The organism is Cernens ardua (assembly GCF_051251085.1).
Lineage (GTDB): Bacteria > Pseudomonadota > Gammaproteobacteria > Pseudomonadales > Halomonadaceae > Cernens > Cernens ardua.
The window spans coordinates 115,344-173,014 of record NZ_JBPCZH010000004.1; the positions used below are offsets into that span (position 1 = coordinate 115,344).

Consider the following 57,671-nt stretch of genomic DNA (forward strand, 5'->3'; position numbering starts at 1 on the left):
TTCTTTAGCGACCGTGCGAGCTAACCCCAACAGGCCATGTTTGGCAGTGACGTAAGGGGCCTTCAATTTGGATGCTTCATGTGAATGAACCGATCCCATATAGATAATTGTGCCACCGCCATGTTTATACATGAAATTCAGCGCAGCACGGGTAAGCAGGAAGGCGCCATCCAGATGAATCGAGAGCATTTTTCTCCATTCCGACAGGCTGAACGTCTCTATCGGCTTTACGATTTGAATACCGGCATTGGAAACGACAATATCCAGCTGGCCCCATTGGTGGATGACGCGCGCTACACCTTGTTCTACAGCGTCTTCATCCGTCACATCCATGGGGATAACAAGGGCTTTCCCTCCATTGGCGTGAATTTCCTCAGCGGTTGCCTCTGCCTTGTCGCTATCCAGATCAGCGATAGCCACGCGTGCACCTTCGCGAGCGTAACGAAGCGCGATGGCTTTACCAATACCACTGGCTGCACCAGTGATCAGCGCCACTTTGCCTTGTAATGAATGTTCTGTTGAAGAAGTCATGGTAAATACCCTCTTTTAAGTACTTGCTCTATTTGCTGAAATTGAAGGAAAACCACAATCAATACCCAGTGTTGTAAAGGTCTTGGGGTGTAAAAGAATCAGAGGCGATTGATAACGGGATCATGCTGTTTATCGTTAATCAGTTTGACCAGTGCTCGGTCGCGTGCCTGTTGCAGTGTTTCCGGCTGAATATCGCTTTGCTGAAATTCCTTTTCGACACCCTGTGTTGCTAGCTGAATCAGTTCAGGTGTGATCTTTTCAAGCGTACCAAGGTCTGCCCACCAGCTTTCGATGGGGCCTCCCAGATGTTCGAGGAAATGCTGTAATCCGCCCTTGCCTCCACCAAGATCTGATGTCAGGAACTGGCCCATGAGTGCCCAACGCAAGCCGGGGCCGTGTGCCAGCGCCTTATCTAGATCAGCCGCACTGGCTACATTTTCCTGAAGTAGATAAAGCACTTCACGAATCAGCGCGCCTTGTAGCCTATTGGCGATATGGCCGGTAATTTCCTTGTTCAGGAGGATAGGTTGTTTGCCCAGCGCTTTGTAAAACGCCATGGCGGTCTCTGTATAGGTACGGGATGTCAGTTTTCCTCCGCACACTTCCACCAGAGGAATCAGGTGGGGAGGATTAAAGGGATGCCCGAGGATAATGCGCTCTGGATGCGCTGCCTTTTGTTGAAAGTCAGACACCTGTAGCCCGGAAGATGAACTGGCAATAATCACATCATCGGCTATCTGTTGCTCCAGCTGGGTGATTAACTGTTGTTTGATATCAACCCGCTCCGGGCCGTTTTCCTGTATGAAATCGACCTGCTTGAAGTGTTCGTCAATCTGCGTGGTGAAAGTGAGGTGCTCCAGATTCAGCGCCAGTGCCATGTGGTTAGCATCGAAGGCCTTGCGGGCATCCCTGAGATACGCGTGCAGATTTTGCTCTGCTGCAGAGTCAGGATCCATTGCGACGACGTTCAATCCTTTCGAGAGATAGAACATGGCCCAGCTCATGCCAATCACGCCGCAGCCAACAATCCCGACACATTTGATATGTTTAGCGCTACACATGTCACTCTCCCAGAGTAATACCTGTCAAAGGACCAAACCCACTGGCGACTGTTTCAACGGACCCGGGTTTGTCCAACGTATGACGATAGATCGTGCCGCTGAGGTCAGAGACATAAATAACCCCCGTCTCTTCATCCAGTGCCAGTGCAATGGTCTCCTTGAATCCCGCCGCAATAACCTGGTGATTTTTCAGCTTTCCATCCTCAAGTTGGGCGCTATTCAGACTATTGCCGCCTTTGGCATCGTCACCTCTGTCGGTCCAGAACAGTGTGCGGTAATCACGGCTGAATTCGAGATCGATGGGCTCGGGTAAATGATCAAGCACTACCTCGATATCGTCCCGTTGGGCAATATCACCTGTTATTCGCTTATCGGATTTTGACGAAGGAAGAGCCAGTGGTGCTCGCAGGATTCTGCCCAAGCCGCCTTTGGAAGGGCCTTTTTGTGTCCAGTAAAAATGATTGTCGTGCTTGTTGAGCGCAATGCCTACACAGTGGCGGGTATAGTCATGAGCATCACGGGGAAATATTCCTGCCTGAATCAATACTTCAGGACAACTGCCGTCTGTATTGGCGCGGAAGACTCGCATCCCCTCACGATCGCACCAGTAAAGATGTTGATTTTCCTTGTCCAGCACAAGTTGCTTTCCGGTGACGAATAAACCGTTTCCAACCAACTGACGCTGCTCCGACCCATCAATATTGATGGATTCAACGGTACCGTCGGCCTGAAAGAATTCGAGCGAATCCTGTTCCTTGATGCGCCCCATGTTCGTCCAGTAAATCCGCTTTGAGGATTCATCAACAGCAATACCATCCGGATGGGTCTTCAGGTTATCAAGAATGACCCGCGATTCACCCGTTGATGTATCCAGACGTAGAATTTTTCCTACAGGAAGTGTTTGGAGAATATAAAGTGCACGACTCATAAAGGCTCCTGATGCGATAGGTTTTCATCACTGAAAAAATCCTAGCACAGTGCTTCATTGCATAGGCGCAAAGGAGTGTGCGATAAAGCAAAATACGATAAAACCACGATGTGAGAAAACCGTGTTAGAAAGAAACAGGTTGGAAAAAACCAGCTTATAAAAAACCAAGTTATAAAAACCTGCGTTCTAAAAACCTACGTTCTAAAAACCATAGAACAATACGGCTTTATCGATAAAAAACTGCATTGGGAGGGGCTTATGCCTCAGAAGCTATATCAGGAATATGGCATTTTTGCGGTATTGGGGACGGTTTCCAGCTACAGCAAGGCGGCTGAAAAACTGGGTATGCATGTGTCCAGTATCAGCCGCAGTATTCAGCGGCTTGAAGAACACCTCGGTTATCGCCTGATTTTGAGCAGCTCTCCGACCATCAGACTGACGAAAGCAGGCCTGCAACTGGCCAATCAGTTGGGCCCGCTCTATAGCACTATTGACCATACGGTAGAGGTATTGCAGAAAAATCGGCTAGGCAAGGAGCACATTAGGATATTGGGCCCTCAGGAAGCGCTGACTGAGCTTATTAACCCGGTCATTCACCTGTTCTCTTCGAAACATCCCGGGCTTACGTTTGGTATGGAAGCGACAACGCATTTACCCGATCCCCTGGAAGACGATTTCGATATATTTATCAGTCATCGTCGGCAAGAGATCACCCATCAAACCCTGGTTGTCAGCCGCCTGTGCAGTTATCCGATTGCTCTTTATGCATCCCCTTCACTTATACAGAAGTTTGGCATGCCTAAGCATCCGGATGATCTGGTCCATTGGCCATGTTTGGCGCGCCCTAATGAAGAACGTTGGACACTCCTGCATATTGATAATCAGCAACAGTATGACATCCCGCTTGATATTCACGTGACGGCAACGCCTCAAACGGTTCGAATGGATCTGGCCCGCTCGGGCGATGGGATTACGCCCGCTAGTGTCCGTCTATGTGCACCTTACGTTGGAAAGGGAGAGTTGGTTCCTGTATTACCTGAGTATCGACTACCGGAGGGAGAATTCTATGTGGTTCAGCAGAGCCATCACCTTGTGGCTTCTGTCGTTAAAGAATTTATTGCAGCTCTTCACGCTTATGTCGATACCCTGTGAATAATAAAACCGTGTCCGATACAAATGGGATGTCATCGTGGGTGGTGCGTACTTCTTGCCATGGTCACAACGGGTCATGATCCGTTCTTTCTGCAGGTAAAAGAAAGTCGTATAGGGTTACTATTTTTCTTCATATAAAGTGTCAGGCTCAAGGATATCTGCATTATTGGGCTACATACGTGGAAGGATAGAAGCATGTATATCGGCGTTGATTGCGGTACGCAAAGCACCAAAGTAATCGTACTGGATTCCGTTTCATTAAAGATTGTCGGTGAGGCATCCGTAGCGCATCAATTGATACAGGCCGATAACGGAAGGCGTGAACAAAATCCTGGGGATTGGATTGCGGCCTTTGAACAGGCATTGGCTGCTGCATTGAAGAAAGCCAATGTTCCGGCCAGTGAGGTCAAGGGCATCGGTATATCCGGGCAACAACACGGTATGGTGGCGCTGGACAAGGATGGATATCCCGTTCATCCAGCAAAATTATGGTGCGATACAGAGTCTTTTCACGAAAACGCACAGCTGCTGGAACAGTTGGGAGGCCCAAAAGGGTCACTTGAGCGGTTGGGTATTGTACTGCAAACCGGCTACACTGCTTCCAAAATAGCCTGGCTGAGGCACCACGAGCCAGAGGCCTACTCCCGTATTGATCTGATTCTTCTACCCCACGATTATCTTAACTTTTATCTGACGGGTGAACGTGTCACTGAAGCCGGTGATGCTTCCGGTACCGGGTATTTCGATACCCGCTCGCGCCAATGGTCACGTGAAACATTCGCGCTGGTGGCGCCCGAACTGGATCCAGACAAGGTGTTGCCCCGAGTGATCGAGTCACACCAGCCGGCAGGTACTGTTTTACCTACCGTGGCGGAGCATCTGGGGTTAGGTCGTGATGTCATTGTCTCCAGTGGTGGGGGAGACAATATGATGGCTGCCATTGGTACCGGTAACATCCTTCCCGATATCATGACCATCAGTCTGGGAACCTCGGGCACGCTCTTTACCGCCTCTGATCAACCCGTGGTCACCCCTGATGGGTTGGCCGCCAACTTCTGTTCCTCTACAGGGGGTTGGCTACCGCTTATCTGTACGATGAATGCAACCTCTGCCACCACACAGATTCGTAATCTATTGGGTCTGGATCTGAATGCGTTCAATCGCCTAGCAGCCGAGGCTGCACCGGGGGCGGGGGGAATTACGCTTCTTCCCTTTTTCAATGGTGAGCGCGTTCCTCCATTACCGGATGCCACCGCCAGTTGCGTCGGTATGTCGAGCTACAATACCAGCCCCGGAAACATGGCAAGAGCAGCGCTTGAAGGTGCCACTTATGGGCTTAAATATGGGTTTGATGCGATGTTGTCTGCCGGTAAGGAAGTACCCCGCCGGATCAGATTGGTGGGTGGCGGTGCCAAAAGCCCGCTATGGAGGCAATTGGTGAGCGACATCATGAATTGTGAGCTTGTCTGCCCACTGAATAGTGAATCAGCGGCGCTGGGCGGTGCTTTGCAAGCCGTGTGGTGCAGAGGTGGCCTGGAGGGATCTTCTACGTCACTGGAACACTTGTGCAGCGATGCTGTGATGTTGGATGAGACCACTCGTACACGGCCACAGGATGACAATGTCAGACGCTATGACGAACTGTATCAGATATATTTGAAGACCCTCTATGAACGTTATCCCGCGTTGCCGGGAAATCCTCGTGTTTGAATTTACAGAAGGGACGATTCGTCCACGACTCTTTCCTGTTTATTCATGATTGTTAATGTGTAAATAGCGACGCCACATCCCAGCAAAACCAGTAGTGCCCCCATGACACTGCCGAGTGTAGCGTGTTCCCCCAACAACAGGATGGAGCAGACAAATCCCCAGAGTGGTTCAGTCCCCATCAGCAGATTGACGCGTGTAGGTGATGTTTTTCTGACAGCAAAATTTTGCACAAAGAAAGCGGCAATGGTGCATACCAATGATAAAAAGGCTGTACATAGCCAAAACGTGAGGCTATTGGGTAACTGGAATTTTGCTGGTGAAGCTACCAGAACGGCTCCGATTAAAATGGTCACCGTTATTGCTTGTAGTGCCGTTACGCAGGCACTGGAAAGTGTTCGCCCATTCAAAACGCGTTTAGTGGTGATTACCATGACGGCTCGTAATACCGCGGCAATAAGTACCAGCGTGTCACCTGCATTGAAATGATCAATCCCCCCTGTGAGTACCCAAACACCTATCACCGATAGCAGGCACCCGATAATGACACCGGAAGGCGGCAGTGTTTTTTGTAGCGCATATTCAAGAAAAGGGGTGATGATGACACACAGGGATATGATGAGCGCTGTATTGGTGGCCGTGGTCATGGCAACACCATAGGTTTCGCAGATGAAAATCAGGCACAGGATCCCGCCGAGTAGGCTTGTCCCTGCCACATCGGTGCATCGGATTTTTTTTAACTCTTTTATCGATAAAGCGCCCATTAGAAGGGCTGTTAATAAAAACCGTATGAAGATAAGCGTTAATGCCGTAGTAAAGAAGAGAGCTGTCTTGGCAATGGGATAACTGGCTCCCCAAGCGATAGCGACACCGAGTAATGCAATATCAGCCACCCAGTAGTGGGTATGTGGGTTATTGCTAACGCTGGCTTTTGGGTGCATTGATTACGCTACTCACTATTTATGACTACTTATAACTATTTACAACGCCCTTTATATCTTTCTATATAGCTGTTCTTCCTGATAAATACCAATGGTTACCTTTCCGCTTAAGGTCAGGTTATGGAACGTCAGGCCAGGAGTTTAAGTGCGTGAATGGAAAGCTTTTTCATATACGGATAGAAGAGCCTCTATTGATGAAGAAGTGCTTCTTTTAACACCTTGAATATTCGTGAATCCCCGCATTGCGCCACATTGAAACGCATCATGTGGCGAGCCTCTGACCGTTGGCTGAAGACATCTCCCGGCGCTGTAATAACTCCCTCTTTTGCACATCGTTGAGCAACGTCCTTTGCAATATGTCCATCAGGGAGACGACACCACAGCAACATGCCTGCCCTTGGGGTGAATTCTGTTGTGATCCCCAATGCTTCAAGGCGAGTCATGGTGCGCTCTCGAGCGACGCTAAGCCGTTGATGCAGATGCTCTAGATATTTTCGATAACCACCATCGCTTAATACTTCATGGATGACAAGAGAGGATAAATGGTTGGCGCCAAAACTGGTCGCGAGTTTGAGATCAATCAGTGCTTCGATCCATTCGGCATTCGTGGAAATGAATCCACACCGTGCCGACGCCGAAACGGTTTTCGTGAAACTGCCTATCTGAATGACCTTGTGCCCATCATCAAATGCGGCTAACCGTGGTACCGGAGAGCTCTGGAAATCCGCAAACGTATCATCTTCCACAATAAGGGTCTTGGAGCGTTCGATCAGCTTGAGCACTCGATGAGCTTTGAGAGGCGATAGGATGGCACCGGTTGGATTGTGAATTTCCGAATTGGTGATATACAGGCGAGGCGCATGATCGGTAATCGCCGTAGTAAAAGCGTCCAGGTCAGGCCCATCCGATTCATATGGGACCCCGACAACATTCACTTGATGGGCACGTAACAGCGCATGAAAGTTGAAATAACAGGGATCATCGACCAAAACAGTATCATTGGGTCGAAGGAACAGGCGACATGTCAGATCCAGCGCTTCCGTGGCTGAATCAGTCAGCATGATATGCGATGCAGCCTGCATGATTCCCCGGTTTGCCATACGACGTGCAATGAGCTGTCGCAATGGTAGCAATCCCAGAGGAGAGGCATAGTCAACCAGCTCAGCCTGATACTGGCGGGCTATTTTTCTGAGTGCCCGTTGTATTCCTTCGGTGAACATCCAATCTACGGGTAACCACCCACAGCCGGGTCTCAAAGTAGAAGGCGATTCTTCCAATGATTGCCGTGAGACCCACAGTGGGTCTATATCACGCTGATCGGGGGGTGTCAGGCTGGAAAGTTCAAGGGGAGCCATATGATCACAAACGTAGAAACCTGAACCACGGCGTGCTTCAAGCGTTCCCTTTGCACATAGGCGCTCATATGCCTCGTTAACCGTTGAAACAGAGACATCAAGCGCTTTTGCCTGAGCACGGATCGACGGTAGCCGACTTCCGGGCACATACTGCTGGCCGGCTATACGGTCAGTGACATACTGCATTACCTGTTCAATTCGGGTCACTTGCATGCTCCTGCCTGGCAGATTGTTATGGTTTTTGTTACATAACAGTTCTTTTGAATTGTACTGTTTTATTCATGGTTAATCGGTTTTACAAATGATGCAATAGCTTTTTCCTTCAGGAGGGAGCTAGAAGACCTATGGCTGAGCAACCCATATTCATGGATCAGGCACAGAATTCCAACAAGAGTTGGATCTATGGCGGGATAGGTGTCCTGATTTTTGCAGGGTCATTACCCATGACTCAATTGGCAGTGAGTCAGTTGAGTCCATGGTTGGTGACAGGGCTAAGAGGTGTGGTTGCCGGAGCCATTGCCCTGATATTGCTGAAAACTCGCCAGCAACCCATACCTACCGGTAAGCAATGGGGGATATTGGCTGTCATTGCAGCAGGGGTAGTGTTGGGTTTTCCTTTATTGACGGCGCTTGCCTTACAGTATGTCTCCTCAGCACATTCGGTTGTCTTTCTTGGCTTGTTGCCTTTGTGTACCTCGCTATTTAGTGCATTAAGAGAAAAACATATACCAGGGCCACTATTTTGGTGTTTTGCCGTGGCAGGAAGTGCTTGTGTCGTCGGTTATGCGATAAGCCAGATTACGGCAACCAGCATTGTAGGGGATGCATTGATGTTGGCGGCCATTATTACGTGCGGATTGGGATATGCAGAAGGAGCAGCCCTTTCCCGTACATTGGGTGGATGGCAGGTTATCTGCTGGGCGTTGGTGGTCAGCTTGCCTGTTTTATTACCACTGACGGTAGTCATGCTCCCTGCAGCTCACTTACTGAATGTCCACTTATCTACGTTCTTTGGGCTGGTCTACGTCACTCTATTCAGTATGTTGATCGGTTTTTTCTTTTGGTATCAAGGCCTCGCATTGGGTGATACCGCTAAAATCAGCCAGCTTCAACTATTACAGCCCTTTATCGCACTGGGCCTTTCGGCACTCATTATGGGGGATACCATCAGCTCAGGAATGCTGATGGCGTGTGTGGGGGCTTTGCTGTGTGTGGTGGGCATCAGGCGGTATGGTTGAGTTTAATTTGATTGTAAGGCGTATTATTTACCAAATGGTAAAAAATATTTTTCGTATAATCAGCTAATTAGCCTAACTTTTATAAAGTAAACACAATGATAAATTGATGCATATTTCAATGTTAATATAACCAATAGGTATTACACTGGGTTTGATGATTTTTACTAATATAAGTAAAAAGAATAAAAATAAAGCGATGTGGAGTGTGTGTCTTGTTTGGAAACATAAATTTTTTACTAAAAAAATTGACATTCAAAAAATACATAAGTTAGGATGGTTAATACTAGCTTAAGGAGCTAGTTAATAGAAATAGCTGTATGATCTTAAGTCTAATGTTAATTAAGTTAGGAGAAGTAGCTATGAAAAAAGTAAATTACGAACAGCCTGAATCTATGTCCACTATCTTTGATGGATCATATAATACGCAGTATAAAAGTATTGTACAAGTTAAGAAAAAATAAGTCATAGATGATATATAAACCGGGGGGGCTCCCTCGGTTTATAGTTCTCCCATATGCATATCCTATACACCCTGATATTGTAATAAAAAATAAATATAATAGAGTATGACAAACGGATTGTAAGCTGTTTGCTAAATTTAAGATTGCTGGGTATGTCACATGAAAAGATTAAAAATTTCTGAATATTTTTTTCTAGTTCCTATTGGTAGTAACCTTGTTTTATGGGATACAAAGAACCATTCCCAGTATGACTTGGAAAAAGAATATCTGGATGCTCTTTTCTACTTCATTACTGATCCTGATTATAGCATTTCTGATTCTATAAAAGATGAACTTGTTGATGCAGGTATTATTGTTAATTGTCATGATGGCAATCAAATAGATACTGCTAATGATGAATCATGGAAAATATTGAGAAATTTCTTTCTTGAAGGTACGAAAGCGACTGTAAATGATTACCGTGAAGTAAAACCTCATGATGAAGAATACATCAAATATTGTCAGTCGATATCAGATTCACAAGATGAATTTTTCTATGAAAATTTTACACTCAAAAACAGCATAGAGCTCCCATCCTTTTCAGAGAAAGAGATTACTAATAACAATATTGTTTCTCTTTTAAAAAAACGTAGAACATATAGAAATTTTTATACTGATAGATACGTCGATATTCAAAAATTTAGTAATATAATGGAGCTTTGTTTTGGCTATACAAGCCAAAACAAAGAAGTTTTCCCCAATGTCTGTAGATTCGGTTTTACTAGAACATCACCTGCAGGTGGTGGTCTGCAATCAATAGAAGCGTACGTATATATTCGTAATGTAGAAGGGATAGAAGAAGGATTCTATTATTATAATCCTAAGCACCATTGTTTACATAAGATAGAAAGTGATTTTGATTATAATAATTTCTATAAATTGTTTTTAGGACAGTCATATATGGGAGAATGCTCTTTTTACGTATTGTATGGCATAAATTTCAAGTTATTGGATTGGAAATATAAAACATCCAGATCGGCAAGAGTTGCATTGATGGATGCAGGGCATCTATCCCAAACATTTCATCTTGTATCCAATAGCATGGATATACAAACCTGCATGACAGGAGCATTTTTTGATGATGACTTATCGGACGTATTTGACCTGAAAAATGAAATACTGCCTGTTTTAGTTACAGGTGCTGGCTATAGTAATGGTAGTACGATCACGAAATTGGATGAAGAAATTTTTGCCCGTGACTATCAGGATTAATAATAAAAGCAAGTTGTGAAACAGCATAGGAACCTTGATGGCTAATCCCCCCACCCAGTGGAGGGATTACTGTGACTCACTCCTCCCCAAACGGTACAAACAATCCCTTCACCTCGTGAGGTTCGCACCGCAGGTACTGATTGGGTGCTGCTACTTTGTCGCCCAGTTTTGCGGCTGCATGCCAGGGCCAGCGCGGGTTATAGAGCATGCCACGGGCCAATGCCACCAGATCCGCTTCCTTCTCGACCAGAATGGCTTCTGCCTGCTCGGGTTCTGTAATCAGTCCAACTGCAATAACGGGAATCTCTACTTCCTTTTTGATGCCCGCGGCGAATGGCACCTGATAGTTGGGGCCAACGCTGATCTTCTGATCGATAGACAAGCCACCACTAGAGACATGAATAAAATCGCATCCTGCTTCGGCCAACGTTTTGCTGAGGGCAATTGATTGTTCTAAATCCCATCCTCCATCAACCCAATCCGTTGCTGAAATACGCACGCCGACCGGTTTGTGCTGAGGAAAGACTTTGCGGACATCATGGAAGACTTCAAGGATCAGACGCATACGATTTTCCAGGGAACCCCCGTATTGGTCCTCGCGCTGATTGGAAAGCGGTGATAAAAACTGATGTAACAAATAACCATGGGCGGCATGAATTTCAATCAAGTCCAGTCCCAATTGTTCTGCACGACGGGCACTCTCAACGAAAGCGTGTTTGATCTCACTGATATCACCAAGTGTCAGTGGAACAGGCGCATTGTCATCATCTTTAAAAGGAATATCGGAGGGCGCGGATGTTTGCCAGCCCCCCTCTTCAGGACGTATTTGGTGACCACCATGCCAAGGTGCTGCCGTTGAAGCCTTGCGACCGGCATGACTGAGCTGAATACCGACAGGTATGGGTGAGTAGGTTCGAATGTCCTGTATGACATGCTCAAGCGCCTGTTTACGCTCATCATCCCAAAGGCCAAGATCATGTGCGGTAATACGTCCTTCCGGTGTGACGGCAGTCGCTTCCAGTATCAATAAGCCTGCGCCAGAAAGCGCCAGATTACCCAGATGAATACGATGCCATGCAGTAGCCTTTCCGTCTTTTGCAGAGTACTGGCACATGGGCGCAATCACGATGCGGTTTTCAAGGGCCAACTGCCCCAGTTTGATTGGGCTGAATAGATGACTCACGTTCTATCTCCTCGGATTCGTTTCATAAATGGAAGGTACGATACATGTGCTCACTGTAGGAGCAGTCTGTGGGCTAGACAATCTTCAAGAAGGAAAAGAAGGAGATCAGTATTTGAAGAATAAACGTTGCCACACGGGCTTTGATGTGTATGTTGTATCTATCATCAATTTCTGCGACAGGAATACATTATGAATTCTGCTGAAGAGCCGCAATTGGCTAACCTTGCCCAGGGCCCCCGTATCGAAAAGGTTCGTCATGAGCTGAAGGGCCGTATATTGCACGTCGATAAAACGGAGTATGTCACGCCAGGGATGAAGCGTATCCATCTTCGTGGCGATGATTTAGCTGATTTTGTCAGCCTTGGCGCGGATGATCACATCAAGATCGTTGTGCCTACCGAGGCGGGTGAACGTCAGATGCGTACCTACACACCACGCCGATATAGTGCACAAGAACGCACCATGATTATCGATTTTGCGCTACATGAAGCAGGCCCTGCGACACGCTGGGCACTGGATGCGAAGCCCGGTGATACGCTGGAAGTCAGGGGGCCCAAAGGTTCATCTTATATTGTATCCGAGATCGAACATTGGGTATTGGTGGGGGACGAGACGGCTCTTCCTGCGATTGGCCGTTATATCGAAGAGGCTACCGAAGGTACAAGAATCACGGCTATCGTGGCGGTGGCGGGGCCCGATGAGCACCAGTCCTTCGAGACGAAGGCAGATCTTGCAACACACTGGATTCACCGTCCTCTAACGGAAGGCAATAAGGCAGACCATTTGTTGGAAGGGTTAAAAACCGTAACACTGACGCCCGGTACGTATGTCTGGATAGCCGCAGAAACCACGGTAGTAAAAACACTTCGCCGCTATCTGGTTGAGGAGCAGGGACATGCGAAAAAATGGCTCAAGGCCGCAGGATACTGGATTGCTGGTAAAGCGGATGGTCATGAATCCTTTGATTAAACATAAAATAGTTCATACCAAACGAACGGGCTGAATGAGGCGCGGTGAAATATAATGCCATAATGATATATTCAATAATGGCCTCGTACAAAAACGCCTGGTCTCATGTGGGCAATGGATATTTATCGAAATAGGTTGCAATACTGCTATGTAAGGATTCCGCCAGTTCTTGCTGATGGGCGGCCCTTAATAAACGGTGGCAATCCTGTTCATTTGACATGAATCCATTTTCAACCAGCATGGAAGGAATATTGGGAGACTTGAGTACAGCAAAGGCAGCTTTATCTACCCAGGGTTGATGTAGGTGAGAGACAGTACCCAAATTATTCAGTGTAATATCAGCCAGTCTCTGACTGGCTTCTGTTGTACCCCGCATGGAAAGATCCAGAAGCACGTTCTGAACTGCTTTATTCTTGTTATATATCTCGCTTTGTCGAGTTGATTCAAATCTGTCCGAATTATTCTGGCTTTCGGCTAACCACCTGGCCATGGCTGATCCTGTCCCCTTTGTCGATAGAATATAGACAGAGGCGCCATGGGCATAGGTGACCGGTGCCGCATCAGCATGTAGTGAGATAAACAGATCGGCATGATTGTCTCGAGCGATTAAAACACGCTCATGTAAAGGGATGAAAATATCTGAGCTGCGTGTAAGAGTAGGCTCGAAACGCGGATCCGCATGAAGTAATGCTTTTAATCTTTCAGCAATGCTCAATACTACGTATTTCTCGAAATGGTCATCATGGCTGATACAACCCGGGTCTTTACCTCCATGCCCAGCATCAATTTCGATAATGGCTTTTCGTCTAGTATGGTGTAAACGTGACTCAGCCACGACACCGGCCATAAGATGGTCAGGATCATTGATGCTTATAATTAATTGGGCGCGATGACGATTGAGTTTGCGAAGATGGACCCGGTGTGGCTGGTATTCCTTGAGATCTACTATAATACGCGCTCCGCCATGATAAGGACCTGTATGGACATTTCGGATAACGCCGATGTTTTTGTCTCTGTCAGGCCCATTGATTCTACTAACCTGAGGAAGATCAATCACGATCTGAGGGGGATAACGCTGCTCGGTGACAGAGTAGTGGCTATTTCCATCTTCCAGCTCAATCACTATGTTGGCACTATGACGTGCTCTTTGCAGGGTATAACGTGAATAGGTGCCTTCTGCCAATACTCGTGTGCTGGGCAAAAGGCAGACTGCTGCGAGACTCGATATGAAGCGTCTTCTATCCATGAATTACATTATTCCACATAAAAGATATGTTATAATGTAACATACAAGATAATTCGTTCAATCTCTAAAAAAGATTTCTTTCAATTGTCCTGTTGGCGGTAACACCCTCCCCGTGTGGATGATGAAGAATGAAGTCTCATATATCGACCACTCTATTCGGGGGTACCGCACCCGTTGTTAACGACCTGGTTGATTGATGTGACCGGTAATCTGTATATGCCCGCATTCTACATAATGCTGGCCTCGGCTATTTGTGGCATCACCGTACTCTATACGTTGGAGTCAGCACGTAAGCCATTGCAGGGTTCTACGCCTACAGCAACCAGTGCTTCTGAGGCAGCAGAGCTATTTCGCGAACACCGTGAAGAAGTCGAAAGCAGCATTGTAGCGATTGATAATCAGATCAAACGCTCGCAGGAGACCCGTGATTCATTGCAGGAGTCGATTCAGTCTCCCTGGCATACCCCACCATAGCAGTATCGAAGCCTGAGCTTTTCTTTGCCATTCTGAAGGTTGCCATAAGCACTATAAACAGCACCCGCTAACGTTGCTCACAAGGAATCTTCGCATGACAGCCTTTATCAATGCCCAAGATGAAATTGTAACAGATGGTTTATCGGGGCTATTACGCAGTGGTCGATTGCGTAATGTTGCCCGACTGGAGGGGTTTCCGCATACCAGGGTTGTGGTTCGAACGGATCATGACGCACATCAGGTGGCTGTCGTTTCAGGCGGAGGGGCCGGACATGAACCAGCTCATGCTGCCTATGTGGGTGAGGGAATGCTCACGGCGGCTGTGGTGGGCGATCTTTTTGCTTCTCCTAGTGCTGATGCTGTGCTGGCCGCGATCCTGGCAGTCACGGGAGACGCGGGCTGCTTGTTGGTAGTGAAGAATTATACGGGCGACCGTCTGAATTTTGGTCTTGCAGCAGAGCGTGCCAAGCAACAAGGGCTAAAGGTAGAGATGGTGATAGTCGGTGATGATATTGCGCTACCGGATGCACCACAGCCTCGCGGGCTTGCTGGAACAGTATTGGTGCATAAACTGGCAGGATATCTTTCGGCAAATAACACAGCGTTGGCCGAGGTCAAACAACGTGTTCAGCACCTTATCCGGCACCTTGGGTCCATAGGCCTGGCGCTCAGGACGACAGACATATTGGGTCAACCCCCGCGGGCCTACCAGAGTTCACCTGAATTGGGGCTAGGTATCCATGGTGAACCGGGTGCCGAAAAGGTTTCAATCAAGAATGCTTCTCACGCTATTTCCCTAATGGTTGAACGTCTCGAAGCCCGCTTTCCCGAAGAGCAAGGCGAACTTATTGTCATGCTGAATAACCTGGGTAGTGTGACACCTATCGAGATGGATATTCTAACCGATGTCTTCCTGCAAACCTCTTTTGGTCAACGTTGCACACTACTGATTGGTCCAGCCCCCGTATTGACCGCTCTTAACATGTATGGCATTTCGATTTCGGTGACACCCGCAACAGATGAAGTGAAAGCCGCGATGCTGGCTCCGGTGGCTTCTACCGACTGGCCCGGGGCCCATTTACCTGTAGAACAACCGCAAGTGATCAAGTCAGATGTTATCTCCTCCGATGAACAATGGGCTTCAGAGCCCGATGAAGCTGTCGCGCAACTGGTCAGGACGACCTGTGAAGCATTGGTAGCGGCTCGTGCCTCTTTGGATGAACTTGATTCACTAGTAGGTGACGGGGATACCGGTTCTACATTGGCAGGCGGTGCCACTGCTATCCTCCAAGCGTTGGATGAAGGGTTACCCCTAAAATCACCTGACAAACTCCTCTCTGTTTTTGCCAGTGTTCTGGGTCAAAGCATGGGCGGCTCCATTGGTGTGCTTCTTTCATCGTTATTCACTGCAGCTGCGTCTGCCCTGGCGAAGGGGGAAACATTCCCGTCTGCATTGGAAGAAGGCATCACTGCCGTTCAAACATACGGTGGTGCCAAGCCCGGGGATAGAACCATGTTGGATGCCCTTATCCCTGCAGTAGTCACTTGGAAGGAAAAGGGAGACTTCGATGCAGCCGTGGAGTCAGCCAGGGAGGGTGTCGAGAAAACCAGACATCTGGAAAAGGCAGGTGCAGGGCGTTCCTCCTATCTTCGTGCCGATTCTCTGAAAGGCAATCCTGATCCGGGTGCTCAGGCAGTGGCTATCGTATTTGAGGCGGCTCAGCCATGGGTTGATGAGAAGCCGAATTGAGCGGAGATCCTCCATTTATACCCATTACGGTGATATGTCAGACTCAGGTTTTTCATATAATTCATGAGCTTCCTGAACATACTGGCCGCCTGCAGCGGAATTGATGGGGAATGCGGTGAAGGCGGTTTCTGGCCGTGGCGCAGGGCGACATGACCTGCGCCAAACGAAAAATACAAACATCAAGCCGAGTAAAATGCTTATTCCCACAAATAAACCGTTAGGGCCCGCTGTCCGTATGACAGGTGTTAATAGGGGAGATGCAATGGCTGATCCCAAAGCATTTGTAAGAATTAATCCCTGATTCATACCAACAAGATGTTCCGAGGATACTCTATCGGCGGCATGGCTGATCATGATGGGATAGAGGGAAAAGATACCACCCCCTAAAAGAAACAGGATCAAGGCAGTCATCCATGTATTCCGATAGATCATTGGAACAATAAGCGAGAGGCAGCAGAGGATAGCCGAGATGACAAGCATAACCCATTGGCGGTCACTCTTGTCTGACCAGTAGCCCACCGGATACTGCAACACCATGCCCCCTATTATTGATGTGAACATAAGCCTGCCTATCAGGCTTGAAGCATGTTCGCCATGGATGCTGCCCAGATAGACAGGAAACAGCGTAAAAACGGCGCCCATAAGGATTCCCGTGGCTAGTGAACCTACGGTTCCTGTTGGGCTGAGCCTGAACATGGTCCAGGGAGGCATGGCCTTTGCCCCATCGAATTTCGGGCCTTGTCTGGGGATCAGGGTGACCGGTATCACACAAAGGGAGGTCACAAGCGATGCCATTACGTAAGGCAGGCCTTGCGTAGGCCCACTCGGTGAAGTGTCCAGTACCCCTATGAATAGCTGACCAAAGGCCATGGAAGCAAAGCAGGCAATCATGTAAATTGCCAGAATGCGCCCTCTGTTTGCAGCATGGCTGGATGCTAATAACCAGCTTTCAACGACCAGAAAAGCGCCTGCAATTCCCCAACCACACACCACCCTTAGCAGGAACCAGTAATAGGGGTTTACCCAAATGGCCTGAGCAATAGCGCTGGCTGAAAGAATAGCGACAAAGGTGGCATAGGCACGGATATGGCCGACTCTGTTCAATAACGTATTATTGAATAGAGCACCGAGGCATAACCCTACGTAATAGGCTGCTGAGATATATCCGATGGTCGCCAACGAGTAGTGGAACATGCTCAACCGTAGTGGCAGCAATGTCATCAGGAACCCGTTACTTATAGATAAGAAAAACAGGCTCAGAATGGGCGGTAGTAGGGTCATGGTTGGCGTGTCTCCAATGCCAGTATGCTGTGTTTGAGAGGATACAATCAGGGGTCTATCGCGACTCTTTGACCATCTCTCTTGCTTCAGCATGCGTGTGCACAGCAGGATGTGACCCTTGTAGAGGCCGTTTGGCACTTTCCTTGACCGTCCAGATTGTCACAAGACCTACAACGCCCGCGATAGCCATATAAAAGGCTGGAATCATGAGATTCCCGGTTTTTTCCACTAGCCAGGCGTTAATCAGTGGCGTAGTGCCACCAAAGAGGGAGACCGATATGTTAAATCCGATTGCCAGTGCACTGTAGCGAATATCTGTGGCAAACAGAGCCGGTAGTGTTGAGGGCATGGTGCCGCTGAAACACCCGTGCAGGATGCCCAGGATCAAAAGACCAAGGAACACGAGCCCTATCTGGTGACTAGTGATCAAAAGGAAAGCAGGGTAGGAGAGAACGATCAACCCGGCTGCTCCCAATGCAATCACGGGGCGACGGCCCAGCGTATCCGTAATACGGCCGCACAAAGCGGTCATCGGCAGCATAATGAACATCAAAACGATGACCAATAACAGGCTGGCGTGGTCGCCCAATCCAAGCGTGTCACTCAAATAACTGGGCATGTAGGCTGTTAGCATGTAGTTCGAGACATTAAACAGTAGTACCAGACCAATACATTGGGCCAATGCGCCGAGGTTTTGTCCAAGCAGTGCCATGACTCCCCTGGAGCCCCGTTCTTTTTCGTCTTTTTCCTGCTTTTCAATGTGAGCCTGGAAGGCGGGCGTTTCTTCCAGTTTTAAACGAATATACAGTCCGAAAATCCCTAATGGAGCTGATACGAAGAATGGCAGCCTCCACCCCCAATCGAGCATGCTGTTAGTTGAGAGCAGGTAATTCAGGAGTGTAACGAGCAGGGCACCCAGCAGGTAGCCAGTAATGGTACCCACTTCAAGAAAACTGCCTGCAAAGCCCCGTTGTTTATCGGGTGAATACTCGGCGATGAAGGTAGCTGCTCCCCCATATTCACCCCCGGTCGAGAACCCTTGAACGAGTCGGACCAAGAGCAATAGCAGTGGCGCTGCTGCACCAATACTGTTGTAAGAGGGAATTAGCCCCAGACAAAAAGTGGCGACAGACATTATGATCATTGTAATTGCCAGCACTTTCTGACGACCAATCAAGTCTCCCAGGGGGCCAAAGACCATGCCCCCGATTGGGCGAACAAGAAAGGCGGCAGCAAAGGTGCCAAACGTGGCAACGAGCTGCAATGACGGTGATGTTCCCGCAAAGAAAACGTTACCAATAACGGTGGCTAGATAGCTGTATACCCCGAAATCAAACCACTCCATGATATTTCCAAGTGCCGCTGCACGAACGGATTTCTTGTGCATATCGGGATCAATAACAGTGATGTCATCGGGACTTATTGGTGTTTCATGTTTTGCTACTGTAGCGGCGTTGGCAGGATTTTCTGTCATGAAATTACCCATATAGGCATGTCCCCACCCATATTTCGCTACGCTTGCTGGCAGCCAAATATTGTAGTTTCGTGATTGCACACGTGGGGGTGCTGTGTATTTATAGAAATATTGTGGAAAAGAGTTGCCAGTAAGGAATATAACGTTGACTGCTGCGAAGCAGTGTAATGATTCGCTAGGGGTGGCAATGGGTGAGGTTATAACGCGATATATTCAGAGACGGAAACGAAGATTCGTGATAGGGCTATCATGAATCGTGATGGCAAATTCTATAAGATGTTACTTTGTGATTGGCTATTATCTATCTTTGTGTGAAAACGCAGTAATAGTCCCTTTTGCCATTCATGTCGCTTTTCCATTACTTATCGTCAGTTGATGGTAGCTCTGACTAACCTTGGAGATGAAAAAGGATGTCAGTCGAGATGCTCGGCTATATCGCTAATAGAGGTGTCATGGCATGACTTCTCCAACTCGTCCTCTGGACCTGGTGTTGCTCAATTCCTACGTAGCGGTTGTCGATTATGAGGGCTTTAGTGCCGCAGGGGCAGTGTTGAATCTCGCCCAATCTACGGTCAGTGCACATATCAAGCGGCTTGAGGATCAGATAGGGCAGCTACTGCTTGTTAGGGGGACTTCCGCGCCCAGGCCAACGCCTATAGGTGAGCGTTTACTGATGCATGCTCGTCAGATGCTGAAACAGAGCACTTTGGCTTGGCAGGATGTGAACGAGCAACGTCTTGGGGGGGTAATTCGGTTGGGGGTTCCCGACGATTACCTGGTCTATTTACCGCGAGTTTTGGCTGATTTCGAAGCACGTTTTCCGGAGGTCGAGCTTGTCGTGGATTGTGCGATGAGTGTTGATCTTGTTCAGCAGATCAAGCAAGGACATCTTGATTTGGCCGTTATTACCCGACAGCCCTACAGCCCGGGAGGAGAAGTACTTCTACAGGAAAGAACCTTGTGGATCGGTGCAAAAGGGTATGCGATTCCTCAAGATTCCCCCCTTCCTCTGGCAGTATCACGGGCAGGCAAATGTATATTTCGGGAACGAGCCATTGAAGCCTTGGAACAGTCAGGTATTCGTTGGCGAATCGCATACGAAAGCAGTAGCTTGAGCGGTTTGATCAGTGCTGTTGCTGCAGGGCTGGCTATCTCGGTAATAACGCCTACCATGCTTACACCGCAACTCAGAGTTCTGGAAGAAGAAGAGGGGCTTCCTGTATTGGCCGATACCGAAATCGCGCTTCTAAAAGCAAATTACCCTTTGAATGATGCATGTCAGCAATTGGCCAATGACCTGCAAAATCTGATGATGAGTCGTTAAGACGGTAATGTAGCCATTACCCCTTTCCTGTTACCTGATACGAAAAACATAAGCGCAGCACCTGACCAATGTCTGATAGGCAAATAATGCCATGCCGCCGTGTTAGGTCTATGCTGAAAAGATCAATACTGGAGAGTTTGGGCGTTATAAGCGTTACGTTTGGATGATATCTATGAAACTTGTGACCACTTTTGCTTTCCAACGAAGATAAGAAAATCGTTTTATTTCCATCAACGCTAACATTTACGCTGAGGACATATCATGTCGAGCAAATATCGTACGCTCAACCCTGCGACAGGCAAGATTGAAAAGGAATTCGATACCCACAGCGATTCAGAATTGTTCTCCAAGCTGGAAACCGCGCACGCCTTCTGGAAAAACACGTGGCGCCATACTTCCTTTGCGGAAAGGCGTGATCTGGTGCAGAAAGCAGCTGATATTTTGCGTCGGGACAAGGAAAAACACGCGAAGCTCATCTCGACTGAAATGGGTAAGGCCTACTCGGAAGCAGTAGCAGAAATTGAGCTATCTTCCGATATTCTGTCCTACTATGCGCAAAATGCAGAGACTTTTTTAGCGCCCAAAGAGCTGCCTACTTCGACAGGGCATGCGACGGTACTCAATCAGCCGCTCGGGGTAATTTACTGCGTTGAACCCTGGAACTTTCCTTATTATCAGCTGGCACGTGTAGCAGGCCCGAATCTGATGTCCGGCAACGTTGTGCTGTTAAAGCATGCGCCCGGTGTGCCTCAGTGTGCCGAGGCTTTCGAAGCCCTGTTTACCGAAGCAGGGGCACCCTCTGGCGCCTACACTAACCTGTTCATTACGAACGATCAGTCCGAACAGCTGATCGCACGCCCTGAGGTCCGTGGTGTTGCAGTCACCGGCAGTGAACGGGCAGGGAGTGCCGTGGCTTCGCAGGCGGGTAAAGCGCTCAAGAAAACGACCATGGAATTGGGCGGTTCTGATGCTTTTATTGTCTTGGAAGATGCGGATCTGGATCAGGTGATTCCCCATGCTGTGGATGGCCGTATGTCCAACAATGGGCAAGTATGTACGGCTTCCAAGCGGATGATTGTGCATGAATCACTGGTGGATGAATTTACCGAACGTTTTCAGAAAGCGATCAGTGAATTCAAGTATGGCGATCCCTTGGAAGAGGGCGTGACCCATGGCCCGATGAGTAGCGAAGATGCCATGAAGTTGGCAATTAGCCAGGTCGAAAAGGCTGTCCAGAATGGCGCGAAACTGTTGGGTGGTGGTAAGCAGATTGACCGTGAAGGTTTCTTTATGCAGGCGGGTATTCTGACGCAGGTGACCAAGGATAACCCTGTCTTCTACGAAGAAATTTTTGGTCCTGTCGCAACAATTTATTCCGTCAAAAGTGAAGAAGAAGCCATCGAGCTGGCAAATGATTCCCCCTATGGATTGGGTGGTTCGGTTCATACCCGCGATATTGAGCGTGGGCGCCGTGTTGCGGCACAGATCGAAACCGGTATGGTCTTTATTAATAACCTGACGGGTACGGCCCCTGATTTGCCCTTTGGAGGGATTGGTAATTCCGGTTATGGTCGCGAACTTTCCGAGTTCGGTATTGAAGAGTTTATCAACCGTAAATTGGTGCACGTGGACTGATCGCACGGTCATACAAACGGTAGAAAAGTTTTCTACATGAAACATGAAACATGAAAGGGAGGGCCTCATTGGGCGCCTTCCCTTTTTTTTTCTGTCAGATTTTTATTCGTGCTTATTCCCCTGGAAAGAGGCACTCGTGAATCTGACAGGCTCCCTCATATAGAAACTTGCATGGACAGATGTATTTTTAGCGTTACGCCACGCGATTAATCAGATTGGTTTCACCTTTCCAAAGCTTGTCCAGGTTTTCCAGCAGAATATCAATGATATTTCCTTCGTAAAGCTCGGATTCACCGGCGATATGGGGTGTAATCACCACATTCGGGAGCGTCCATAGAGGGCTTTCACTGGAAAGTGGTTCTTCCTCTGTGACATCCAACCCTGCCCCTGCCAGCTTTTTGTTTTCGAGTGCGTTGATCAGTGCTTTTTCTTCAATAACCGGACCACGACCAATATTGACCAACAAGGCACGAGGATTGAAGTTGTTGAATACTTCGTCGTTGACTAAATGATAAGTATCGTCTGATAAACCCGCTGCAACCACAACGACATCGGCTTTTCCGACCAGATTTTTCACGTCATCAAAACCATAGACTTCGTCCGCGTCGCCCTTGCCGGATGCTGGCGTATAACGGACGCCAATGACATGCATATCGAACGCCTTGGCTAGCCGACAAATACGATTTCCTATGTGACCCAAGCCAATCACGAGCATGGTTTTACCGGTCAATTCGTTAAAGCGTTCGTCCGGATTACGGTGGGTAGTAAACCACGTTCTATTTTTCTGCTCTTCGTGTTTGTCCCACATGTGATGCGCCAATGTCAGCAACAATGCAAAGGCATGTTGAGATACGATGTTGGCATTGGCCCCCGATCCTCCAGCCAAATATACATGGTGTGATGAAAAGTCTGCGGGAGTGAACTGATTCATTCCCGCACTTACGGATTGAAGGAATTTAAGGCGGGGCCAGTGATCAAGCTCGGTACTGGTCACTTTCGCACAAGAGACGAGAACATCTGCATCCAGGTCGGAATCTCGAACACCGTCCAGTGAGTCGATCGAAAAAGAGTCGATCCCTGTGCCACGACGATCAAATTCCTCTTTCAAATTCATGGATGCATCGCTAAAACAGATACGTAGCTTATCTTTTGGTGGCAAAAGAGAAGAATCGGACATGACACGCCTCGAGTTGTTATGAATGAAAATGAAGATAATCAGGCAGAGGGAGAAAAGAGCGCCTGATAACGGCCTTACTCACAATTTGCGATACTCGGACTAGTGTATCCATCAAAGCGATCATGAAGAAACCGACTTTTGTATAAACAGGCGACTCAAGCGCAAAGATGAACACTTCTTGCACGATAGATTATCCAGATACCTATAAAAAGCCTTTTCGAATGTTGAACGAAACTCTTGGCAGTATGATGTGGTCACAAATAATGAATTGAACATGAGATAAATCGGGATATTTGTATTTTCCGTACTCATATAACAGACAAGGAGTTACTGCATGACAACGCTATTCGATCCCATTAAGGTGGGCAGCATTGAAGCAGCAAACCGCATATGGATGTCGCCCCTTACACGCGCCCGTGGCACGCGCGAACATGTGCCGACACCTATTATGGTTGAGTATTACGCGCAACGTGCAGATGCGGGTCTGATCATTAGTGAAGCGACGGGTATCACACGCGAGGGGCTTGGTTGGCCCTGGGCACCGGGGATCTGGAGTGAAGAACAGGTTGAAGCCTGGAAACCGATAACAAAGGCAGTCCATGACAAGGGCGGCAAGATTGTATGCCAGTTATGGCACATGGGACGCCTGGTTCATTCTAGTGTGACGGGGCAGCAACCTGTAGCCCCTTCTGCCCTTCCCGGGCCTAATCAAGTACATACTTATGAGGGCAAGAAGGACTACGAGACGCCTCGTGAGCTGGAAGTTTCTGAAATTCCGCGCCTGTTGGATGAGTATGAAAATGCAGCTCGAAATGCTATTGCCGCCGGATTCGATGGCGTACAAATCCATGCGGCCAACGGTTACCTTATTGATGAGTTCCTTCGTGACAGTACAAACAAGCGGACTGACGAATATGGTGGATCGCCCGAGAACCGTATTCGTTTGCTGAAAGAAGTGACGGAGCGCGTCATTGCGACGGTGGGTAAAGAGCGTACGGGGGTACGTTTGTCTCCCAATGGTGATACGCAAGGGTGTATCGATAGTGCCCCTGAAACTGTCTTTATACCGGCTGCCAAACTGTTGCAGGATCTGGACATTGCGTTTCTTGAGCTGCGCGAGCCTGGCCCGGACGGTACCTTCGGGAGTACGGATCAACCCAAGTTATCTCCTGAAATCCGTAAGGTTTTCACCAATGCTCTGATACTGAATCAGGATTACACGTTCGAAGAAGCGAATGGCACAGTTGAAGCAGGGCAGGCTGATGCTATTGCCTTCGGTCGTAAATTCATCTCGAATCCTGATCTTGTTACGCGCTTCAAAAAGGATATCCCCTTGGCCCCTGATGATATCAAGACCTGGTATTCACAAGGTAAAGAAGGCTATATCGATTATCCTGCGGCTGAAAATGCATGAAGTGATAGCCAATGCGTTTTAAATGCGGCTCATTAAGTCAGTATGCAGGTGTGAGGCAGTGAATGTATGACATTTCTGTCTAGTACAAAAGAAAACGGGGAAGCGATTCTTCCCCGTTTTTTATTTCTATTTTATTGCTACATTAGGCAAGCCCCGGAATGGGGATACCGAAGGTTTGCAGTAACAGAACTACATTGAGCAGCAGAATTATAATGGTGCCTACAACAGCGATCCCTTCGGTAAGAGAACTGTTTTTAAATATGCCCATGATGTCCTGGCGGCGAGTGAAAATCACCAGCGCGATCATTGGGATCGGTAGTGCGAAAGAAAGTACAACCTGACTGACGACCAATGCCCAAGTGGCGTTCACCCCCATACCGATGACAATAAAGGCAGGGAGCATGGTAATAAGGCGACGTAACCAGATAGGGATATGAAATCCGACGAACCCTTGCATGATCATTTGGCCCGCCATGGTCCCCACCACTGAACTGGAAATACCGGAGGCCATGAGTGAGAGCAGGAAGAAAAATGCAGCACCAACGCCTAGCAGGGGCGTCAGGGTATGGTAAGCCGTTTCGATATCGGCGACATCGCTATGCCCCGCATGAAACGCTGCGGCTGATACCATGACCATGGCCATGTTGACCAGCCCGGCGACCAGTAATGCGATTAACACTTCCATGTTCGAAAAACGAATAATTTTCCGACAGTCATTATCGTTATAATTAGGTGCTCGATGTTGTGTTAGCCCCGAATGAATGTATATGGCATGTGGCATCACCGTTGCTCCGATAATACCTACGGCGATCGTCAATGCCTGAGCATCAGGTATTTTGGGTAAAACGGTATGAAGCGCCGCTTGCCCCCAGTTTACGGGAGCAATGAAAACCTCTACCAAATAGCACAACGCAATGACGGCCACCAGCAGGCCAATGACCATTTCAATAGGGCGAAAACCACGGTTTTGTACCAGTAGAATGGCATAAGTGATCACCGCGGTAATGACCATGCCTGTCATCAAAGGCGTATGAAACAAGAGAGAAAGTCCGATAGCTCCACCCAGAAATTCCGCAAGATCAGTAGCCATGGCAGCCACTTCGCTGATAAGCCACATGGCTATAACGATGGGTGTTGGAAAGTGTTCACGACACAGCTCTGCCAGATTTTTCCCTGTGACGATGCCAAGTTTTGCAGAGAGCGCCTGAAAGAGCATGGCGATCAGGTTGGCAACGAGTACGACCCATAGCAATGTGTAGCCATACTGTGCACCGCCTTGAATATTGGTAGCGAAGTTGCCCGGATCCATATAGGCAATGGATGCAATAACAGCAGGGCCCGTAAATAGAAGGGCTGACTTTAGCCGATGCCCCTTCAGCTTGCCTGAGAGCACCGAACGCATTTCACTGGTAGTGCGATCACTCAATGAATTCTGTGTGACCTGATCAGACATGGTATCTCCTCGGGCTGATCTGCCCCGTATTCTACTCACGAATAGAAATTTATTGTTGATATTCGAGGGTATGAATGGCGGTGAATATTAAGTAAACAATCAGGATATAGGCCATACGATAGCCTACTTGTGTCCATGATTAAAGCCAGAGTGTATTTTTTTGTTGTTCATAAAGTTTTTTAACCTTGGTTTATAAAAAGACAGTTTTTAATGATTCATTGTAATGTCATGATTTTAAAAGAGTTATTTTCAAAAAAATGAATTAGTAAAGCGATACGTGTTTTTTTGGCTATTGGATGATGGCGGCAATAGCCTAGGGAAGGGAGTGGGAAAAAGTACCTGGCTGATATCGAAGTGATAAATTAATTAAGTTATCTTTAAGAGAAAGGTTTCTCTGATTTGTCAGATACGATAAGAAATAGGATAATAGGGTGTTAAGCTTCGTTGCTGGTTTCTCGGCGCATTCGATGGCCCGCCTGTTCACTTGCCCACGTGTAGAAGTGGGTGTGTTCCCAGATATATGAATCGATTAAGTAAATTTTAATGATCAGCTTCTTTTATAGCGCCAACAAGACGCGTTCCGCTCTGTTGGTCTGTATCCTTTTTTGTGCCTCTTTGGCTGGCTGTATGCCTGTCAAACTGCCTCAGCTGCCTGATCAAACAGCGCGCTACTGGCAAACACAAACCGGGAATGGCACGGTGCACGCCGATCTCCGCACCTGGTGGAAGGTCTTTAATGATTCCCGACTTAATGGGATTGTCGATACTGCTCTTTCACACAATCTGACCATTCAGCAGGCAACCGAGCGTTTGGCCGGGGTTCGAAATACCAGTAGTCACCTGCATGATCTGTATTTGCCTGATGTAAGCGCCAATGGTGTGCCTGTAGAGGATGCCCGGGCACGTAACTCTTTTTACCATGTCAGCCTGGATGTGACATGGGAATTGGGGCTGTTCGGGAGCTATCAGGGCCAACAGATGAGCGCTGAAGCCGATTTGCGCACAGCGATCAGTGAACGTGATTCTGCCATGGTATCTGTTATCGCAGGGGTAGTGCAGGCGTATTTGAATTTGGGCGTTGCCAATCAGCAGTCAGCGTTATTGAAGCAACAATTGGCCTACGAAACGCAACTGATTCATTTGGGGCAAGTTCGGATCAATAGCCGTGTCGGCTCTCGCGATGCAGTCCAGCAACTTGAGATACAACAGTTGCAGACGCAAGCCGCATTGGCATCATCGCAATTGGAAGTGTCCCATGCGGAGCACACATTGGCTGCCTTATTGGGGCGTGACGAGCCGGATCCGAGCTGGAGTACCATACAGGAGCCACCCGTCCTGCCTGCAGGTTATACACTGGATGCGGTGCCTGCCGATATGCTGCGTACCCGTCCGGATATATTGGCGGCTGAAGCCAATGTCATGAAAGCAGCTGCACAACTGGGTATCGCGCGAGCGGCCTTGTATCCCCAGCTTAATCTGGGTGGATCGATTCTATACTCCTATAACCTGACTGATGACCGGCGTAGTAGTAGTGATATGACACCGTCCATTGGCCCCACCATTAATATTCCGCTATGGAACTGGGGGGCACGTATTGATGAAAGAAATACCCGCAAGCGTGACCTGAAAGCGGCATTGTTGGGGTATCGGCAAGCGGTTGTTGCCGGGGAGTCCGAAGTGGAAAAAAGTCTGGTTTCCATGCGTTATGCCCAGCAGAGGTCAGATGATTTATCTGCCATTCAAAAGATCAATGATGACCGTGTGAGCACCACCCAAAAACGTATCGGATTGGGGTACGCCAACCAATATGATTTGGTGGACGCGAAAATAGATACGCTGAGAGCGAAAAGTGCCCGGATGTTGGCAAATAGCGAGCGTACATTGGCTTTTATTGCGCTATACAAGGCATTGGGTGGGGCGCCGTATAATCAATTGAGCCTACGGGATACGCCATGATCTCGCTCGCTCGGAAAACATTGATTCATGAATGGCGGCGCTTTTTGCCTGTTGTACTGGCTGTCTGTTTTGTTGGTGTCATGTTGGCAGCACAAACGGCCTTGATTCTGGGGATATTTGAAAGTTCGGCAGTGTATGTGAATGCTTCCTCTGCGAATATATGGGTGGGCTCGCCGGGAACGCAAAGTGTCAGTCTGGGTAATAATATTTTGCCTGATGCGAAAATACGCCTGTTGATGGCTCCTGAAGTGGAGCAGGCCGAACCTTTTCTTTGGGTGGATGGTGATTGGCGTAATACGATTCCCAATTCAGGGAGTACGACGATTTATCTGTCAGGTATCAGTGTTTCGCCGAATGCCATGATGTTCTCCAAAATCCTGTCATCAGATAAGCGTGCACGCTTATCTGAATTGGGTAGTGTGATAGTCGATAGAAATGATCTCGATTCTTTGGGTATAAAAGGAGTGGGGGATCATGCATGGATAAATGGGCATCGTGTGCTTGTCGTCGGCACTGTTTCGGGGATGCGGGGGCTCGGTGGAGTGAATATCATCAGCTCCCTGGAGACGGCGGAGATCGTCGGGGACGTGTCCGGAAGTAGCGATGCAACCTTTTATCTGGCAAAAACCAAGCCTGATGTGGATATCGATGCATTGCAACATAGGCTGCAGAAAAGCAATATCGGCGGGCCATTGCAAGTCTGGACGGCAGATCAGCTCTCCAGTGACTCGCAAAATTACTGGTTTTTCGATACCGGTGCCGGGATGGCTGTCATGTTCATGGCGATTATCGTCTGTTTGGTGGGAGCCATTATATCGAATCAGTCTTTTGCCTCTGTAGTCTCTAGTTCCATGCGTGAGTACGCAACATTGAATGCCCTGGGGGCCAGCCGAGGAGCCCTGGCCAAGGTGATTATCGAAGAGTCGTGTCTTGTCGGGCTAGTAGGCCTACTACTGGCAGCTGTTGTAAGTACAATTTTGTTGCTGATCGCCAGTCATGAGAACGTCCCCGTTAACATGACCCCCATGGCTGCCTTGGGGTGTGTGGTGCTGGTTGTATTGATGGCGTTGATGTCGAGTGGCTTGGCGTTACGCAGTGTTCGTCGGACTGACCCCGCTATCCTGTTGCGCTGACAATGAGGAAAAACACAATGTCATCCTTTCAACAGACAACGCAACGGGCAACCAAACAGGGTGTAAACGCATGAGTAACATGGCCGAAAATGCACTTCCTGAACCTACCTTGCTTGCGGATAAGGTATACAAGGCATTTATGTCGGGCTCTGTGGAAGTTCCTGTATTGCAGGGACTATCACTTTCTGTTTTTCCGGGCGAGCTAACGCTGATTTCTGGCCCGTCAGGATGTGGCAAGAGTACGCTGCTATCACTGATGTCGGGATTACAGGCCACGGATGGTGGCAAGGTGTTTGCTTTAGGCCAAGAGCTTACCGGCTTCAAGCGGCGTCAACTCGAGAAGTTTCGCTTGCGGCATACCGGATTCGTGTTTCAGGGATTCAATCTGTTTCCTGCCTTGACGGCTTTGGAACAAATCCAATTGCCATTGGGCTATTTGGGGTTGTCTCGCAAGGAAAGTCTGACGCTTGCCCGGCAGGCCCTGGAAGAGGTGGGTATGTTGCATCGAGCAAACATGCGCCCGGCACAGTTATCTGGTGGTGAGAAACAGCGCGTGGCCGTTGCCCGGGCGATTGCAAAAAAACCATCACTTTTATTTGTTGATGAGCCAACGAGCGCATTGGATGCCGAAAATGGGCAGCGTGTTGTGAAAATTCTCCAGCATTTCGCGCATGCACAAGGCACTACTGTATTGTGCGTCAGCCATGATCCACGATTGATCAACCGCGCTGATCGTGTGGTTTCAATGGAAGATGGTCATATTTCCGATGACCGGAGCCAGAGTCCTGAGTAATGAAGAAAACGATTGAAAAAAACGTGAGTAAAGGATTTTTTCGCACAGTATTGTGGGGTTTGATCCTGGCCGTAGTGCCCGCTGCCCTGCTGGGTTGCTCCCATAGTGCGAGTTCAAACTCGGACAATGGCACATCCCATGATGCCGTATCGGGTAATACGTCACTAATGAACTCCCAACCAGGGGGTGCCCACACCGCTGATTCTTCATTGGGCAATAAAGTGGCCATGGCTCGTGGACGCATTGACGTTCAGGGTGGTTTGATCCATTTGGGTGTAGAAGGGAGCGGTGTAGTGACACAACTTCCTGTAACAGAGGGAGCCAGCGTTCAGAAAGGCGCATTGCTCCTTGCCCAAAATGATGCTGTAGCTAACAGTAATATAGAAGTAGCTGAGGCACGCCTTGCATTGGCAAAACAGCAACAGGCAACGGCGGCGCATCGTTTGACACAGCTACGTGCCAAGTCTTCCAGACTTGAAGCTGCCGCCTCACAAGGGGCTATAGACGATTCGGTAGCGGACGATGCCCAGCAACAATATTTGAATGCACAAGCGGATGCTCAACAGGCCAGCGGTTCATTGTCAGTAGCTCAATCCGAGTTGAATGCAGCCAAAGCACAAAATGCACAACTTGCTTTAAGGGCTCCTGTAGGCGGCACCATTGTTCGTGTTGCTACCCAGCAAGGGGCTTATCTGGAGGCGGGCGCTACCGCAATGACCCTTTTGCCTGCTCGCCCTCTTATTGTGCGGGCCGAATTGAGTGCTGCATTTGTAAATACAGTAAAGCCGGGAATGAAAGCGTCGATAGTATCTGATATGGATGGCGCGATCTCTCAGGACACATTACCTAATGCTCATGTTGTCAATGTGAGCCCTGTGTACGTGAATGCCACACTGCAGGACAGTTCTCAGGTGGGAACTGCTCAGGTTGTGGATTGCATCCTGGCTTTTGACAGCCCCGCGCATGCACGTGTGGGACAAAATGTGATGGTGACTTTCTATGACTAGCAGACATTCACAATTGTCATGTCAGGCTACAGATAATTATTATGAGGCCGTAGGAGCGTGTGATCCTGCAAGTGAAGATATCACATGCGAGTGGGTCATTCAGTGTGATTTCGATGGCACTATCAGCCGTCAGGATGTGACTGATACGTTGCTTGAGCATTACGGGGTTCCCGGTTGGGAAGCCTTTGAAAAAGATTGGGAACGTGGCGAGATCGGTTCCAAAGAGTGTATGCGAGGACAAATTGCATTGCTCGACATGAGTACGACTGATCTTCACCGATGCCTTGATAATATCGAACTTGATCCCAGTTTTATTCGATTTGTTGAGCATGCCAAACGAATGAATATTGCGATTCAGGTTGTGAGTGACGGGTTGGATTATGCCATTCGTTACCTGTTCGAACGTGCGGGTATTACCGGGTTGCAAATCATTGCCAACCACCTCGTCAGGGATAGTGAGCGCCGTTGGCATCTCGAGACCCCATGGGAAAATTCTGTTTGCCCCAGTGCGAATTGTAAATGTCTTACATATCGTAAAGCGCATAACGTGGGCAAAAAGGTATGCTACATCGGAGATGGTAGCTCGGATTATTGTGTCTCCGAACGCGCGGATCTTGTTCTGGCCAAGAAAAAACTGATCGATTACTGTCAGTCTCGTGATATCGCTTTTCAGCCTTTCAATGATTTTGATCAGGCATGGAGCGCCATTGAAGATAATGTGTTGAATCAATCGCAGGAACTGATGGTATGAGTGAGCATGTTTCCTCGGATACCTCATATGACACTGAGGATCATCTCGTTGAGGGTGTCGATACCCCCGAAGCAAATGGGGTTGTTCCTGATTGGGTACAGGAATATGAAATCTGGATGGCTGGAGAAGGGGAACATGCGAGTACGGGTGTTTTACTTATCCATGGGCTTACCGGTACGCCCAATGAAATGCGTATTCTTGCGCGAGGTTTAAATCGTTACGGATTTACTGTGTTTGCGGTCAAGCTGGCTGGACACTGCGGTACTATGGAAGACTTGCTGGCGACCCATTGGGAGGATTGGTTGCGCAGTGTATGTGAGGGTGCCGAGCATCTCATGCAGCATGTCGATAGGCTCGTCGTTGGTGGCTTGTCCATGGGTGCCGTACTTTCCCTTGCATTGGCAGCAGACCGCCCTGATTTGGTCAATGGCGTGATGGCCTTATCAACCACGTTCAAACATGATGGTTGGAGTATTCCCAAGTGGACAATTCCCATGTCTGCTCTGTTACCCGTTATTTATAAAATGGGATTCGCGCGCGATCGAGTATTTTACGAGCACTTCCCCTACGGAGTAATGGATGAATCCTTGCGTGCCCGGCTCGTAAAAAGCATGAACAGTGGTGATAGCTCCGAAGCAGGGCTACCGGGTAACCCATGGTGGTCTGTTGCTGAAATGATGGAATTTTCCCATCGCACTCAACGTCGGCTTGATAGGGTGGAAGCACCTTGTCTGGTCATGCACGCGCGCCATGATGATATTTCTTCCATGAACAATGCATTGACTATCCTCAAAAAGGCCAAAAATGCACCTGTCACCGTAGTGATTCTGAATAATAGTTATCACATGATCACGGTGGATCGTGACCGCCGTGAAGTCATTTCAGCAACGATTGACTTTGTAACCTCGATCGCTGCAGACCCGTTGGTCGTTCGGAGAAAATCATCATGAGCCATGGCGGTTTATGGGTTCTATTATGGCTCTTGAACGTAGTGCTTGACTCTTGTGGCCAGCTGGCATTCAAGGCGGCAGCCAGTGACCCTGACACCGGAGATGGGCTAGTGCGATGGAAAAACATGCTATCGCGGCCCTGGCTCTGGATCGGTATTATTTCGTATGTTGTCGAATTTCTTGTCTGGGTTGCTTTCCTGTCACTGGTGCCGCTTTCATTGGGTGTCCTGTTGGGGTCTATCAATATTGTTGGCATCATGATTCTTGGGCGCATCCTGTTTAAGGAACATCTGACGCCGATGCGTGTGATTGGAATATTATTGATCACAGCGGGTGTTGCCGTTGTCAGTATTCAGACATAAATATCATCAAGAACCTGGGCCTGGCACTGGATGCTTTTGACATCGATAGTTTGAAAAGGCCGAGTAAATTTTAAAAGGTAATAACCCCAGAACATGAAACGCTTTTATCTGCTTGGATTCCTGGTACTGTTGATATTTGATACATTGGCGCAGGTGAGTTTCAAATTGGCGGGTGATCATGCATTGCCACTTGATCTGTCCATGGCATGGTTGGATCGCCTTTTCGGATATCCATGGATTTATGGCGCTTTTGTGGGGTATATAGGTTCATTCTTTACTTGGATGACCATCCTTAAGCATGCTCCTATTGGCCCTGCTTTCGCCGCATCTCACCTTGAACTTGTGTCGGTTATCTTTGTATCCATTATTTTTTTGGGCGAACCCTTCCATTGGACACAAGGAGTTGGGGCTTTGCTGATCATAGGGGGTATCTGTTGCCTGGCTGTGAGCGAAACCCAGGAAGAAGGTCCTTCTTCAGCTGATGGTTCTCCTTCCAAAATATAATGAGTGACCTGACAGGCGCCCTGAATGACCTATTCCCCGAAGAGCGTGTCTTCATATAACGCCCGGCGTGAACCGCCCCCTACTGCAGGCTTGCCTCTTCAGCTTTCTGATTGGCTCCCAGCCTCTGCTTACCTTGAATCAGCGTTGGCTGAGTTCATCGGTGTCGGGGAAGCATTGGTTTCATGTTCCGGCACAGCGGCACTGGTGGCGGCGCTGGAAGCCCTGATGGCCCGAGCACCAGAACGGCTTGACGTGATAGTGCCTGCCTACACTTGCCCACTTGTTCCGCTGGCTATTGCTCATTGCGGCCTCACAACGGTGTTATGTGATATTGAGCCGGAGACATTCAATTTCGATTTGGAAGCTCTTGAACGATTGTGTGGCGCCAATACGCTGGCGGTGATTCCCACCCATTATGGGGGTAGGGTCAGCGCAGTTTTGCCTGCTGTAGAAATAGCACACGCTGCAGGGGCTTGGGTGATTGAAGATGCCGCTCAGTCACTGGGTGCTAAAATCGATGGTTGTAGTGTTGGGTTGGCAGGCGACATCGGTTTTTTCAGCCTGGCAGTCGGGAAAGGGCTTACTCTCTTTGAAGGGGGTGTTCTCGTTTCCAAAACACCCGCCCTGCTTGCCGAGTGTCGAGCTCGCTTGTTCCACCAATATCACCCCCCACATTGGCGCCAGCGTTTGCGTGGTTATGTATGGGATTGGCAGCGTACCTTTGAGCTGCTGGCCTACACGGTTGTTTATCGGCCTGCCTTGTTACGTTGGGTTTATGCGCGTCCGGTCCGCAAGGCATTGGCACACAATGACTTGATTGATGCGGCGGGTGATGACTTTTCTCGCGATATACCACTACACCGAGTTGGTTCCATACGCAAAACAATAGGTTATCACGCGCTCAAGCGTTTGCCTCAATGGCTTCACCAGTTGCGCCAACAGGGGCAAGAACGTTATCACAGGTTGCTTCAGCTGGAAGGTATTCATGTTTATGGAGACCACCTCCAGCAGACTATGGCTGAAGCGATAGCAACGACAGAAGCGTCAACGCATACTGAGATACAAGCAGAAGGGGCATGGCCATTCATCATGATTCTGATGCCTTCGAATAAAGCGCGTGACTGGTTGATAGAGCGAAGTTGGGGCGCGGGTCTGGGAACAAGCCTCATGTTTGTGCATGCTATGCCTGATTATGAGGCATATCGCGATATCATTGCTGATGCCGCGCCTGATGATTTTCCCGGTGCTCGTGAAATCGCTTCCCGAATGGTGGTTATCAGTAATAGTCCATGGATGACCGATGTGCGTTTTGAAGCGCTGTGCTCGCTTATCAGGAAAGCGATATCAGTGACAAAGGCAAGTTAAATCATAGAGTTGGAGCATCACCTTTTCCTGTGCCTGATTTACACAATTATCCACTTCCTGCCTGAGAAGACCCTCTCGTGCGCTTTCCTGTGCCATTTGTTTTAAATGTCATGGTCTTGAATATTCATGTTCCTGGATACCCAGTCCAAGAAGACGTGTTGGCCTGAATATTGCCTAAGATAAATAATGCTGATGTATTTGGTTTAGACATTATCAAGAAGAGTCTTGATTATGCATATTTCCTTACAAACATTTCTCGACGTAACAGAACATGCCAATGGACTTCAGGATTGGCAGCAAGAATATTGTCAGCTTGAAGCAGGTTTTTATTCGGGGCAAACCGTAGATATTCGGTGGGGTAAGCTTCGTTTGTTTCGTGAAAAGGCCAATCTTGCTGTTACCCAGAAAATCCACTTTCCTGATCATCAGCAGCACATTGCTATTCCCCTCGTGCAGACCAAGGGCGGACTCTTCAAAAACAATGCGCTGTCACTTTTCCCGCATGCACACTCGTTTCGCGCATATGCACCTTCCAACTACGATGTCCTGATCTTGTCGGTTGAACGTCAGAAATATCCCTTTCTGGGACACAATGCTCATCAAATGCGTGTACTTTCGATAGATGCGGAGACATTCACACTGGTAAAGAATGAGTGGCAGGCGTTGACGGATTACGTTCGGACTCAACATTTTGTCGAAGAGAATTTATATGATGTTTTCATGCGAAAAATCGAAGATGGCATTGCATTGCTGCTTGAACAGCAATGCAACATGGACAGAGATGAGTCTTACTATGGGACACGCCGTTATATCGTTGATCATTGCCAGGCGATGATCGAAGCATCTCCTCATGCACCTCCTTCCCTGATGCAGCTGTGTCGGCAATTGAAAATCTCCCGCAGGACGCTGCAGTATAGCTTTGAGTCGGAGGCAAACTGTACGCCGTTGCACTATATTCGTGCGCTGCGACTGAATGCCGTACGTCGTCGGCTACTGAGTTCAGAACAGCCTACCACGGTCATATCGGCAGCGGCGGAACAGGGGTTCTTTCATCAAAGTTATTTTACGCGCATTTATCAGCAGCACTTTTCCGAGACACCCAGTCAGACGATAAAGCGTGCTCAGGCAGAATATAATGCCTGAGCAACGTTCCATTTTCCTGATCTGTAATCTGCCGCAATCGAAGTCAGAATCGGCTGAATTTATAGGGGGAAGGGTCTACCAAAGGGGGCATGCCACTCACCAGATCCGCTGCCAACTGACCTGCCGCCGGTGATGTTCCGAAACCATGACCGGAAAAGCCTGTTGCAATGGTCAGGCCACTCATTTGATCGATAGTATCAATGACAGGGTTGGAATCAGGAGTAACGTCAATTACTCCAGCCCACGATTCCTTTATCCATGCTGAAGAGAATTGAGGCCATGCATGGGTTAAATTCGTCATGGCCTGACGATTTAATTGCTCATTGGGTGAAGGGTCCATCGTCCTCACTTTCTCAAAGGGAGTGATGTGGTCTTTTGTCCAATGCCGTGCCCTCAGCAGATCCTCCCAAGTGAATGCCCCCAACGATATATTCAAATAGTCGCGTTGTGTTTTTAGCGCATCAAGATATTTTCTTCCCAGGATGAGGTGATCGAGCGTCAAAGGCGCATCCAGCTTGCCTCGTTGAGTCACGATATAGCCCCCATCCCGGTGTTTTCTGAAAGAGAAATCCGATGCACCCACCGCACTTAAAGTTGGGCCATCTAGCGCATTTGTTCTACAGACAGAGCATACCAGCGGGAGGGTGGGAAGGGAGATACCCAGATTACCGAGAAAGCGCCGAGACCATAATCCACCAGTAAGGAGTACCTGTTCGCAGAGAATTTCCCCATGTTCGGTAATAACGCCCGAGACTTTGCCACCTTGTGTCGACAGCGTACGCACGGCACAGTGCTCAACAATAACGGCGCCTTTTTTCTGAGCGGCATCGGCTATCGCACTGGCTGCCAATGTGGGCTCGGCATACCCGTCACTCGGGGTGTATAGTCCAGAAGCCCACGGTTCATGACTACCGGGGATATGTTCTGCAACTTCCCTGCTGGACAGCAATGTGGCGTCTAACCCAAGCGACTCTACATTATTTAGCCAGGTCTGTTGCTGTTGTGTTTCCTGTTCATTACGCGCAACAAAGACAATCCCCGCCTGACGATAACCCACGTCATGCCCGGTTCTTTCTGCCATCTGAGACCATAGTGTGTCCGCCGCGAGGGAGAGAGGAATATCTTCAGGCAAACGATTGGTTTTTCGGACCCAACCCAAATTACGGGAAGACTGTTCCGCAGCAATTCGCCCTTTTTCTATCACTAGTACAGGGATGTTCCGTTCTGCAAGATTGAGAGCTGCTGTCAGCCCTACTATCCCTCCCCCAATGATAACAACAGTTGTGCTTCGAGGGATGACATCAGATGTAGTTACTGGACGTGTTTGAGGGGCCATCTTATTTATCCTTCGATTGAATTTAGTGTAATACCGGGCTATTCCACAGGTTGAGGGGAACCCCGATATTGTGCTCAAGCGCATTCCTGTAAATACGGGTGCCCCAGGCCACATCTTCTACAGGCATACCGCCCACTGACATGATGATGACTTCCTCTTCATTCTGACGTCCCTGTTGTGCTCCAGCTACTATCGCGCCCAAATCCTCGAGTTCTGCTCGTGCCACTTTTCCACTCTCAAGCATGTCCATAAATTGCACGCCCACCAATGGAATATGCATGTGGGCAGGTTTAGGAACTTCCTCATACCAGGCTTCATAAAGGCGTGTGTTATCCATGACCTTTCTAACCCCCGGCCCCGCCATGGTTTCATCCATATTGCATGCCGCAGGCATGGCCAAGAAAGCGCCGGGCTTAATCCATTCCCTGCGTAATTCGGGATAAAGTGAAGGGTCACCGGTAGGCGTAGAGGTGCAGTAGGCGACAATATCAGCATCGCGTACGACGTTTTCAATGCTGTCTACCGCGTGGATTGTATGGATCTGTGGGTAATGGGTTTTCACCCAATCGATGAACGCCACAAGGCTTTTTTCACTGCGGCCTTTTATCTTTAAGGTATCCAGCTGAGGACACTCCGCAATGAAGGCACTTAATGAAGTTTTCGCCATGACTCCCGGGCCCAATAAGCCAATAACCCGAGCTTCCTTGCGGGCCAGATAACGTGCACCCACACCGGGAATGGCCCCTGTTCTGTAGGCAGAAAGAAGGTTGGCAGACATGAAGGCCAAGGGTGCACTGGTGACGGCGTCGCTGAGTATAAACATCAGGATGGAGCGGGGGAGCCCTTTATCTCGATTTTCTATATTGGAGCCATACCACTTGACGCCCGAGGTTTGAAAATTGCCTCCCAGATAAGCAGGCATTGCCATAAAACGGCGGTCGGCTGTAGGTTTTGGCATTGTGGGAAACGGCGAGTTTTCGGGGAAAGTGACCATGGCACCATGCGAATCGCTATTCGGGCCGGCCATCCGGTAGTCCCCTTGGTAAAGCAAAGCGAACATTTCTTCCATGGTATCGATGCAAGATGCCATGTTGGTAACACCCGCACGAATCATGTCGGGTTCAGAAAGATATATAAAATCTATTTTTGTATTTAGAGACATTTTTATCGCCTTGTTTTATCTCACTTTGTCGTACTGCTCACGTTGAAAACATGGTTAACGCACGCATAACCGCTCACAGTTTTTACTTCAGTGAGTGTGGTGAGAAGTAATAACTGCTTCAAGGTATTTGCATGCCTGTTGCCGATATGTGCTAGCACATATCGGCAACAGGAAAGAATACGTATTGCGGAAATGGCGGATATCTCAAACACTGAAAAGGCTTATAAATATAGAAAAATATGCGTTATTTAATAATAACCAATGCCCTTAAAATCTTGGATTGACTCTCATTATTTAAATAAAAGAAGAGAGGGGCGCATCTATCAGGAGAGGTATTGTGTAATGTCTGAGAATAATAAAAATGCTCATGGGCAATTGCGCAAAGGTTCCATTGGCATGGCTCATATTGTCTTTTTTGTTGTGGCTGCTGCGGCTCCCATGACAGCTGTAGTGGGCGCAACACCTCCTGCATTTGCCTTCGGCAATGGTGCGGGTGTCCCCGGAGCCTTTATCATTGCCGGCATTCTTTATCTGCTCTTTTCCCGTCCATTTACGACGATGTCTCTCTATATCGAGCAGGCAGGGGCATTCTATGAATATGTCACACGTGGTTTGGGCCGGGTAATGGGATGCGCCAGTGCCACCATTGCGGTAGTGGCCTATTTCGCCATCCAGTTAAGTATCTATGCGCTTTTTGGTGTATTCATGTCCGGTGTAATTGGGCATCTCGGTATCGATTGCCCATGGTGGCTATGTGCCTTGGTCGCATTGGCTGCTGTTATTTTGTTGGGAATGCGAAACATCGAAGTATCAGGGCGAATCCTTGGCCTCTGTATGATCGGGGAGCTCCTGATATTACTATTTCTGGACATCGCCATTGTATTGAAAGGGGGGCATCCCCAAGGCATTAGCTGGGCAGGATTCCGTCCATCGGAAGTGTTTACCCCAGGATTGGGAGCATCCATGGTTTTTGTATTGGGGGCTTATGTAGGTTTTGAAGCGACCGCTATCTTCTCTGAAGAAGCTAAAAACCCAAAGAAAACCATTCCACGTGCCACTTATATTGCTGTGTTGCTGATAACCGGTTTTTATGCGCTGTCAACATGGGCTATCGTACAGTATTACGGTGTTTCCAACGTTCAACATATTGCCGCTTCTTCACTCGACAACTTTTATTTCAATGCGGCCCGCGCCCTCTTGGGAGACTGGTCAGTTGAAGTCATGAATATTTTATTATTAACCAGCTTATTTGCCTGTTTATTATCCTTTCATAATACATTAAACCGTTATTTTTATTCTTTTGGTCAACGCGTTAATGCTTGGCGGGTGTTGGGTAAAATCCATGTCCGCCATGGGTCTCCCTACATTGCTGGATACGTTCAGGCAGGTATCGTACTTGCCATCATCATCGTTTTCTCTCTCCTTCATTCTGATCCATATGCTTTCGTTTTTCCTCTCATGTCGGCCTTGGCGGTATTGGCTATCGTCACTGTTCAAATACTTGTGATGGTATCGGCCGTTGTCTTTTTTCGGCGAATTGCACACCCCCATTCATTAATGACTACGACTTTTTTACCCATATTAGCGCTTATTGGGCTTGTGACTGCTTGGGAATTACTGGTCTCCAATCTGGGGTTACTGACAGGGAGTAAAGGTCTTCTGGTGATGAGCCTACCGTGGCTGGTAATTGGTGCGGGGCTGCTGGGAGGTGTTTTTGCATCTTTCTTCGGAAAGAGAAGCAATACCCCGCTGACAGAGCTACATAATCATTAATTACTGAAATAACCCTAAATATATCAACAATAATACTTTTCTTTTGGGTGCCATCATGAAATTGAATATGCGTATTAGCGTTATTATTTCATTCATGTCTTCTTTAGCGGTAGTGACACATGCACATGCTTATACCCTTTTCGAGAGTCCTGCGACCACGCTTAACCTTGATATAAATGGTGTGGTAGGCGCATTTCACAGCCAAAAAGGGTATTCACAAATTGCAAGTGCGGATAGTGCCCGCGATTGGCAAGAAGGTTATATCAACTATGGCCTGGGGCTGAATCATCTGTTCGGACGAAATAAATCTTCGTTATATGAGAAGTTAAGCTGGACCACTAGTACTACGCTAGGACAGGGAGATGCTGCACATTTCACCAATGGCCATGAGCATGATACGGGCCTGGAGGAAGCTTTCATTGGGTGGAAATCCGGCTCATTAATTCCTTTCCTTGGAGAGGATGGCATTGACGTTTCTGCCGGACGGCAAAGCATTCAGGTGGGCGATGGCTTTTTGATTGCAGGCGATTCACTCAACTTTGGGAAAGGGGCCTTGAATGGATCGCTGAATCGTGGCGGGGCTTATTATCTGGCAGCCCGCAAGGCTTTTGCCAACACCGCTGTTGTGCGCTTGGGTGGTAGCATGGGATGGCGTGGAGATCTCATGTGGCTGAAATCCAATAATGCTGCACAAGCAAAGCCGCAAATGTTTGTGGGTACGCTTGAACATGTCGCTGATCAGGGAACGTTGGGATTTGACTATATCAACGTTTTTAATGACAGCAGGCATTATGGCAGTGAGCTGTATCCTGATAGAGATCACACAAAAGTCTATTCCGTGCGTGGTCAGGGGAATGCCGGCGTTAAGCCACTATTTCTCTCAGCTCAATATGCTTACGAAGATACCGGGGCCGCGACACACAAAAAGCAAAGTGCCTGGTATGTTGAGTCAGGCTGGACGTTTTCTCAGCTTCCCTGGACACCTTACATCAGCTACCGGTTCAGTCGTTTTTCTTCCGGATATGATCCTCTCTTCTACGGCGATACTCGTGCTCTGGGTACGTGGTTCCAGGGTGAGGTCGCGTCCAACTACGCAGGCCCCTTTAACTCAAATGCGCGTATCCAGCAGATAGGTTTGACCGTAACGCCTAATGAGGCTCTAACACTAGGCCTGTTGGGCTATCGATTCAACACGATTAATAAACGGTCCGGGCCAAATCTGGATGCCACGGAATGGGATCTCTATGCGAACTGGGTGATTAATAAACACTGGTGGGTGATGCCTTTGATTGGGCGCTACTCCCCCCATAAAAGCGCGAGCGAGGGTGGGTCCCAGTTAGGCAGTTCACATGCGAATATTTATACACAATTACTGGTCGGTTTTAATTTTTAATTGATTGTTTTTCATTGATTTCATATTGGGTAATAACTGCAATGACAACACTAATCAAAGCAACAACGGGCTCAAAATTCGAGCGGGGAGCCAGTTATTCTCGTGTAGTGTGTGTGGATGACTGGATTTATGTGTCCAATACTGCGGGGAGAAACCCTGTCACTAAAGAGATATCCGATGATCTGAATGAACAAATTGCTCAGGTTTTTATTAATGTCGAAACAGCCTTGAAAGGCGTTGGAGCATCTTTGCAAGATGCCATCGCGATAAGATTATTCATTCAGAACCCGGATGACGTTCCAGCCGTTATGGAAGTGATTGGTGCAGAATTCAACGGTATCGATCCGGCCATGACGGCAACGTGTCCTCCGCTTGGGTCAACGGTGTACAAGTTTGAAATGGAAGTCACCGCCTACAGAGGGGCCGGGCAAGCAGAAACGAAAAGAGTTCAGCTGGGACGCTGATTTTTCGGCCTCGGGCAATATTCCACCAGGCCTGGTAAAGAAGTCCAAACGTCTGGTGGGATAGAATAATGGACAGGTAGGATAGGGTGGCGGATCAATCAGCATTGATGATGTGGCATACCCCTCGGTGATCACGAGCGGGTATAGGCTTCGGAAAGTTTCTCAAGAATATGATCATTGAAGCGATTTTGCTCTTCCTGCCAGCTTTCCAGTTCGTCCGATGCCTCATCCGTATGCTGCCCATCGGCAGCACTTAACCAACGTTTCCAGGCTGCCTTATAACGCCATGTAGATACCTCGCCGGTCACATCGCTACCTACGACGGTTCCCTTCAAGGCGGCCAGTATGTCATCGAACTGGGCACGTGTAAGCTGACCCTGATCCCAATTGGTATGCACCACATCGGGGGAGAACACATCCTTGTCGATGCTAAGATAGGTGGGTAGCTCCTGCGTCTTTAACAGCTCACATGCCGCGCATACGAGGGTTTCCATGGTGTCGAACTGGCGAAAGCGATCTCCCAGACCTATACGGTGTGCCCATTGTGTATCAACGCCGTGACACCAATAAGTAATTCGGCCTTTGTAAAGTGCCGATAAATGGTGTTCCCATGCGTGCGCGAGACCAAGATCACCTGAGGTGATACCAATGACATGAATATGTTCGATACCCGGAAGTTTTGCTGCATGGGCAACCCATGAGCCACAGTGGATTCCCCAGGGGAAGCGCATATTGTCCGGATGATTATCCAGGATAACAAGGCGCACCCCACGGTTTTCGTGCTGCTTTACCGAGGCAATGCAACGTTCCACCAGCGCCAGGCTCAAATGGTGGAAATCACCCGAGCCCATGAAGACGCACCCATGCTGATCAAAAGAGGGCATGTTCGCCGTCATTTCCGAGATATGGTGACGAAAGGTACTGGAACGGCTACCAAAGCGTATGGCTTCGCGCCACTCTGAAGAAAGAGGAATACGCGTTTCGTTTTCAAGGGCGGTGACTGAATCGTCAGTATCCAAAACCACAGGCGAGTATAATGGGCTGGTCATTGTGGGGTATTTCCCTCAATCCATTGGCTATCAGGGGAGATTCTGTTCTTGAACAGCCCCAGTAGCTTTCTTAGCAATGGGTTACGTATATACACCGCATGACGTGTACCGGTAAAACTGGCCCCAAGCATGGCTTTGACTTCGGGATCTGTCCAACCCGCAATATAGTGGCTATAACCGTTCTTCAAGCAATATTCGAGGTTATAAATCCAGCTGACAAAATACAAACTGACGTCTCTCGCAGCAGGATAGGAAAGCCCTATGTATTTATCAACCAGTTTGTTGTTTTCAACGTAGCAAAGATTCCATCCCAGAAGTTTATCTGTTTCCTGATGACGATACTCGAACACGATACCTTTTGAGGTTTCATCTTTAAGAACAGCTGAAAAGAATTCACGGGTTAATAAGTCAAAGTGGATTTCACTTTGCTTATAAACGGCTTTATAGAGCGAATAGTAATGATCAATACGTGTTTCGTCGTTGAAATATGATCCGGTATGCCGCTCAATCACCTGCACTTCATCCCGATTGCGCAGACGACGTTTTATATATCGACGTGAACTTTTCTTAAGGCGTTGCAGATATGTTTCAATATCAGGAAAGTTGATGGGGACGAAAGATAACGCCTGGCCATCAATCACTAAATAATGATCTCTCTTGCATGCCGCTACGAGCTTGTTGGCATACTCATTATCCTCTTGCGACAAGAGGGGGGAGTCCCACGGAATATCCTTGATAATGCATAACGTATACTGGTTACCCAATTGTTGACGCACTTGGTTGGCCAATTCAGCCGGGGGAGTTTGAAGGGGCAGCAATGCATATTCACTGACCGTCGTTCCAACAAAGGCTGTCTTGATATTGAGCTTACTGGACCACCATTGATAACCGGGCAAACGGGAAAGCTTTTCCAGTAATTCGTCATCGGCAGTTGTTAGCAAATTGAAAGGAGCATCAAAAGCTGGAGCTGCAGCCCCCCGAAGGAAGTTGAATCCTTCGGGAGGGTAGGTCTCAAAGCAATCAACCAAAGATGCTGGTTCCAGCGAGTTACGAATTGAGACCGGACTTGACATTACACTTTCTTGGCACGTGTGATCAATTGATCCAGAAGTACCATAGCCTCGTCGATTTCTTCACGAGTGATCATCAGAGATGGTGCGAAAGTGATAACGTTTTTGTAGTAACCACCTACATCAAGAACCAGACCACGTTTCTGACCTTTGTACTCGAGATCACCTGACAGGCCGATATCTACCATACGGTCCAACAGCTCACGGTTAGGTGTGAAACCATCTTCCTGGCAAATTTCAGCGCGGAGAGCCAATCCAAGACCATCAACATCACCGATCTCGGGATGACGTTTCTGCAAGTCACGCAGACCATCAAGGAAGTAAGCACCTGAGTCACGTACCTGCTTACCAAAGTCCACTTCATGAGTCATTTTCATGACTTCAAGACCAACAGCCGTACCCAGAGGATTGGAGGCGAAGGTTGAGTGTGTGGATCCCGGTGGGAAAACGCTGGGGTTGATGAGCTCATCGCGTGCCCACAGGCCAGACAGCGGATTCAGACCGTTGGTCAGAGCCTTGGCGAAGACCAGAATATCGGGAGTAATGCCGAAGTTTTCTACTGACCACAGTTTACCTGTACGCCAGAACCCCATCTGGATTTCGTCCACTACCAGCAGAATGCCATATTCATCGAGGACCTTTTTCAGCCCAGTGAAGAAATTCGCCGGTGGGACAACGTATCCGCCTGTACCCTGAATGGGCTCGATATAGAAGGCCGCATATTCACTTTCCTGCGCTTTCGGATCCCATACGGCGTGATATTCGTTCTCGAATTTACGGGCGAACTGTTGAACGATGGACTCAGCATATTCTTCAGGCGTCATCCCTTTAGGGCGACGGAAAGGATACGGGAAGGGGATAAACTGCGCACGGTTGGCGAAATGACCGAAACGACGACGGTAACGGTAGCTGGAGGTGATACTGGATGCCCCCAGGGTACGACCATGATAGCCACCTTCGAACGCAAACATCAGGCTCTTGCCATTCTTGGCATTCTGAACAACTTTCAGAGAGTCATCAATCGCCTGTGCACCACCTACGTTGAAGTGGACGCGGCCATCAAGGCCCCACTTGCTTTTGGCATCCACTGCGATGGTTTTAGCCAGCTCGATTTTTGAAGGATGCAGATACTGGCTCGCAATTTGCGGCAGTGTATCCAGCTGATGACGCATCGCGTTATCAAGACGCTCATTCTTGTATCCGAAGTTGACGGCGGAGTACCACATCTGAAGATCGAGGTAACCAGTACCGCGATCATCATACATGTAGCTGCCTTCACAATCGGTAAAAATCTTGGGAGGGTTCACATAGTGAACCGTATCTCCAAAGGAGCAGTATTTAGCTTCATCTTGAAGCAACTGTTTTTCATCAATAGCCATCTACAAAACACCTAATCGTAATGTGTATCACATATGATACGCTCATTTCGTCCATTGTACCTGATGACAAACAACAAAATGTTGACACACTATGAAATATTCTTGGGTTAACTTGAAAAGTTTGCTCATTTTAATGCGGGGATTGATATCAAATGCCGTATTCCGACTTTTACATGTCATATTTTTAATGTTTTATTAAGCATATGTCTATGGCAATGAACCTTTTGTTGAAGAGACTTCATCAGGATTTCGGGGTTGAACATAAGGTGTATTAATGCATGGGAAAGAACGAAGGCATTTCAACAGTTGTTGGCGAAGGGCCATAAGCATTCCCATGCTTTTTCTACCGTTTTTCCTACACAACAGGATGTGTTTCACAGACGTATCTGCGTACGGATACTCCGGACTAACATCCTGAGATGCCACTGTAGCTGACAGGGTGAAGTGCTCTGTCTATAGCATCGCAAGTATATTTCCCTTCATCATCGTTCAGAAGCCTCCCGTCTTATATTGATGTCATATTACGAAAAGTCTTAATCGGATAACCGTTGTCATTGAAGGGTTCTATAAGACCTGCTTATAGAGCTACTGGATGTTTTGGACATATGCTATGCCAATTTTGTATTTCCGTTGGAAGAGATAGTTTTGTGAAGTGATACATCGGGCTGTTACTCAAGCAGTATACGGAGCTCAATTATGTCACTTTGAATTATCCAACAGGAGGCCTTGATGTCCCTTTCCATATCTCCCCTGACAGGCCGAATCGGCGCATTGATTGAAGGGCTCGATATTGCCAACGGTGTTGGTGAAAACGAATTCGAACAGTTGTATCAGGCGCTTCTACATTACAAAGTGGTATTTCTTCGTAATCAGACCATTAGTGATGAACAACAAGAGGAATTTTCTCGTCTTTTCGGTGAGCAGGTGCCGCATCCAACTGTGCGTTCTCATGGGAACAGTCAGGGTATTCTGAATCTGGACTCGAAGGAGAGTCGTGCCAATTCATGGCACACGGACATCACTTTTACTGCAGCTTATCCCAAAATTTCCATTCTGCGAGGCGTCAAGGTTCCTCCTGTCGGGGGTGATACCCTTTGGGCTAATACAGCCGCCGCCTATGAGGATTTGCCTGCACCTTTGAAAACTCTCGCCGAATCCCTTTGGGCAACGCACAGCAATCTTTACGATTACGCGGAATCAAAAAACATAACGTTTCAGCAGAAGCAACGTTATCAGGCAGAATTTACGGCTAAACGTTATGAAACCGAGCACCCACTGGTACGTGTTCATCCAGAAACCGGTGAGCGCGTTCTGGTGCTGGGGCATTTCCTACACCGTATATCCGGTGTTTCCAGTACCGATTCGAAGCTGCTATTCGAACTCTTTCACCAGTATGTGATTCGGTATGAGAATACCGTCCGTTGGCGTTGGAAAGAGGGCGATATTGCCATTTGGGATAATCGAGCCACTGAACATGTGGCTGTGGACGACTACGGTCAACAGGAACGTATCATGCGTCGTACCACGTTGATTGGAGAGATACCCATTAGCGTTGATGGTCTGGAAAGTCGTGCGTTGGAACCAGACGTTGTTTCGCGTTCCCCACATGATGAACAGGAAAAAGAAGAGCGGTACAAGGCAGTATCATGAAGTTTCTGCACAGTCGAATGGTTATATTACGGCCACCGCTTTATGTGCCATCGTAAAGATCATGCCTACCTGTAAAAGCCCTCGGATCACTGGAGAACGTGTCATGGACCGTTCCCGTGAATGGAGGCTTTTTAATGCCGATGAGATGCGTAGTGCTCTGTAATGACGATCACGTACGCCACAAATGCGTAAGTGGCCCGTTTTTGCCAGTGACGGGATCACTGTTCGGAAAGGTAGTGGTACGAATACGTTCACGCATGGCATCATCAGGCGCACCACGATTGATGTCCGCATGTTCGCCCGGTGGATAGGCGCCCACCACTGTAAAATCATCGGAGGCTTGCAGGCATCTATGCCCTGTTCCCGTTGGAAGAACCACAACATCCCCTTTTCGCATTGTGACAGTTCGCCCTCCCGGCCCCCCCAGCATGACCTGTGCATGGCCTGAAAAGACACCCAACACTTCGTGACCCTCGGTATGGTAATGATGGAAAGGGTAAATGCCCCAACGCCACTGGGGTGGCCAGCCATTTTGCCTGAATATATGCTCCATGGTGGTGGGAAGATCCATGCCTGCCATTGGCTGAGTGATAGCGTGCTTATATTGCAACACCGGCAAATGAGCGTTGTTGGGCACCCAGTCGTGTGCTGTCAGCATGAAGTGGTCGGGTGAAGAGGGTGTTTCTGCGGCTATCGACATGTGGGAAACTCCTGCCATTGCGGCGGTGCCCAACATGGCACCCGCACTTATCAGAAATTGGCGACGATCGTTACGAACGGACATGATATTTCCCCAATATTCAAGTGTGAACGTGCGTGAAAGGCTGATGGTAGCTTCTACTCCACCGACACTGACACACATCAAAAGTAGGGGGAGCGTCGTATTTCTCTGTGGATCAGTAGCTATTGCTTATCAGTAGCTATTGCTTAATTGGTATGCAGTGCTGATTCAAGTTGGCTGGCACTCTGTGGGTTCAGGAAAAGGTTTGAACCCGGATCGAAACGGTGGGATTTGCTTAGGCCACCGGCAACCACCGGTACAAATCCAGCGTCTCGAACGAGCTGTGAAGCCACTTTCAGAGCATGCGGGTCATCGGATGCAATTGGAATACCGATACCGTGACCTGCCTCAGAAGAGAGGGTCTCCATGGCCAGCACGTTGAAGGCTCGAACCACATGCGAGTTATGCAATGCCTTGGCAGACACCTGGCCGGAACTGGTGCCAAGAGCGTGACGTGCCAATGCACCGTCACGCCCTGGATAGGGGTTGGATGGATCAAGAACAACCTTGTTTTTGATCAGGCTACCCACTTCCTTGCCAACGGCCGGGAGTGCCCCGAAAGGTACGGCCGTCACAATAACTTGACCAAAGAGCGCAGCTTGTTGAGGCGAGCCTGCCTTGGCCCCAATCTGCGTGGCTTCGGAACGAATACTGTCCGGATTGCGGGACGAGATCATGACTGGATGGCCTGATTTTATCCAGAGTCGGGCTAGGGTTGTGCCCACGGTTCCGGCCCCAATGATACCAATCGGCTCGCCTGCTGCGGACGCGGTTGAGCTAAATGTCAGGCTTAACATGACACAGAGTATGACGATGATTTCGCCTGTATGATGTAGAAAGAGGCGAAATGTCTTTGGAGGATTGAATCTGGACATGATCATACCCCTTCGATTCGTTTGGTGTTATGAAATTGTAAGCAGCCGCTTTGTAATTAAGGCTTACTATTCAGTAAGCTGTATTACGAATACATGCTCATGCAAGTGCATTAGTTATAAATAAAGATTCCTTTGGATGATTGCTCTGTAAATACTTGTCACTCATAAATAATAATGGAAGTAGGATATATGGGATGAAACAATGAGTTGATTTTTATCCCATATAGATTACTTGCCTTAGCCGATCTGCCCATCACCGTTTGAAAGATTTGTTTACTCTTTCTATACAGAAAGGATCAAATGTATTCACTATGCCGGGATGATTTTACGGTTTGTCTACCTGGAGGTAGCGTATTTCAGTTTATACGGCATTGAAGCCATTTACTTTTTCTGAAACATCTGACATGCAACAACGCCACGCGAAGCATAAAATAGCGTCTATACTATTAATTAATAGTATTTTTATACGCCATAATCTTGAAACATTGTTTTATGTTTAGACTAAAGTTTAATTATTTTTTATCTAATATGGAATTATGGATATATGGTTTTGTCAGTATTTTCATTGTTAGTATGCATTTCATATCACTAACCTAGTAAGGTTGAAGTATAGTTTAGAGGCTTAAACGTTGCTAAAGTAAGAAAATGCTAACTCGATGATTATTGGGCCTTAAATGTTCCGTCAGGCAGCCATAGAAAACCGTAAACGCCGCTGGCAAGGGCGTGCCATCATGCTCCCCGGGCTCTCGCCCTGGTTAATCGGTATCAGTTGTTCGCTGTTCATGCTGATCCTGGTTATTTTTATTGTCTTTGGTTCCTATACGCGCCGAGCTGATGTATCCGGCGAGGTTACCACATGGCCTCGCGCGACCAATATCGTTTCAGGTGTGCAGGGGGTTATCGACAAACAATACGTCCAGCAGGGGCAGAATGTACAGGCGGGCGATCCGGTGTTCTCAATCGACGTGAGTAAAAGCACGACAGCGGGTAATGTCAGTGTTAGCGAACGGCGCGACATCGAAGATCAAATTTCCCGTATCAACGACATCATCACTCACCTCAAGAATAGCAAGGCAGCGACGCTAGCCTCCCTCACCGCACAGAAAGAGCAGTATCAGGCAGCATTGAAGAAGTCCACGCAAATTGTAAAGAATGCCGAACAGGGTATCGCGATCATGCGTAATAACATGAACGATTACCGGGCATATTTGAAACGTGGGCTGATTACCAAATATGAGCTGATTAATCAGGAAGCCACCTATTATGATCAGCAAAACCAGCTACAAACCCTTACCGCGCAGAACCAGCAGAATCAGTTGCAAATTACCTCATTGGAAAGTGAAATTCAGACACAATCAGCAGATTTCGATAACCGCATTTACCAGATGGAAATCCAGCGCTTCGATTTGAATCGCAATCTGACCAATACAGACCTGAATGGTGAAGTTGTTATTCGTGCATTGTCAGATGGAAAAATCGATTCGTTGAACGTAAGTCCCGGGCAAATGGTTAATTCGGGCGACAGCTTGTTTCAGATTCTTCCGCAACATGTGGATCACTATTACCTGGTACTGTGGGTACCCAACGAGCAAATCCCTTATATACATACCGGAGATCGTGTGAACCTTCGCTACGAAGCCTTTCCCTATCAGCGCTTCGGGCAGTTTGGCTCTACTGTCTCGTATATATCCCGTGCGCCGGCATCTACTCAGGAAATGGCTTCCTACCCAGGAGCACCTACGCCACAGCAAGCTGCTTCCACCCCCTATTATCGGGTATTGATTCGACCGGATCATGACTCTGTCTTCTACAATGGTCAGGCGATGCCACTGGAAAATGGCATGAAAGCATCTGCGACCCTATTCCTTGAGAAACGTCGTATTTACCAGTGGATGCTCTCACCCTTCTATGACATGAAACGCAGTGCGACGGGGCCTATCCAATGAGACAGCCTGGCTTCAAAGAGATTGTTGAAAAACTCGACCTGCGTTTTCGCCATCGGGTTCCGATCATTCATCAAACCGAAACGACAGAGTGTGGATTAGCGTGTTTGGCCATGGTCTCCAGCTACTATGGTCATAGCGTTGACCTTTTTGCCCTGCGTCGCCAGTTCAATATTACGTCACGTGGCGCAACACTGGCGGGTGTGAAGTCCATGGCGACCCAAATGGGTATGACCTCACGCGCCTTGTCATTGGATCTGGGGGAAATCAGGGAACTCAAGCTCCCCTGTATCCTGCACTGGGATTTCAACCATTTTGTTGTGCTGGTGGAAGCCAGTAACAACCAGTTTGTATTACATGACCCAGCACGTGGGAAACGTAAGGTGGGGGTGGCAGAGATGTCCCAACACTTTACCGGTGTGGCCATGGAGTTGTGGCCCAACAGTGAGTTTACCCCCAAAAAAGAGAAGAACCGTCTGGGTTTGAGGCAACTGATTGGCAGCATTCATGGCATCAAGGGGACGCTGTCCAAAATCTTTTTCCTTTCGATTGTGATAGAAGCCATCGGGCTCATTATGCCTGTTGGTACGCAGCTTGTGATGGACCATGCGATACCCGCATCGGATCATGGCTTGCTGATGCTTATCTGTATTGGATTGGCTTTCTTTATCCTGTTAAGAGCAGGTATTAGCTCCCTACGCGCCTGGACGTCACTGGTGATGGGCACGCTTATCAACGTGCAGTGGCAATCCGGGCTCTTCCAACACATGTTGCGGCTTCCTCTCGATTTTTTCGAACGGCGTCAGTTGGGAGACATTCAGTCTCGATTTGGCTCATTGGACACCGTACGTGAAACCTTCACCAATAGTACGGTGGGGGCGATTATGGATGGCATCATGGTGGTTGGGCTTTTCATCATGATGATGCTTTACGGAGGGTGGCTGGTCTGGGTGGTACTAGGGATTACCGCGGTCTACGTGCTATTTCGTATATTCACATATCCTTCATACAGACAGTATTCGGAAGAGGTGCTGACGTATCAGGCACGCGCCAACTCCTATTTCATGGAGACACTTTACGGGATCACCGCTGTAAAAATGCAGGGGATGACCGATCGACGTTCTGCACAATGGTTAAACCTCAAGATTGATGCGATCAATGCCGGGATCAAGGTCAGTAAGCTGGATTTGCTCTTCGGCGGCATCAATACGTTTATCATGACCGTGGATCAGGTAGTGATTCTTTGGATAGGCGCCACGATGGTTATGGATAATCATATGACTATTGGTATGTTTGTGGCCTTTGGTTCCTACCGAGGGCAATTTTCGGACCGAGCGGCGTCATTGACCAACTTTGTCTTACGCTTGCGAATGATGAGCCTGCACAATGAGCGCATCTCTGACATAGCCTTGCAGGAAAAAGAAGCACGGAAACCTGACATTCCTTATGAAAAGGGCATGGTGCCAGCCGCCTTGCAAGTGAAAGGGTTGAGCTTCCGTTATGACAGTCAATCTGCGCCGGTTTTTCATGACATCAATATCGATATTCAGCCCGGTGAAAGTGTCGCTATCGTAGGGCCTTCCGGGGGTGGTAAAACCACGTTGATGAAAGTCATGTGCGGTTTGTTCGAACCCTCTGAAGGAAAAGTCCTAGTTAACGAGACTGATATTTGGCAACTGGGCGTTAACAATTATCACAAGATGATCGCGTGTGTAATGCAGGATGACAGGCTGTTTTCGGGCTCCATTGCTGAGAATATTTGTAGCTTTGCCGATGAAATGGACGAAGAGTGGATGATGCAATGTGCTCAGGCCAGCTATATCCATGAGTTCATCATGACTCTGCCGATGGGATACGAAACTCTGGTAGGCGAACTGGGAGAGGGGCTCTCAGGCGGACAACGGCAACGACTTTTTATTGCACGTGCGCTTTATCGTAAACCCAGCGTGTTATTCATGGATGAGGCAACGAGTGCGTTGGATAATGATAGTGAAGCGGCGGTCAATAATGCCATCCGCCAATTACAGATCACTCGCGTGATCATTGCGCACCGGGAAACAACGGTGGCTTCTACGGATCGCAGGATTCAGGTAGGTTAATCAATGGAACGTTTGGATGAGATCTGCTGAACTGGATCGATGTTGTCATGGCTTTTAGACTGGTTCCTGATTCATAAGCTCATTGAGACAAGGAAGACGTAAATGTTAAAAGCGTGTTCATGTATCGGTTTGCTGCTAATTTCCACATCGGTGATGGCGGGTCCAGCGACCGTTCAGCTTCGTTGTAATGACTTGATCAATAACCCTCAAATCAACCACGGCAAGTCTTATAACGTCAGTGTTGATGAAGCAAAGCATCAGGTGACAGTGGGTAAACAGGTCTTCTCTGCTGATATAGGCAAACAAGCGGTGGTGTGGAAGACGGGCTCACCGGGCGGTACTGTGTCATTAAGCCGAGTGGACTTAAGTTATATCCGCTATGGTCAGTATAAACTTCGCAACGGTGAGTTTAAATATGACCATGCGAGTACTGGTTGTGAAATCACCGGTGTTTCTGCCCCCAATACTATTGTGAATGCCTTTTAAGGCACGCTGGTGCAAGGTGCTGTTGTAAGCTCCACCGTGTTTACAACAGCACTTGGGTTCAGAGGAATTAAGAACGATATATCAAAAGCTATACGTCAAAATAAGGTATTCACCCCACCCGGTTGTTTTCAGCTTTGTTCCGCCCAGCTTTGCCCCAGCCTTCCAGTTTCCACCGTTATGAAAATAACGTCCCATCACAGTGATTGCCCAATGGGTATAGGCTAACGAGAGCGCATTGGAAGAGGCGATAGCGGTACCGCTGCGTATTGCCGGTGCTTCATGAGACAGCTTTGAATTGAAGTCATAATTGGTAAAGCCAATCCACGACAGGTTACCTCCCCATAGGGGGGTTAAGGGGATGAAATACTTGATACCTGCACGCCATCCATCCCAACTGTTTTCATTGGGTGCTTCATAATTTTGGAACTGGCGCCGTGCATAGAAATTGAAGGAGAGGCTTGCCCGCGTATGGGTATCAATATCTGTACCCAAACCGATATACATGGTGTGCTGGCGCCCTGCACGGTTATGTCCCATATCGTAAATATCATCCATAGCGATATAGAACTGGCTGATGGGGCCGAAATGAAGGTTCAGGCCTGTCAGTTTATTGATTGAGAGACGGGGTTCGAGCTCCCAGAAGAGGGGGGAACCTTTGGTAAAAATACCGCTGTCCGCATGGTTGCCTAGTCCGAAGAAGCGTGGTGCATCGAAATAGCCATATAAATCCCATGGCCCTTTATCCCCCATCAATTCATATTCAAGATAAGTGTCATTGACGGGATAAGGTCCAAATCGGATACCGTGGCTGCCTATCATATTGATGTGCTGTGTCAGCCATGAGGAAAGATACGGGGAGGCAGGGGTAGCATGACATGCCGTTGTCTGTGGTGTGGGTTCTCCCGGGGCTGGGCTGGCGGAACTGTTTGTTTTTGTTGGGCAAGTGATATTGGTTTGCGATTCCGCCGCTTCCACTGGAGTGAGTAGTGTGCATGACATCATGAACACGGTAGTGACTGCTGCAACTTTGTGGATGATATGCATAAATGTCCCAAATATTGTTATGGTTGCTTATTTTGGGTAGAGGAACTGTGTTCCGTTCAGTTTCGATACAGGGTGATCACTCAATATAGTCAATTTTTTAGTTATATCGAAACGCCGGATAAGCATACGCTATCAGAATGTGCGTGTATATATTTGTATGCTATATATGCAGATAGAAAAATGAGGATAATATAAACGTCACGTTAAACAAGTTAGCAAGCAAATAATTGCTTGTCATATCATGATGTTATAATTAATTATGTATTATCTTCTGTTGATTCAATAAATATGATTTCGAAGACATTAAAAAGGTGGTAAATGCTATAGAGCATTTACCACCTGTAAATAGAACGATTATTCGAATAAAAGTTCTATCATAAATTATGAATGTGCGTTAAACGAAGCCTTTAATAATTCCACCTACGGCATTGCCTACAGCAGTACCTATCGCACCGATGCTGTCTGCTGCTACAGTACCTACCGCGCTACCGGTTGCACCGATAAGAGACGGAGCATCTTCGCTGACACCTTTGCCCACTTTGCCTGCGATATTTAGACCGCCTTCGACAGCAGAGCCGATACCTGCACCTACTGCTCCACCAATACTGGAAGCGCTACCACCACTGATGATACCGGTAAAAGCATCACCCGCATCTTTACCAGCATCGCCGAATGCAGTCGCAATGGCACCTGCACCAGATACAGCATTGATTTCATTCAATTCCAAAGTTCTCATGGCCTTTCCTCTTTATTAAAGTGCGATATATACATAGGGTTAAATATATCTCACTGTCATCTTTCGAGGCAGTGAACTCAATAAGGACTATTGATAAATATCAATCATGTTCACATGCAATGTTGATAGCACTGGGGTCTGTCTGAAAAGGCTATCACATTTATTAATAGAACCTTTTATTTGCTTTGACAACCCTTCTAAAGCGTGACTTTAGTCTAATTTGTTTTAGCTTATAAAGGTTGCCCGCATAAGTGAGTATATCTCTGGTTATATGACTTTTTGATGTCTAAATGAGAACTGTTATGTGACGTATCCTTTATTTTTTCAGTGAGGGATGCTTGCATAGTGGCTAACACGCATTCGAATGATTAGGCCTTTCTCCGATGACAGATACACACCCGCTTCCTACTCCTGATAATGATCCCGCAGTGTCGTTAGATGAACTCGTCTCTGATCAGCTTTCTTTATTGAATTATCCGCCTGCCAATTGGGTACCCGAGAAAACGCTGGCCTCAGGGGAAAAGCTGGTAGATGTCACTATCATCGGTGCGGGACAGTGTGGACTGGCGGCTGCTTTTTCACTTAAACGAAAAGGTATCTCCAATATCCGTATTCTCGATCGTCATCCAGAGGGTATAGCCGGTCCCTGGCTTAATTTTGCCCGTATGGAAACGTTACGCTCACCCACGCATTTGCTTGGCCCTGCCTGTGATATACCCGGCCTGACTTTTCAGGCCTGGTTTCGTTATCACTATGGCTCCGAGGCTTTTGACAATATGGAGCGCATTCCTAGAACGCAGTGGCAGACTTATTTGGAGTGGTACCGACACGTATTGGGCTTGAGAGTTGAATTCGATACTTCCGTGACCCGGATAGCACCAGCAGATAAAGGGTTGCGTGTGTCTATCCATTCTCCTGATGGTCATGAATCATTCGCGACACGCAAAGTGGTATTGGCAACGGGAATGTCTGGATTGGGAACCACGCGGATACCCGATTTTCTTGATCATCTATCGAAGCATTATTGGGCTCACTCATCGGGTGATATTGATTTCAATGCATTGAAGGGTAAGAAAGTTGTTGTCGTGGGGATGGGCTCTTCAGCCATGGATAATGCCGCAGAAGCATTGGAGCATGGAGCCAAAGAGGTACATCTTTTGGCTCGACGCCAGACGATGCCGACCATCAACAAGCTGATGGGGATTGGAAGCCCCGGGTTCATTGATGGATATCCGGACCTGAGCCCTGATTGGCGCTGGCGTATCATGAGTTATGCTGACAACGCTCAGGTTCCGCCGCCGCACGGGTCGACACTCCGAGTGAGCCGCCATGCCAACGCCTTTTTTCACTTCAATGCAGCCATTGAATCCGTTGATGAAACGTCCGAAGGCCTTTCGATCATGACTGCCTCAGGAAAATACGACGAAGCCGATTTCATTATTGCGGCAACGGGGTTCAAAACGGATGTGACAGCGCCCACTGAGTTATCTGAACTATCCCCTTTCATTGCGCTTTGGAAAGACCGTTATACGCCCCCTGAAGGGTTGGAAAATGAAGCGTTATCATCTTCGCCATGGTTGGGAAAAGGTTTTCAGTTCATCGAGCGTGACGAGGGGGAGCTACCCGCATTGAAAAATGTTCATGCCTTCAATGCAGCTGCTTCTCTTTCACTCGGCAAGGTAAGTGGCGATATCCCTTCCGTCAGTGTGGGGGCGGGCTGGTTGGCACGCTGCATTGCATCCGATCTCTATAATGATGATATAGAAGAGCATTGGCAGGCTTTGTTGGATTATTCCAAACCGGAACTGGATGGGAGTGAATGGCGTGATGCTGACTCACGCTGAGAAATATCACGGTACGTTTGTGTTGCGTATGTGTGGGGAGTGATGTGCCTCGCGAAACGTCTCTTGAGGTTTCCAAGCTTGCTGGATAAGCGAATGCGGATGTATTGGGTTGCTATCTTGCCTGTAAGAAGCATGAGCCCTCCAAACGTAAACGGCGCCCCGTATCGGGAGCGCCGTCGCTATGCATAGCTTTCAATATTGCAAGTTACCCAGGGCAGTATTACTCGTCATAGGTATACAACTTTGCAAAAAGCATTCAGCGTAATTATCCGTCGCTACGTACCTGTGCATGGCTGATCAGTGCGAAAATGAAGGTGCCACCAATTACATTGCCCAAGAGCGTCGGGATACCAAACTGGAAGATCGCATCGTGTAGCGTTGTCAGGCCGTTCAAGAGTAGATACATCACCTCAACTGCACCGACGATGATATGCGTGAAATCACCGATGGCAATCACATAGGTGACAAGGAAAATCATCAGAATGTGACCTTGACGGATGCAGCTTAGTATCCATACAAGGGTTGCAATCAACCAACCTGCCAACAGACCTTTACTGAACATTTGCATAGGGGAGTTTTCCATCATGTGCAGTCCAATGTGCTGCATGGAAGCGATGA

49 protein-coding genes (2 of these 49 cut by a window edge) are annotated in these 57,671 nt (G+C 48.1%); 28 read left to right on the forward strand and 21 right to left on the reverse strand.

Translation table 11 applies throughout. The annotated features are described in order from the left end of the window. From LMG33818_RS08560 to LMG33818_RS08570, 3 genes are all read right to left on the reverse strand, one after another. A protein-coding gene (locus LMG33818_RS08560) for a 3-hydroxybutyrate dehydrogenase (protein WP_442322957.1) crosses the window boundary here: on the reverse strand, nucleotides 1–531 show its 5' portion. Its footprint begins 267 nt before the window's first position; only the first 531 of its 798 coding nucleotides appear in the window; it begins with the start codon at nucleotides 529–531; its stop codon lies off the left edge, out of view. A gap of 98 nt (nucleotides 532–629) precedes the next feature. Beyond that, on the reverse strand, nucleotides 630–1,592 hold the full coding sequence (locus LMG33818_RS08565; RefSeq protein ID WP_442322958.1) for a 3-hydroxyacyl-CoA dehydrogenase NAD-binding domain-containing protein: 963 nt from the start codon (nucleotides 1,590–1,592) through the stop codon (nucleotides 630–632). A gap of 1 nt (nucleotide 1,593) precedes the next feature. Then, the gene (locus LMG33818_RS08570; RefSeq protein WP_442322959.1) at nucleotides 1,594–2,520 is read right to left on the reverse strand and encodes a hypothetical protein; all 927 of its coding nucleotides are present in this window, start codon (nucleotides 2,518–2,520) and stop codon (nucleotides 1,594–1,596) included. A 258-nt stretch (nucleotides 2,521–2,778) separates the two neighbouring features. On the opposite strand from LMG33818_RS08570, the gene LMG33818_RS08575 reads away from it, so the two are divergent. Further along, nucleotides 2,779–3,672, forward strand: coding sequence for a LysR family transcriptional regulator (locus LMG33818_RS08575; RefSeq protein WP_442322960.1), 894 nt, complete (start codon nucleotides 2,779–2,781; stop codon nucleotides 3,670–3,672). 195 nt (nucleotides 3,673–3,867) lie between these two features. After that, a complete protein-coding gene (gene xylB, locus LMG33818_RS08580; protein WP_442322961.1) occupies nucleotides 3,868–5,382 on the forward strand; it encodes a xylulokinase in 1,515 nt (504 codons plus the stop codon). A 2-nt stretch (nucleotides 5,383–5,384) separates the two neighbouring features. On the opposite strand, the gene LMG33818_RS08585 is transcribed toward xylB, so the two are convergent. Next, nucleotides 5,385–6,320: a DMT family transporter gene (locus LMG33818_RS08585; RefSeq protein ID WP_442322962.1), complete on the reverse strand. Its 936-nt coding sequence runs from the start codon at nucleotides 6,318–6,320 to the stop codon at nucleotides 5,385–5,387. A gap of 188 nt (nucleotides 6,321–6,508) precedes the next feature. Continuing rightward, the gene (locus LMG33818_RS08590; protein ID WP_442322963.1) at nucleotides 6,509–7,882 is read right to left on the reverse strand and encodes an aminotransferase-like domain-containing protein; all 1,374 of its coding nucleotides are present in this window, start codon (nucleotides 7,880–7,882) and stop codon (nucleotides 6,509–6,511) included. Between the two features lie 137 nt (nucleotides 7,883–8,019). Between LMG33818_RS08590 and LMG33818_RS08595 the strand changes: the two genes are divergently transcribed. Both LMG33818_RS08595 and LMG33818_RS08600 read left to right on the forward strand, forming a co-directional pair. Continuing rightward, nucleotides 8,020–8,913 carry a DMT family transporter gene (locus LMG33818_RS08595; protein ID WP_442322964.1) on the forward strand — a complete coding sequence of 298 codons (894 nt, stop codon included), beginning with the start codon at nucleotides 8,020–8,022 and terminating at the stop codon, nucleotides 8,911–8,913. Nucleotides 8,914–9,533: 620 nt separating this feature from the next. Next, entirely contained in the window at nucleotides 9,534–10,625 is a 1,092-nt protein-coding gene (locus tag LMG33818_RS08600) for a SagB/ThcOx family dehydrogenase (protein WP_442322965.1), read from the forward strand. A gap of 76 nt (nucleotides 10,626–10,701) precedes the next feature. On the opposite strand, the gene LMG33818_RS08605 is transcribed toward LMG33818_RS08600, so the two are convergent. Beyond that, nucleotides 10,702–11,808: an NADH:flavin oxidoreductase/NADH oxidase gene (locus LMG33818_RS08605; RefSeq protein ID WP_442322966.1), complete on the reverse strand. Its 1,107-nt coding sequence runs from the start codon at nucleotides 11,806–11,808 to the stop codon at nucleotides 10,702–10,704. A 189-nt stretch (nucleotides 11,809–11,997) separates the two neighbouring features. On the opposite strand from LMG33818_RS08605, the gene LMG33818_RS08610 reads away from it, so the two are divergent. Next, entirely contained in the window at nucleotides 11,998–12,777 is a 780-nt protein-coding gene (locus LMG33818_RS08610) for a siderophore-interacting protein (protein ID WP_442322967.1), read from the forward strand. A gap of 103 nt (nucleotides 12,778–12,880) precedes the next feature. Here LMG33818_RS08610 and LMG33818_RS08615 read toward each other — a convergent pair whose 3' ends face one another. Continuing rightward, complete coding sequence (locus LMG33818_RS08615) at nucleotides 12,881–14,023, reverse strand: N-acetylmuramoyl-L-alanine amidase (RefSeq protein WP_442322968.1); 1,143 nt, start codon at nucleotides 14,021–14,023, stop codon at nucleotides 12,881–12,883. 174 nt (nucleotides 14,024–14,197) lie between these two features. Here LMG33818_RS08615 and LMG33818_RS08620 point away from each other — a divergent pair, with 174 nt between their 5' ends. After that, on the forward strand, nucleotides 14,198–14,497 hold the full coding sequence (locus tag LMG33818_RS08620) for a hypothetical protein (RefSeq protein ID WP_442322969.1): 300 nt from the start codon (nucleotides 14,198–14,200) through the stop codon (nucleotides 14,495–14,497). Nucleotides 14,498–14,591: 94 nt separating this feature from the next. Then, the gene (locus LMG33818_RS08625) at nucleotides 14,592–16,247 is read left to right on the forward strand and encodes a dihydroxyacetone kinase subunit DhaK (RefSeq protein WP_442322970.1); all 1,656 of its coding nucleotides are present in this window, start codon (nucleotides 14,592–14,594) and stop codon (nucleotides 16,245–16,247) included. A gap of 24 nt (nucleotides 16,248–16,271) precedes the next feature. On the opposite strand, the gene LMG33818_RS08630 is transcribed toward LMG33818_RS08625, so the two are convergent. Together LMG33818_RS08630 and proP are read right to left on the reverse strand one after the other, a co-directional pair. After that, nucleotides 16,272–17,528 (reverse strand): MFS transporter, encoded by a 1,257-nt coding sequence (locus tag LMG33818_RS08630; protein ID WP_442322971.1) that lies wholly within the window; start codon nucleotides 17,526–17,528, stop codon nucleotides 16,272–16,274. Nucleotides 17,529–17,583: 55 nt separating this feature from the next. Then, nucleotides 17,584–19,002, reverse strand: a complete 1,419-nt coding sequence (proP, locus tag LMG33818_RS08635) for a glycine betaine/L-proline transporter ProP (protein ID WP_442322972.1) — start codon at nucleotides 19,000–19,002, stop codon at nucleotides 17,584–17,586. 457 nt (nucleotides 19,003–19,459) lie between these two features. On the opposite strand from proP, the gene LMG33818_RS08640 reads away from it, so the two are divergent. Then, complete coding sequence (locus LMG33818_RS08640; RefSeq protein ID WP_442322973.1) at nucleotides 19,460–20,326, forward strand: LysR substrate-binding domain-containing protein; 867 nt, start codon at nucleotides 19,460–19,462, stop codon at nucleotides 20,324–20,326. A 261-nt stretch (nucleotides 20,327–20,587) separates the two neighbouring features. Further along, nucleotides 20,588–21,961, forward strand: a complete 1,374-nt coding sequence (locus tag LMG33818_RS08645) for an NAD-dependent succinate-semialdehyde dehydrogenase (protein WP_442322974.1) — start codon at nucleotides 20,588–20,590, stop codon at nucleotides 21,959–21,961. A 193-nt stretch (nucleotides 21,962–22,154) separates the two neighbouring features. On the opposite strand, the gene LMG33818_RS08650 is transcribed toward LMG33818_RS08645, so the two are convergent. Further along, on the reverse strand, nucleotides 22,155–23,138 hold the full coding sequence (locus LMG33818_RS08650; RefSeq protein WP_442322975.1) for a D-2-hydroxyacid dehydrogenase: 984 nt from the start codon (nucleotides 23,136–23,138) through the stop codon (nucleotides 22,155–22,157). Nucleotides 23,139–23,472: 334 nt separating this feature from the next. Between LMG33818_RS08650 and LMG33818_RS08655 the strand changes: the two genes are divergently transcribed. Next, nucleotides 23,473–24,552, forward strand: coding sequence for an alkene reductase (locus LMG33818_RS08655; protein WP_442322976.1), 1,080 nt, complete (start codon nucleotides 23,473–23,475; stop codon nucleotides 24,550–24,552). Nucleotides 24,553–24,694: 142 nt separating this feature from the next. Here LMG33818_RS08655 and LMG33818_RS08660 read toward each other — a convergent pair whose 3' ends face one another. Then, nucleotides 24,695–26,005: an Nramp family divalent metal transporter gene (locus LMG33818_RS08660; RefSeq protein ID WP_442322977.1), complete on the reverse strand. Its 1,311-nt coding sequence runs from the start codon at nucleotides 26,003–26,005 to the stop codon at nucleotides 24,695–24,697. A gap of 543 nt (nucleotides 26,006–26,548) precedes the next feature. Between LMG33818_RS08660 and LMG33818_RS08665 the strand changes: the two genes are divergently transcribed. The 10 genes from LMG33818_RS08665 (at nucleotide 26,549) to LMG33818_RS08710 (ending at nucleotide 35,969) form a co-directional block, all read left to right on the forward strand. Next, on the forward strand, nucleotides 26,549–27,961 hold the full coding sequence (locus LMG33818_RS08665) for an efflux transporter outer membrane subunit (RefSeq protein WP_442322978.1): 1,413 nt from the start codon (nucleotides 26,549–26,551) through the stop codon (nucleotides 27,959–27,961). Then, nucleotides 27,958–29,094, forward strand: a complete 1,137-nt coding sequence (locus tag LMG33818_RS08670) for an ABC transporter permease (RefSeq protein WP_442322979.1) — start codon at nucleotides 27,958–27,960, stop codon at nucleotides 29,092–29,094. Before LMG33818_RS08665 ends, LMG33818_RS08670 begins: the two co-directional genes overlap by 4 nt. A gap of 70 nt (nucleotides 29,095–29,164) precedes the next feature. Continuing rightward, nucleotides 29,165–29,887: an ABC transporter ATP-binding protein gene (locus LMG33818_RS08675; protein WP_442322980.1), complete on the forward strand. Its 723-nt coding sequence runs from the start codon at nucleotides 29,165–29,167 to the stop codon at nucleotides 29,885–29,887. A gap of 23 nt (nucleotides 29,888–29,910) precedes the next feature. Further along, nucleotides 29,911–30,894, forward strand: coding sequence for an HlyD family secretion protein (locus LMG33818_RS08680; RefSeq protein WP_442322981.1), 984 nt, complete (start codon nucleotides 29,911–29,913; stop codon nucleotides 30,892–30,894). Further along, nucleotides 30,887–31,645 (forward strand): MtnX-like HAD-IB family phosphatase, encoded by a 759-nt coding sequence (locus tag LMG33818_RS08685; protein WP_442322982.1) that lies wholly within the window; start codon nucleotides 30,887–30,889, stop codon nucleotides 31,643–31,645. Before LMG33818_RS08680 ends, LMG33818_RS08685 begins: the two co-directional genes overlap by 8 nt. Beyond that, on the forward strand, nucleotides 31,642–32,595 hold the full coding sequence (locus LMG33818_RS08690) for an alpha/beta hydrolase (protein ID WP_442322983.1): 954 nt from the start codon (nucleotides 31,642–31,644) through the stop codon (nucleotides 32,593–32,595). Before LMG33818_RS08685 ends, LMG33818_RS08690 begins: the two co-directional genes overlap by 4 nt. Next, nucleotides 32,592–32,957 carry an EamA family transporter gene (locus tag LMG33818_RS08695; protein WP_442322984.1) on the forward strand — a complete coding sequence of 122 codons (366 nt, stop codon included), beginning with the start codon at nucleotides 32,592–32,594 and terminating at the stop codon, nucleotides 32,955–32,957. Before LMG33818_RS08690 ends, LMG33818_RS08695 begins: the two co-directional genes overlap by 4 nt. A gap of 93 nt (nucleotides 32,958–33,050) precedes the next feature. Beyond that, entirely contained in the window at nucleotides 33,051–33,461 is a 411-nt protein-coding gene (locus LMG33818_RS08700; protein WP_442322985.1) for a DMT family transporter, read from the forward strand. Nucleotides 33,462–33,485: 24 nt separating this feature from the next. Continuing rightward, nucleotides 33,486–34,826, forward strand: coding sequence for a DegT/DnrJ/EryC1/StrS family aminotransferase (locus LMG33818_RS08705; RefSeq protein ID WP_442322986.1), 1,341 nt, complete (start codon nucleotides 33,486–33,488; stop codon nucleotides 34,824–34,826). A gap of 231 nt (nucleotides 34,827–35,057) precedes the next feature. Then, entirely contained in the window at nucleotides 35,058–35,969 is a 912-nt protein-coding gene (locus LMG33818_RS08710) for a helix-turn-helix domain-containing protein (protein ID WP_442322987.1), read from the forward strand. A 43-nt stretch (nucleotides 35,970–36,012) separates the two neighbouring features. Here the strand turns inward: LMG33818_RS08710 and LMG33818_RS08715 are convergent, their stop codons facing one another. Together LMG33818_RS08715 and LMG33818_RS08720 are read right to left on the reverse strand one after the other, a co-directional pair. Further along, nucleotides 36,013–37,305, reverse strand: coding sequence for an NAD(P)/FAD-dependent oxidoreductase (locus tag LMG33818_RS08715; RefSeq protein ID WP_442322988.1), 1,293 nt, complete (start codon nucleotides 37,303–37,305; stop codon nucleotides 36,013–36,015). A gap of 22 nt (nucleotides 37,306–37,327) precedes the next feature. Then, a complete protein-coding gene (locus LMG33818_RS08720) occupies nucleotides 37,328–38,467 on the reverse strand; it encodes an ornithine cyclodeaminase family protein (RefSeq protein WP_442322989.1) in 1,140 nt (379 codons plus the stop codon). Nucleotides 38,468–38,809: 342 nt separating this feature from the next. Between LMG33818_RS08720 and LMG33818_RS08725 the strand changes: the two genes are divergently transcribed. From LMG33818_RS08725 to LMG33818_RS08735, 3 genes are read left to right on the forward strand one after another with little or no spacing between them, the layout of a single operon-like run. Beyond that, nucleotides 38,810–40,240, forward strand: a complete 1,431-nt coding sequence (locus LMG33818_RS08725) for an APC family permease (RefSeq protein WP_442322990.1) — start codon at nucleotides 38,810–38,812, stop codon at nucleotides 40,238–40,240. A gap of 55 nt (nucleotides 40,241–40,295) precedes the next feature. Continuing rightward, entirely contained in the window at nucleotides 40,296–41,633 is a 1,338-nt protein-coding gene (locus LMG33818_RS08730; protein WP_442322991.1) for an alginate export family protein, read from the forward strand. 41 nt (nucleotides 41,634–41,674) lie between these two features. Then, nucleotides 41,675–42,097, forward strand: a complete 423-nt coding sequence (locus LMG33818_RS08735) for a Rid family hydrolase (protein WP_442322992.1) — start codon at nucleotides 41,675–41,677, stop codon at nucleotides 42,095–42,097. 131 nt (nucleotides 42,098–42,228) lie between these two features. Here LMG33818_RS08735 and LMG33818_RS08740 read toward each other — a convergent pair whose 3' ends face one another. The 3 genes from LMG33818_RS08740 to LMG33818_RS08750 are packed head-to-tail and all read right to left on the reverse strand — an operon-like array spanning nucleotide 42,229 to nucleotide 45,595. Beyond that, nucleotides 42,229–43,146: an arginase family protein gene (locus LMG33818_RS08740; protein WP_442322993.1), complete on the reverse strand. Its 918-nt coding sequence runs from the start codon at nucleotides 43,144–43,146 to the stop codon at nucleotides 42,229–42,231. Further along, nucleotides 43,143–44,219, reverse strand: coding sequence for a GNAT family N-acetyltransferase (locus LMG33818_RS08745; RefSeq protein ID WP_442322994.1), 1,077 nt, complete (start codon nucleotides 44,217–44,219; stop codon nucleotides 43,143–43,145). The genes LMG33818_RS08740 and LMG33818_RS08745 overlap by 4 nt, the downstream gene beginning before the upstream one ends. Then, nucleotides 44,219–45,595: an aspartate aminotransferase family protein gene (locus LMG33818_RS08750; protein ID WP_442322995.1), complete on the reverse strand. Its 1,377-nt coding sequence runs from the start codon at nucleotides 45,593–45,595 to the stop codon at nucleotides 44,219–44,221. The genes LMG33818_RS08745 and LMG33818_RS08750 overlap by 1 nt, the downstream gene beginning before the upstream one ends. A 729-nt stretch (nucleotides 45,596–46,324) precedes the next feature. Here LMG33818_RS08750 and LMG33818_RS08755 point away from each other — a divergent pair. Then, nucleotides 46,325–47,245 (forward strand): TauD/TfdA dioxygenase family protein, encoded by a 921-nt coding sequence (locus LMG33818_RS08755; RefSeq protein ID WP_442322996.1) that lies wholly within the window; start codon nucleotides 46,325–46,327, stop codon nucleotides 47,243–47,245. Nucleotides 47,246–47,414: 169 nt separating this feature from the next. On the opposite strand, the gene LMG33818_RS08760 is transcribed toward LMG33818_RS08755, so the two are convergent. Together LMG33818_RS08760 and LMG33818_RS08765 are read right to left on the reverse strand one after the other, a co-directional pair. Then, entirely contained in the window at nucleotides 47,415–48,029 is a 615-nt protein-coding gene (locus LMG33818_RS08760; protein ID WP_442322997.1) for a cupin, read from the reverse strand. Nucleotides 48,030–48,172: 143 nt separating this feature from the next. Continuing rightward, nucleotides 48,173–48,901 (reverse strand): NADPH-dependent F420 reductase, encoded by a 729-nt coding sequence (locus LMG33818_RS08765; RefSeq protein WP_442322998.1) that lies wholly within the window; start codon nucleotides 48,899–48,901, stop codon nucleotides 48,173–48,175. Nucleotides 48,902–49,575: 674 nt separating this feature from the next. Here LMG33818_RS08765 and LMG33818_RS08770 point away from each other — a divergent pair. From LMG33818_RS08770 to LMG33818_RS08780, 3 genes are all read left to right on the forward strand, one after another. Further along, nucleotides 49,576–50,847, forward strand: coding sequence for an HlyD family secretion protein (locus LMG33818_RS08770; protein WP_442322999.1), 1,272 nt, complete (start codon nucleotides 49,576–49,578; stop codon nucleotides 50,845–50,847). Then, nucleotides 50,844–52,943, forward strand: coding sequence for a peptidase domain-containing ABC transporter (locus LMG33818_RS08775; protein WP_442323000.1), 2,100 nt, complete (start codon nucleotides 50,844–50,846; stop codon nucleotides 52,941–52,943). The genes LMG33818_RS08770 and LMG33818_RS08775 overlap by 4 nt, the downstream gene beginning before the upstream one ends. 102 nt (nucleotides 52,944–53,045) lie before the next feature. After that, entirely contained in the window at nucleotides 53,046–53,429 is a 384-nt protein-coding gene (locus tag LMG33818_RS08780) for a hypothetical protein (RefSeq protein WP_442323001.1), read from the forward strand. An 81-nt stretch (nucleotides 53,430–53,510) separates the two neighbouring features. On the opposite strand, the gene tsx is transcribed toward LMG33818_RS08780, so the two are convergent. Together tsx and LMG33818_RS08790 are read right to left on the reverse strand one after the other, a co-directional pair. Continuing rightward, the gene (gene tsx, locus LMG33818_RS08785) at nucleotides 53,511–54,473 is read right to left on the reverse strand and encodes a nucleoside-specific channel-forming protein Tsx (protein WP_442323002.1); all 963 of its coding nucleotides are present in this window, start codon (nucleotides 54,471–54,473) and stop codon (nucleotides 53,511–53,513) included. Nucleotides 54,474–54,867: 394 nt separating this feature from the next. After that, the gene (locus LMG33818_RS08790; RefSeq protein ID WP_442323003.1) at nucleotides 54,868–55,209 is read right to left on the reverse strand and encodes a hypothetical protein; all 342 of its coding nucleotides are present in this window, start codon (nucleotides 55,207–55,209) and stop codon (nucleotides 54,868–54,870) included. 383 nt (nucleotides 55,210–55,592) lie between these two features. Between LMG33818_RS08790 and LMG33818_RS08795 the strand changes: the two genes are divergently transcribed. Continuing rightward, complete coding sequence (locus LMG33818_RS08795) at nucleotides 55,593–57,053, forward strand: NAD(P)-binding domain-containing protein (protein WP_442323004.1); 1,461 nt, start codon at nucleotides 55,593–55,595, stop codon at nucleotides 57,051–57,053. A 265-nt stretch (nucleotides 57,054–57,318) separates the two neighbouring features. Here the strand turns inward: LMG33818_RS08795 and LMG33818_RS08800 are convergent, their stop codons facing one another. Next, nucleotides 57,319–57,671 carry the final stretch of a formate/nitrite transporter family protein gene (locus LMG33818_RS08800; RefSeq protein WP_442323005.1) on the reverse strand. 427 nt of this gene lie beyond the right edge of the window, so 353 of the gene's 780 nt are visible here — the last part of the coding sequence; its start codon lies beyond the right edge, outside the window — the gene reads right to left on this strand; it ends in the stop codon at nucleotides 57,319–57,321.

Excerpts from the sequence above, each read along its gene's own strand:
- LMG33818_RS08640 (WP_442322973.1), top strand. The coding sequence starts at position 19,460 with ATGACTTCTCCAACTCGTCCTCTGGACCTGGTGTTGCTCAATTCCTAC.
- LMG33818_RS08690 (WP_442322983.1), top strand. The coding sequence starts at position 31,642 with ATGAGTGAGCATGTTTCCTCGGATACCTCATATGACACTGAGGATCAT.
- LMG33818_RS08780 (WP_442323001.1), top strand. The coding sequence starts at position 53,046 with ATGTTAAAAGCGTGTTCATGTATCGGTTTGCTGCTAATTTCCACATCG.
- LMG33818_RS08745 (WP_442322994.1), bottom strand. The coding sequence starts at position 44,219 with ATGTCAAGTCCGGTCTCAATTCGTAACTCGCTGGAACCAGCATCTTTG.
- LMG33818_RS08795 (WP_442323004.1), top strand. The coding sequence starts at position 55,593 with ATGACAGATACACACCCGCTTCCTACTCCTGATAATGATCCCGCAGTG.
- LMG33818_RS08790 (WP_442323003.1), bottom strand. The coding sequence starts at position 55,209 with ATGAGAACTTTGGAATTGAATGAAATCAATGCTGTATCTGGTGCAGGT.
- LMG33818_RS08755 (WP_442322996.1), top strand. The coding sequence starts at position 46,325 with ATGTCCCTTTCCATATCTCCCCTGACAGGCCGAATCGGCGCATTGATT.
- tsx (WP_442323002.1), bottom strand. The coding sequence starts at position 54,473 with ATGCATATCATCCACAAAGTTGCAGCAGTCACTACCGTGTTCATGATG.
- LMG33818_RS08575 (WP_442322960.1), top strand. The coding sequence starts at position 2,779 with ATGCCTCAGAAGCTATATCAGGAATATGGCATTTTTGCGGTATTGGGG.
- LMG33818_RS08650 (WP_442322975.1), bottom strand. The coding sequence starts at position 23,138 with ATGTCCGATTCTTCTCTTTTGCCACCAAAAGATAAGCTACGTATCTGT.
- LMG33818_RS08565 (WP_442322958.1), bottom strand. The coding sequence starts at position 1,592 with ATGTGTAGCGCTAAACATATCAAATGTGTCGGGATTGTTGGCTGCGGC.
- LMG33818_RS08570 (WP_442322959.1), bottom strand. The coding sequence starts at position 2,520 with ATGAGTCGTGCACTTTATATTCTCCAAACACTTCCTGTAGGAAAAATT.
- LMG33818_RS08725 (WP_442322990.1), top strand. The coding sequence starts at position 38,810 with ATGTCTGAGAATAATAAAAATGCTCATGGGCAATTGCGCAAAGGTTCC.
- LMG33818_RS08695 (WP_442322984.1), top strand. The coding sequence starts at position 32,592 with ATGAGCCATGGCGGTTTATGGGTTCTATTATGGCTCTTGAACGTAGTG.
- proP (WP_442322972.1), bottom strand. The coding sequence starts at position 19,002 with ATGACAGAAAATCCTGCCAACGCCGCTACAGTAGCAAAACATGAAACA.
- LMG33818_RS08735 (WP_442322992.1), top strand. The coding sequence starts at position 41,675 with ATGACAACACTAATCAAAGCAACAACGGGCTCAAAATTCGAGCGGGGA.
- LMG33818_RS08665 (WP_442322978.1), top strand. The coding sequence starts at position 26,549 with ATGATCAGCTTCTTTTATAGCGCCAACAAGACGCGTTCCGCTCTGTTG.
- LMG33818_RS08760 (WP_442322997.1), bottom strand. The coding sequence starts at position 48,029 with ATGTCCGTTCGTAACGATCGTCGCCAATTTCTGATAAGTGCGGGTGCC.
- LMG33818_RS08595 (WP_442322964.1), top strand. The coding sequence starts at position 8,020 with ATGGCTGAGCAACCCATATTCATGGATCAGGCACAGAATTCCAACAAG.
- LMG33818_RS08610 (WP_442322967.1), top strand. The coding sequence starts at position 11,998 with ATGAATTCTGCTGAAGAGCCGCAATTGGCTAACCTTGCCCAGGGCCCC.
- LMG33818_RS08655 (WP_442322976.1), top strand. The coding sequence starts at position 23,473 with ATGACAACGCTATTCGATCCCATTAAGGTGGGCAGCATTGAAGCAGCA.
- LMG33818_RS08765 (WP_442322998.1), bottom strand. The coding sequence starts at position 48,901 with ATGTCCAGATTCAATCCTCCAAAGACATTTCGCCTCTTTCTACATCAT.
- LMG33818_RS08670 (WP_442322979.1), top strand. The coding sequence starts at position 27,958 with ATGATCTCGCTCGCTCGGAAAACATTGATTCATGAATGGCGGCGCTTT.
- LMG33818_RS08675 (WP_442322980.1), top strand. The coding sequence starts at position 29,165 with ATGAGTAACATGGCCGAAAATGCACTTCCTGAACCTACCTTGCTTGCG.
- LMG33818_RS08615 (WP_442322968.1), bottom strand. The coding sequence starts at position 14,023 with ATGGATAGAAGACGCTTCATATCGAGTCTCGCAGCAGTCTGCCTTTTG.
- LMG33818_RS08770 (WP_442322999.1), top strand. The coding sequence starts at position 49,576 with ATGTTCCGTCAGGCAGCCATAGAAAACCGTAAACGCCGCTGGCAAGGG.
- LMG33818_RS08585 (WP_442322962.1), bottom strand. The coding sequence starts at position 6,320 with ATGCACCCAAAAGCCAGCGTTAGCAATAACCCACATACCCACTACTGG.
- xylB (WP_442322961.1), top strand. The coding sequence starts at position 3,868 with ATGTATATCGGCGTTGATTGCGGTACGCAAAGCACCAAAGTAATCGTA.
- LMG33818_RS08660 (WP_442322977.1), bottom strand. The coding sequence starts at position 26,005 with ATGTCTGATCAGGTCACACAGAATTCATTGAGTGATCGCACTACCAGT.
- LMG33818_RS08710 (WP_442322987.1), top strand. The coding sequence starts at position 35,058 with ATGCATATTTCCTTACAAACATTTCTCGACGTAACAGAACATGCCAAT.
- LMG33818_RS08685 (WP_442322982.1), top strand. The coding sequence starts at position 30,887 with ATGACTAGCAGACATTCACAATTGTCATGTCAGGCTACAGATAATTAT.
- LMG33818_RS08645 (WP_442322974.1), top strand. The coding sequence starts at position 20,588 with ATGTCGAGCAAATATCGTACGCTCAACCCTGCGACAGGCAAGATTGAA.
- LMG33818_RS08700 (WP_442322985.1), top strand. The coding sequence starts at position 33,051 with ATGAAACGCTTTTATCTGCTTGGATTCCTGGTACTGTTGATATTTGAT.
- LMG33818_RS08625 (WP_442322970.1), top strand. The coding sequence starts at position 14,592 with ATGACAGCCTTTATCAATGCCCAAGATGAAATTGTAACAGATGGTTTA.
- LMG33818_RS08715 (WP_442322988.1), bottom strand. The coding sequence starts at position 37,305 with ATGGCCCCTCAAACACGTCCAGTAACTACATCTGATGTCATCCCTCGA.
- LMG33818_RS08750 (WP_442322995.1), bottom strand. The coding sequence starts at position 45,595 with ATGGCTATTGATGAAAAACAGTTGCTTCAAGATGAAGCTAAATACTGC.
- LMG33818_RS08600 (WP_442322965.1), top strand. The coding sequence starts at position 9,534 with ATGAAAAGATTAAAAATTTCTGAATATTTTTTTCTAGTTCCTATTGGT.
- LMG33818_RS08775 (WP_442323000.1), top strand. The coding sequence starts at position 50,844 with ATGAGACAGCCTGGCTTCAAAGAGATTGTTGAAAAACTCGACCTGCGT.
- LMG33818_RS08740 (WP_442322993.1), bottom strand. The coding sequence starts at position 43,146 with ATGACCAGCCCATTATACTCGCCTGTGGTTTTGGATACTGACGATTCA.
- LMG33818_RS08705 (WP_442322986.1), top strand. The coding sequence starts at position 33,486 with ATGACCTATTCCCCGAAGAGCGTGTCTTCATATAACGCCCGGCGTGAA.
- LMG33818_RS08730 (WP_442322991.1), top strand. The coding sequence starts at position 40,296 with ATGAAATTGAATATGCGTATTAGCGTTATTATTTCATTCATGTCTTCT.
- LMG33818_RS08630 (WP_442322971.1), bottom strand. The coding sequence starts at position 17,528 with ATGACCCTACTACCGCCCATTCTGAGCCTGTTTTTCTTATCTATAAGT.
- LMG33818_RS08720 (WP_442322989.1), bottom strand. The coding sequence starts at position 38,467 with ATGTCTCTAAATACAAAAATAGATTTTATATATCTTTCTGAACCCGAC.